This window comes from Sinorhizobium numidicum (genome assembly GCF_029892045.1).
Classification (GTDB): domain Bacteria; phylum Pseudomonadota; class Alphaproteobacteria; order Rhizobiales; family Rhizobiaceae; genus Sinorhizobium; species Sinorhizobium numidicum.
This window is the reverse complement of record NZ_CP120367.1, coordinates 57672-113702: the sequence shown is the minus strand read 5'-3', so window position 1 is coordinate 113702 and position 56031 is coordinate 57672. Positions and strand designations below refer to the sequence as shown.

The window sequence follows — 56031 nt, the reverse complement described above, 5'->3', positions numbered from 1 at the left end:
CGGCGATATCCCGGCCAACAGGGAGGGAGCGAATGCCAGGCAACAAGAAATCCATCGGGCGGGATCGCCTAAATGTCGCCTACGTTCGAAACCCCCGAAATGTTACCGGACTCGTGCAACGGGATGGCGCACGATCCCGCTTTAAGAAGACCCTGTTAAAAGTTTGAAATTAATCTTGCCATAGTGAAGCCCGCTGTTCGGCGGGTTTTGCTCTGTTCTAGGATCGGATCAAGCGTCCAGAAACGGCCTCGCTCCACTACCAGAACACGCCGTAAAACGTGAAATAGACAACTGCGTCGATGGCCAAGATAGAGGGATTTGGGATTTCAACCGGCCTGAAGCGGTGTCCGAAGCTGCAACATCCAATTTCAACACTTCGTTTTTAGTTTGTTGCCTCGCTGAACGAGTTGCCCCTTCCGGTTGGCTCTCTCGTTGGATCCCGGCAGAATGCCCGCGCGGCCAAGAGCAGCGTCTCTTCGTTCAACGGATAACGCCGAAAGTCCGCCAGCAGACAGTTCGCAAGCCGCTGAGCCTGTTTTCCGTTTCGAGGAATTCCGAACTCGGTGCAAACGATCTCGTATACGCACCGAAGAGCGTTCACTTCCGCCTCACTCAGCGCCGCAACTATATCGCTCGGATATCCGCGCATCGCCTAGACTGTAGCCTCTGGTGGGTTATTGAGAATACGCAGCGCCCGCCCTGCATTTTTGGGGCTGAGCCCTTCCATCTTCCAGGGGCCGACCTCTGCAGTCTCTCCCGTGAAGAGGTGATAGATCGTATAGGTTCCGTCTCCGTCGAAACGGCGGCCGTACTGATCGCGCTGTCCGGATCTGTTCGGCGCGCCCCCTTCGGATTCCCAAGCGCTGATGGCGAGCGCGTGCTCTTCGTGTTTGCTTTTCATCAGCAGCTCATTTTGCGGCAGTCGCCTGCGCCACAACTAGTACGGTTCTCAGTTATTGGGCGTCAGGCCCCGTTCAATCGGCTCCAGATTATCTTCGTTGCTCACGCGCTCTTGACCGAGTTCATCATTGCGCATGCGATACTGGGGCGAGTCGTCTCTCAAAGGGAGCTTGGCAGTGATGCGATAGGTTTCGGCCGCGCGGGGTGAAATATTTGCGCGATCTTTAAGGCGCACTGACAAGCCGATCGGGAATCGATGGCGACGCATTGAATGTTGCCTTTATCGTTCGGGTGACGGCGAGATTGCGGCTTCGTGGCGATCGACTGCTATCAGGCGTTCAAGCTCCTTAGAATCGATCGCTATCAGACGCATTCGGTATTTGTTCTCGGCCGTGGCAGGTAGCTTGATAAAGGTCGCCACACGGCGATAGGCGAGCCAGGAGATGCCCTCGATCAATTCCTCGTCTTCATCGACCTGGTAGTCGCCAGGAGCCACCATCTCACCGAGGTCAGGCATCCAGAATGGTAGATCGAAATGGACTGTTCGATGTGTCGTCCGGGCAAACATGTTGCCCTCCTTTTCTATGGCGTACTTTTCTGTGGCGTACGTGGGCGCGAGTTCAGCCAGGATGAGGCGGTTCGGCGCCAATTGCAGCGCGGACCAGCTCCTGTCGCTACAGCCTCATTGGACCAAGCCCGCACAGCGGGCCCGCACTTCGATAAGCGGAATCGAGATCGGTGCGTTTGGTGCATCGCCTCTGATGAAGCAAAAAGCAAGTGGGGCTTCAAAAACCATCACAATTTTCGTGGGCCTTGAATGTGGTTTTACTATGTTTTTTTTAAGTAAAATAATGCCTATTCAAAAAACAATGCTTAGATTCTTTAAATATAAGAGGGCTGATTTTTTCACCACCCACCCCAGATTTTCTGCGATCACTAGTTGAAACGTATTCTCGGGTGAACAGTTGAATTAGTGTTTACTTTAACTCTTTTAGGGCGCACCGTAACAAATCCGGATTGCCAGTGGCTCCTGGTCCGAGCACGGGCCCGCAACGATCCCGATAATCAACCTGATTAGAGGGGATGAAATCATGACATTCGATCAAGTCCTTGAGCGGACCAAACCCTACGCGATCGGTCTAGTCGTAGGACTTTTCGCAGCGCCGATCATCGGATTCAATGCTGGATGGATTACCACCACGACCGCCAGCACCCAGGCGGCCGAGGAGGCCAGAGTGACTGCGCTTGCGGGCATCTGTTCAAGTGCGGCAGGGCGAATGGCAACTGCCAGCAGCACCGACCTCGCAGCACTTAAGGGCTACGACAATCGTGCGAAGCGCGACGAACTCGTAGCAAACATTATGACCGATATCCAAGTTCCAGCGGACATCCTCGGCAGGGTCAGCACGAGTTGCAGTCGCTCACTGTCTTGAGGCGCGGTGATCCGGCACTTGGGCATCTCGACCAAACGAAACTTAGGAACTCGCAATGAAAAATCTCATTCCCGCCCGCTTCTATACCTACGATTTTACGCGCCTGTTGGTATCGCTTGCCTTGACTCTGGCGATTGCAGTGGTTGTCTATTCCGTCCTGTTCGGACGCATCCTGTAGTCTTCTGATCATGCGCGCATCGCTCTACTAAGCTCGAACGCAGGCACAGGTTGTAATCCTCGTGACGACCGGCTCGGTTCTCTCGGTCTTCATCAAGAACATCGGCGCGCCGGCGGTGAGGCAATCATCCGGCAACTCCGGCACTGGGAGTTCCTGGGCGACTGTCAGCACTTTGTCCGGTTTGCCGTCGTCCGGCGGCGTGTTCGCGAGAAATCAGGAACATTGAGACGCGGGCACCGTTTAGATTAAGAGCGTTGATGCACTGGGAGGTGATGATGAGAAAGCACTCCCGCGAGATATCGCCTGAGGTGCGCGCGGCTATCAGCGCGTTTCTGAGCGCATGTCAAAAAGAAGCCCGGCCGCTTGCGACCTCTGAAGCCCTTGGCGCAGTGCGGCGCGTTTTCCCTGATCTGGATATTTCGGATATCGACCTCATGGATGCCATCATCAGCGAAGCAGCGTTGGCGGGTTTCGACGTAGTCACCCCAGATCGTAAGTCCGCGGCGCGGAGGAGGGATTCACTTGAAGAATGGGATAATGAAGGCAGCGCAATCGAACAACCGCCGCGCAGCAAAATTCCGGGCGGGAGTAGCAATGACTCGGACGGCACGAGACGGCGGGCAAAAGCGACCAAGGACCGGAATGAGATGATCTAGCACGGCTCTAGCGAGCCGGCTCAGCAGTGTTTTGGACCTTTCGCGCATCTCAACCCCGGCTGACCCTGCCCTCTTGTGCCTGCGCAGAAGTCGGATCAATTGTTGACATTTGAATTTCAAGTGGCGGCTGGGAGTACGGGCAGCCCCGCGCCCTTCAGTTTACGTCCCGATAGCTGAGCAACGAAATTACGCCGACGACTACAACGACGATCTGAGCCATCTGCTTCATCGTCGAGTCAATCGGCAGTTTTTGCACGAGGTACAGCAGCAGGGCGATGACAAGGCCAGTGATCAGGCTGCTGATTATGATGCTGATTAAGATGGACATGCCCCAGGTCCTTTGAACGAACTGCCTTTTCGGCAGTGAAGGTGCAAATATGCCTGAGTTCTGTAATGCGAGGGATATCACCCGTGATATATTTTGCCCCTCGAAAAGCTCGCTGCCATCGGGCCCATTTCCATCGGGCAAAGGGGTGAATTTAAGCTTGACGAACTGTTTGCGGTCCCCGGTAACCAGCATGTAGAGCCTGCCCCTATCAAAAATGATGCTGTGATCAAGATCTTCATCCGCGATGTGAGGAGCCGAGAATGCTAGAAGGACCGAAGGAATTTGCAGAGAGCTCGAATGGCGACAAGTGGTTTCTCGAGCATGATCGGGCTGCGGGCGAGCATATTGTCATCCATCGCGCTAACATCGCCTCTGGTGGTACCGAGACGAGATGGTCGATATCCGGCTTTCTTGAGGTTGCCGGCGATCATCCTCAAGGGCAGGCGCTTCGCGAAGCTCTGCGCGACATTCGTTCTCTTGAAGGGGAACCAAGGAGCGAAGCCTCGCTTATTGAGCCGAGACCGTCGAGTTGGTTCCCCTGGTTTATCAAGTCCGATCGCGCTGAGGACTGAGTTCAGCTCGCACTCTCTTGGTAGGACAACGCCATCATGTGTTGCGTCAGGCTCGGTCATACGTAAACGAGATCAGCAGAGTGGTAACAAAATTGCTCACCCTTTCTTTGACGAGCACCTCCGTCCATTCATCGGTCGTGGGCGTAAATCCCTCAATGGCCAACTTGCTCGCGGTATAGGCCGAGGCGAATGGCATAGAGGCAAGCGCGACGCTGGAGGTCACATTGACGACAACAGCGGATCTAGTCGCGGACCTGCGGCATCACCGCTTGGGTCATCGCCATCGCCCTGAAGGTATTCGTCTCGGGGACCTTGCCGATATGAGACATCGGCTTCGTCTCAGACGCGCCGAGGGCGTTTTTTGGATCGCTACACGGCGTCGACCTGCCGGGACTGGCAAAACAGGTCCCGCCAGTCGTGCCGGACGGGGCACAGTTCCTGGCGCGATCCTTTACCTGCACCGCGGCTCACGAACCTACAGGCTCTACGTTCCCGCATCCGCACCCGATCGGCCGCGCGGCCTTGTCATCATGCTTCATGGCTGCAAGCAGGATCCCGAAGACTTTGCTGCAGGAACCGGCATGAACGCGGTGGCCGAGACGCATGGCCTGGCGGTTGCCTATCCCCGTCAAAGCGGGGCTAACAATGCGTCGTCCTGTTGGAACTGTTCAGACCCGTCGACCAGATGCGCGACGACGGGGGACCCTCGATCATTGCAGGAATTACGATGGAGGTCATGTCGGAATTTGGCCTCGATCGCAGCCGAGTCTTCGTGGCAGGCCTATCAGCAGGGGGCGCAATGGCGGCGGTCATGGGCGAGATCTATCCCGATCTATTCGGCCGCGGGGATTCATTCCGGCCTGGCCTACGCGTCGGCCAACGACGTCATATCAGCTTTCTCCGCGATGCGCGGCGAAGGCGGTCTTGCATCCAGTCCGAAGCGGCTCGCCAATGGGCACCGGCTCCGGACGATCGTCTTTCAAGGAAGTGCGGATCGGACGGTACATCCCTCCAATGCGGATCGAATCGTCGCGGCGGCAACGCCAACTGGCGCGGGATGGACCGTCCGGAAGGAATCCGGCCGATCCCCCAGCCGGACCTATGCAAGAACCATTGTCGTGGACACCGCGGGAAGGCCGGCGGTCGAATATTGGTTGGTGGACGGTGCTGGCCATGCCTGGTCCGGCGGCCATTCCGCTGGATCGTATACAGATCCGCATGGTCCGGATGCCTGTTCCCAAATGGTGCGGTTCTTCCTCGATGAGCAGGAATGAGGGCAATCGGCGGCCTGACGAATGCACCTATGCGGGTGCGCTGTCCGCACGGCGCGAGATATTGCCGCGGTCAAAAGGCCTCGATGAAAGCGGTCCCATCGATCGGCCTTCGATCCGCAAACATCAGGCGCCTCACGGCGACGTGCAGGACGGAACTGGTGACCATCGATGGAACATTGACCGTCGAAACCACCACGACCGGCACAACCTTCTGCCCAACACCCTTTGATGCGATCGCGACCCGAGATGTGGATCGTTCACCCTGAATAGGCTCGTGCAACATTCCTGGCAGCGATATTCGGGCGGAACCGACATGTCGCCGCATCAGTTTCAATCGCTCCGTCGCGAAGTCCCATCATAACAGACCCGTTCGACTGGTCGGCTTGATGATGTGGACGCCCCCGCACCGGCTGCGGCTATGATGCCGACCTGTCATCCGAAGCAGCAAGAGGAGCATTCACGATGAAGATCACGATCATGGGATTGGACCTGGCCAAGAGCGTGTTTCAGGCGCATGGCATCGACGAGACAGGCAACACCGTGCTCGTGAAGCGGTTGCATCGGAAGCAGATGCTGCCCTTCTTCTCAAAGCTACCATCATGCCTGATCGGGATGGAGGCGTGCGGAACAGCGCATCATTGGGCTCGCACGCTCGCGGCGATGGGGCACGAGGTCCGGCTCATCCCGCCGTCCTATGTGAAGGCCTATGTCAAGCGTGGCAAGAGCGACGCGCTGGATGCCGAAGCAATCTGCGAAGCCGTGCAGCGCCCGACGATGCGGTTCGTGCCTGTGAAGACGGTGGAGCAGCAGGGCATTCTCATGACCCACCGCGCGCGAGCGCTGCTCGTTCGCCAGCGCACCATGGTCGCAAATGCGCTGCGGGCGCATTTGGCAGAATTCGGCCTTGTCGCCAATCCCGGCATTGCCAATCTGGCCAAGCTGGCGCAGCAAGCGCTGTCCGATGAGGACGGCCTACCTTCTTATGCACGCACTTCGCTGGATATTCTGATCCGGCAGATCATGGTGTTTACCGATGAGATTGCGGTGCTGGATCAGCAACTTCACGCTTGGCATGTCGACAGCGAAGCCAGTCGTAGGCTCGCAGCGATCCCCGGCCTCGGCGTAGTCACGGCCACGGCTGTTGCTGCCACCGTCACCGATCCCGATCAATTCCGTTCAGGTCGGCAATTTGCCGCTTGGCTCGGCCTGACGCCGCAACAGCATTCGACAGGGGGCAAAACCCAGCTCGGTGGCATCTCCAAGCAAGGAGACCGATATTTGCGCCGATTGCTGGTTGTCGGTGCTACCGCCGTCATCCGTCACACGAAGGACAAGGCAACACCCATGGCGAATTGGATCAGAAAGCTCTTGGAGAAAAAGCCGTTCAGGCTCGTCTCCGTCGCGCTCGCCAACAAGCTCGCGCGGATCGCATGGGTCGTACTGACCCGAAAGGAAGCTTATAGGGCTCATGAGCTGACGGCCTGAGTTCGATCCCAGACAACCCGAATTGGTAACGGCAGTCGATGATGTGTAACGATCGAGCCAATGGTGAGGCCAACCCGTCTGATTCAATGCGCTTCAAAAGCGCGCCAGCTTGATCAGGGACCTCACCGGCGGATTTCCATCAGGGCCAGCGGTCAAACTCTACGCCGCACAAACAGGCCGGACATATGAAAGCAACCGATCAAACCATCCCCGACAAAAGGCCCTTGCCATAGGGGCGTCCACATATGAATCAAGTCGAACCGCAGACGCCGCGATCAGACAAGCAATTCATTCGACCGGTCCGTTGTTTGGCGCAAAGCAGCCATTTGGCACTTTTGCTGCGAATTTCCGGATTCCACCCGACTGAGACGATCGGAAGCCGGCGATACGCCGCCCAGCCGGGATGTCGGCTCCTATCCCTCGCCTTGAAAGGATTCGAACTGCAGATCCTGGAGTCTAGAATCGCAGCAATGCCATTCATGCAAAGGGGGAAACGCAGCCAAAAACCCGCCAACGAGCTTATCTGCTATTTAACGGCGGCGTCGGTGAAGCCTTCGAGTTCCGCCCCGATTGACGATAGAGCGTCTCCAATACTTAGCTTGGCCGCTGCCTTTCTTTTTTCCGGAAGCAGGCTAAGGCCCTTCTGGATCGCGGCGCGCCAGCTCTGACCTCTGCCCCAAGCTTCGGCAAAGACCTCTGCGAGTTCCTCTTGTCGGCGTGTGGCTTCCAGTGCCTCGATCAGGAGGCTGGCCTGATACACGTCCTTCTCCCGTTTCGCGATGCCGTTTACATCCCACTGCCTGCGGGAGGCGACGATCAGTTTGTGCACTGCATAGCGCTCCGGCGATGGCACGATCACAGGAACACCCGAGCGATGCAGCATGACAGTCCGGACGGGCTCATGGATTAAAAAATCGAGAAAACGCAATGGCTGTGCCGACGCCCCGCCAAGAGCGGGCATGGGGCTGGCATGATCGGCATAATCATCGGAACCCCGATTGGGTGTGAGGAATTCGACCCGGTATCGGGCGGCATTCTCGAACTGCGTGATCCTGTGCGGGTCTGATCGGTGTGGTATCGCCCTGAAAGTAGCGTCAACACTCTTCAGAATGTCGATGACGGGCGGCAGGCTGTCCTCGATAGTCGAGGACGCCGAATAATGCTGAGCGAAATCGGCGTCTCCGGTCTGCAACGAGGCTCCGGGCAGCCGGACACCCAGGTGTCCAGCATAGGTCTGGAATGCGACCGTGCCGACGAGAACACCGCGTAGGCGGAAGATGCCGGCTGCTCCCATGGCTGCGACCACGTCTCCCGTGAACCGGTCGGGACCCGCCAGCCCTGCCTCCCGGGTCAGGGTCGACACCAGTTTTCGACGACCGCGCAGATCATCCTTGATGCTTTGGAAACTCTCCACACGTCTTGCAATCTCCGGATCATCTGCCGGACCGACATATTTCCGTATTTTCTTTGGCTGGGTCTCCTCGAAATACCAGTAATATCTTCCCTTCACAGGAACCCGGACGAAATTGCCGGACGTGGAGAAATCTGTCTCAAACGACGCATCAAGGCTACGCTGAACGAGCTCCGCGAACATTGTTCGGTACATCAGGTCGATCATCTTCATCAGCAAGCTCGCTATAAGATTTATACAATTTTCTTATAACTGCACCTCGATTCGCTGGCAAGAGCCGCCTACTATAAGACGATCGTGAAAATCTTATAACTTGATCAGCTTCCCGATGATACATTATGCGATCTTCTGTAACGGGCTTTGCGTCAATCCCTTGTGCGCTTAATCCCTCGCCGAGGGCTTGCTTCTGTCCGCAGTCGGCGCTTTGCCGCTGCTCTATGGGGTCTGCTGAGGACCGGTTGGCCAAGCTTTAGCGGCGCAGTCACCGCGGGCTGCTGATCGCATAGCGGCCTAACCCATCCATCGTCCCGGCGAAGGGGCCTTGCTGCGGAGGCTGATGGCGGTGCCCGTCCGAAAGCCTGCCTTGTCGTCTCCTCCCGATCAAGCCGCCAGGGCTGGCGCTCCCTTATGCGCAATGAAGTTGGTTGTCTGATCGCGGCTCACGAGTCAATCGCGTTTGAGTATGCGCGATGAGCTCCGAATGCCAGCGCGGCACGGATTCGGCAACGTCATATGGCGCATTCATGTTCTTAGTCGTCGCCCAGCGCTCCATTTTGACGTGAGAGCAATCGTATGTCGGGAACAGGGTTGTCTTCGCGGTCGGTACAAGCCCGCCGCATGATGGTCTTCGCAGGCAAGGTCTTCCTATGTTCTGCGCGCAGTCTCTGGGAGCTGCCGCCAACTTCACGGAATGGCCAGACCTACGTCCACGACAGGGACGCCTTGTCGCGCCAGAAAGGTGATGCGCGGAGAGTAATCGGCTGTCAGACCTTCATTAATGCGTTGGTGCCGGCTGAAGGATTGAAGGTTTCTCCCGTCTTGAGCATGGTATGCATGATAACCGCGAGTTTGCGGGCGACGGCCACAGCCGCCCGCTTAAAGCCAAGCCGCTCGCGCAGCTTAAGTCCCCAATTCTTGAGACTGCTCTCAGTTCTGGCACTGGTTCTCGTCAGCAGCGTTGTCGCCGCTTCGTAAAGCAGCCGCGCAGCCGGTTGTCGCCTCTGCGTGAGATATGGCCGTCATAATCGACTTCGCCCGACTGATAGCGGCGGGTGGTCAGCCCGAGCCAGGCGCCAACCGAGCGCGAAGTTCGGAAGTTTTCCGGATCCTCGATGGCGGCGATGTAAGAGACCGCCGTAATGGCGCCGATACCTGGAACTGTCATCAACAACTTCGTAGCCGGGCTCTGCCGCGCCGCTGCAATGAGCTGACGGTCAAGAATGGCCGCACGCTTGCGAATATTGTGCCACGCATCAAGCAAGGGCAAAATGATCTGTGCCAGAGAAGTTTGCCTCTCCAGGAGCTCTCGAACATGGGTATCAAAAACCCGACCTGTGCCTTTGGGTACGATAAGGCCGAAGGTCTTCATGACACCGCGGATCTGATTGCCGAGTTGGGTTGAGAGATTCAGGAGCTGATTGCGGGCCGCCACCAACGCGCGGGTCAGCATAGCGTCAAACGACTTGACCCGAACCGCTTTGTAAAAGCCGGCTTCTGCGAGCTGCGCCAGACCATCGGCATCATTGGCATCGGTCTTGTTGAGTGTCTCGTTCAATACCTTTTGCGCGTGCCGCGCTTCAATGCAGATCGCCGGAGCCCCTTCGGCCGTCAGGGCATGGTAGAACCACGTCGACAGCGGCCCCGTTTCGAAGACGACGCGCCTGGCGTGCGGCGCGTGCTTGCGGATAAGCTCGGCCAGAAGCGTTGGGTCCGAAGGGCACTTTCCCCGCCAGATCCGCTTGCCGTCCTCCCGAACCGAGATTGCTGTGTCTTTCAATGAAACATCAAGCCCAATATACTGGTCCATGGTTGCTCTCCATCTGATGTTGGGCCCGGTTTCCCATCGTGAGCCCGTTTCACCATCTTATCGGGAGCAACCACCCCCGATAGCATCTGCTTGGGGCGGTCGCGCCGCGATTACCCCATGTTCTGTCCCTGAGCAGGCAATGCAACACCACCGCCAGCTTGCGGGCCAGCGCCACGCGCGCCTTTCTGGGACCGGCACGTCTGGCGACCGCCAACGCCCAGCCCTTCAGATCGGAACCTTTGACCGGTCGCGTCAGGATGACATTGGCCGCCTCGTAGAGCGCGGTGCGCACGCTGCCGTCGCCGATCTTCGAGATGCGACCGCTATGATCGGTGTCGCCCGATTGATATTTCTTCGGCGTCAATCCGAAGTGCGGCCCCACCGCGCGTGAGGAGCGAAATCGCTCCGGCGCATCGACGGCCGCGACAAACGTCAGCGCCACCAGGACGCCAACGCCTGGCGTCGTCATCAGCCGCTGTGCGTTCTCATCCTGGCGGGCGATGGCACGCAGCTTGCGCTCAAAACCTGCAAATTCATGCACAAGCGCGTCGCGCACCTTCAGCAGGGCCGTCGCGATCGCTTCCAGGGTCGAATGGCCTGCAATCAGCGCGCGGATGCGCGCCCCACGTAAGTGCGCCGCGTCGTCGCCCCGACCTTGAGGCCGAAGCCGCGCAGGATGCCCCGGAGGCTCATCTCGATGTCGTGAAGCTTGCCCGAAATGAGCTTGCGGGCGGTCAGCAGAGCCCGCACCTCCTGGGCGGCAAGAGATTTGCAGTGGACCGGTCTGAACCAGCCAAGCCGCATCAACTGCGCAATGCCCCGCGCGTCCTTCTTGTCGGTCTTCACCGGCATCGTCTTAAAGGCTGCACGCACGTGGCGCGTCTCGATCAGCTCGACGGAAAGACCTGCTTTCACCATCCCGGCATGGAGCCACTGCGACAAAGGGCCGGCCTCCAGACCAATGCGCTCCATCGCCACGCCGTGCGCGCCGAACCAGGCGATCAGCGCATCGGCTTCGCTGAGGATCTTTGCTTCCCGCACAATGCGGCCATCCGCATCCACCACGCACACACTGGCGTCTTCCAGTGATACGTCGATGCCGGCATACTGCTTCATGGTCGTCTCTCCGTGCTGCTATGGAGCAGGCCACTCCTGACTCCGCGACACCATCATTGTCAGGGACGACCACCGGCCCTTCAAACCTGCCGGGCCGGGTTCCGCCCGTTACACCATCTTTTCAGCACAAAACGGGAATTTCCCAGGATCAAAACCGAACAGAGACTACAGCAAGGTCCAGGTCGTTCGTTTGCGATCGCAACTACAGGTGACCGTCATCGAGGCATAACTTGAAAATTAAACTTGCTTCAGCGATGCTCTCTTTCTCACTCGGAGGGCAGTCATGGGCTATGTCGAGATTACCGGGAACGTTGATATTTCCCAGTATTGGCCGCATGGCGCGTCCGATGTCGATACACTAAAATTCATCCCCGATCTGACCACTGCGACCTATTTTTCAGACGGAGCGGCGTTGAAGGTTGGCGCGTTCTTCGAGCGGGGCGGCACCTTCCAGCCGGATGACAACGACCCAGGCGAAGAGAGATTCCGGTCGATCCTGCGCCGGAGCGGGGGCACTTCCTTTTCCGTGCGCCTGCAGGGCATCGATGCACCGGAGACCCACTACTCGCCGAACTACCGCGAAGGTATGTTCGACGGGGATTACGGCAATTGGATTGCCAAGCACCTGGCTCGGCAAATGTCCTATCGGCAGCCCTACGGCAAGCTGTCGACCGATTTCTTTGCCAATAGCCTTCGCTCCAAACTTGGCGTAGGCCCATTCGACAAGGACAGTCCGGATGTTCTAGTATCGGCGAAGCTGAAGATCTTCGCGGACAGCATCAATGGTGCGGCCGACGTCTACGGGCGCATCGTGGGCTATGTGACGCTCTCGCAGCATGGGCAGGACGTCGTGCTGAACGATGTCGCGTTGCAAGAAGGTTTCGCCTTCTGCTCGTTCTACGGCAGCATGACGGTCGCGGAAATGCAGCGGCTCACGGAACTCTATGCATCGCACGGGACGAGTGGGGCAAGGCGAGCACCGTTGCGCAGCAATCTCTCAAGCCACCTGCGCGATTTCGAGCCTGGGCTCTGCACGTCGCGGTCAATGCGGGACACCGACCAAGACGACAACGGCTCCAATTCAATCCGTGGTACGGATTCCTTCCGCTCCAAGTGCTTCGATCCCAAGCTCTACCGGCGCTGCATCGACTGGGTCGGTCGACGGGAGGCTTTGGGCGAGCCTACGACGCTTCTCGACTATATGCGCGGCAATGACGAGGAAGTCGTCATGCTGGCTGATTTCATCGCCGCCAACGGCGACTGGTCGCTTGCCCGGAAACTGTCGATGGGCTCCCTCATCGGGCCGGACGGCACGTTCCGCTACAAGCCGGGTGAAGTGGTGTTCGAAGCCCGGCCGGTGACGATCGTCGACAACCAGAAGCGGCCGCTGCCGGCGAGCTTCCTCACGCCCTACCCGTAGATTACCGGTAGCAGCAGCGTGGCACCGCTTATAGCTTCTCAGCAATCAGCTTCAGATTCGCGGCCGCGATCCTGACCTGAGCGGGGACGAGGTCTGTATCGGCGAGGATCGCTGCCTCGCGGGCAAGTTCGCGGGCGCGCTCCGGCCGCAACGGTGCGCGCGATGCTTTCGGAGGACGGAAGAGTGACATGACGGGTCAAGCCGAAGGATGCGCCCGCGCGAGAACCGTCGCTGTTGTGCTCGTTGTCGCAGGCGTCACTTTGGCCGCCGTGCAGGTGCAGAGGCCGTAGGCACTGATCGAGACGACCTACGGCCGTGTGCTCCTGATCAAGCTTGCTTCGGTAATGGGATTGCTCCTGCTGGCTGCAGCCAATCGCTGGCGTCTTACCAAGCGGGCAACGGCAGGCGATGGCCGCGCCACGAAGCGACTGGTTCGCTCGATTGCTGGAGAAACGGTGATCGTGCTCCTGATATTCGCGGTGGTAGCCTCCTGGCGCTTCACGCCGCCGCCGCGGGCCTTGGCAGCCGCAGCAGCTCAGCCCGCGACCGCGGCGCCCATCCACACCGACAAGGCGATGGCCTTCATTCAGGTCATGCCAGGACGTGCCGGCAACGTCGAAGTCTCGATCAACGTTCTAACCGGCGAGTTCGAAAGACTTGACGCCAAGGAGGTGACCCTTGTCCTTTCCAAGCCCGAGTCCGGCATCGAGCCGTTCAGGCGACCGGCGGTGCGGCGTGATGAAGCCGACTGGCGGATTGATCAAATGACCATCCCGCTTCCTGGTATCTGGCGTGTCCGCGTAGACATCCTGATCAACGACTTCGAAAAGGTGGTCTCAAAGGCAGGTCAGCATCGAGCCGTGACTCGAGTGGGCGGAGAGCTCACGACCGTCTTGCCGCTCAGCCTATCCGGACAAAGCCACTCATCGGTGACCAGAGCGGCGGCCGAGCGAGCGACGGCGCTTCGTCTCGACGACAAGACCGGCAGGTCTTTCAGCCGAAAGCTTTGCCTTGCTCTCTGCTCGTTTAGGGTCCAGTTTCGAAGTTGGTTCGGGCTCTGTTTTTGGCTCTGGTGATTGGGTGGTTTCTGCCTTCGCAAAACGAGCAAGCAGCCAAGCCTGGGCTGTTGCCGCATCTGCTTCTGTCACTTCACCGGCGGCTTTGCCCTCGAGATCGACGCGCATCGCGCCGGCGAGCAATTGCGCCAGATATTTGCCCGTTCTGGTATAGGCGCGCAGGGCTCTGCTCAAGTCCTCGTCGGACAATTCGCTATCAAGCGCGCGGATGTCTGCACGAATTCCGATCTTGAGTGGCTTCGGCGCGTTCGCATTGAAGGCATCAGGCCACTTTTCCGATAGATAGCCAAAGAGCGCCGAAGGTGATTTCCATTGTTTTTCGGTCGGCATGGTCAAGCCTCGTCAGATTAGTTGGTCGCGCAATGGGCCACCTCGTTAACATGAATGTGTGTCAAAGAACCCTCGGGAAATGGTAAGGGTCGGCGGCCCAGGCAACGAAGGCCGCGTTTGCCGACATCTCCTTGGTGGCGCGGGAAAACTAATGATGCGCACGACATGTGGGCCAGCACCGACGCACTGACCGGCAAGAGCGACCGCTTCCGGTCAGAAGTTGCCTGTTTAATGCCTCGCCTTGGAGGAGATTCGAGCCGCAGACGCCTGAAGTACGGATCGGGCATCGTGGACATCTCTGTTGCTGATGTAGAATGCTCCTTTCGTCCAGCGAAGGAGCGTCACGATGATTTCCAACCCGCAGCGGCTTCAACTTCTCGGCCATTCCGGAGCAACCCTGGCCGCCCGGCTCGATCTGCCCAATGGGGCCGTTACGCGCCTACGCACTGTTCGCCTATTGCTTCACCTGCTCTAAGGATTTGGCGGCAGCAGGCCGGATTGCGTCCGAGCTTACGCGCGAAGGCATCGCTGTCTTGCGCTTTGATTTCACGGGTTTGGAAGGGAGGCAACCATCCCATCTGCCAAGCGACAGCTGAAGTCGAACGAATATCAATGGTGATCTTCCGCTCACAACCGAATTTTTCGCTGTGAACGCTTACCTCCGTTGCCGGTTCCGGGACGAGGGGTTCTCCGGATTTCCGTCCCTCAAGTCGGCAGGCCGCTTGCCAGGGGCCGAAGCGGACGCCTGTCGGAGGACAAATGCGTAGAAGAGGAGGGACGATGCCGAGCCTGCCCATCGGCCCCTTGTCAGCTGCAGAATGCCGAGGCCGCAGAAGCCGAGCGCAATGAGTGAACTATTGAGAAGTCGCAGCCCACCGAACGCGTTCCAGAAATTCTCTGTGGCGGGACCAATGACGTTGCCCCTTATCGCCTGATAGAAGGCCAGGCTCGTCAGGCCAATTGTGGTTGCTCGGCTTCGCTCCACCGCAGCCACGCCAGGCGTCGACACTTCTACGCTCCGAGGGGGTGCCACGGCGTACGACAGCGGCGCGGATTCTTCCTGAAGATCGAATAGCTCGCGCCTGGTTGCGATCTCGCGGATCGAAGGCAAATCGGTCTCATGTTGGATAAGGATGCTTCCGGTCATCGGGTTCGCCCGCAAACCAGCAATCTCCGGATGTTCGGAAAGCCTCTCGACTGCCGAGCGGAAATAGGAGACGTCGCCACGGCGATCGGGAACTCTCACTCGCAGACGGCCCGACATCGAGTGTTCGATCGTTGCTGTCGGAAGCATCACCCGCCTCCTTGTCCAGACTCCTGCGCCGCTGCCTACGGGCGCATCGGCCGAACGGCAGATCCGCGACGGCAGAAAAATGGCAACCGCCTGCGTTTAGATCCGATGCGTAAACGAAAGGTAGAGGGCAGTTTCAACCAGTTTCGCATAACAAAGAGCCTTCCACCAGTGCAATTGCGTTCGGTGCGTATCCAGGCATCGCACGATTCCGACAGGTCCCAGCTCCCACTTCCGAGGGTCCAAGCGATCACTGACGCCCGCGACGGCGACGCCGGCTGCCCGATGGTGCCCGCGACTGTCATCAGGCCTTCACGTGTACCTATTATTGAGCTCCGTGAAACGCCCGCCTCGAGCGGCAGGCATCAAATCGCATGAAGCTAGAGGTACCTACATTGAACGCCCAGATCGTTCACTACACACCGGGCCGTCTGCGGATCAAGATTCCCGCCGCACGCCATCAGACCGCTTTTTTTGCTGAGCTGCAGCAAAGGCTTCTCCGTGCCGAAGGCGTCTTGAGCGTCACGGTCAATCCAACCGCGGCGAGCCTGGTAATCGAGCACGATGTTGGCATCGATCCGATCGCTGCATGCCGCAACATTCCGGGGTTGGCGGTTGGGTCGTCCGCTGCTCATCCCCTTGCCCTGGGTGTTGACAGTGGCAGGGCGTGCGACACGGATGTTGTATTCCTGGTGGCAAAGCTTCTGCCTCTCCTCTTCGGCGGACATCCCATTGCCCATCTGGCGGAAGTCCTTGGCGAACCGATACTTCGCGCGGCCGTCGATTCAATGATGCGGCCGAGGTCGTACCCATTGCCTGCAGTGGTACACCGGGAAGAGGAAGAACTCATCGCGATCGCCGCTTAGGGGGTGGTGCCGCGTCGCCGGGAAGGACCGTTCGCTCCGTCTTGCGGGTCCACACAAGGTCCGTCTCGACGGTATCACGCCCCGACTTCATCCATTCCATGGTGAGGAATGGAAGGGTTCCGCCGGCAAGGGTAATGAGGGCGTCTATTCCAGTAATCGGCGCGATCCCGAGGAGTCGTCTTAAGAACGGCACGAACAGGCCTGCGGTCTGAACGGCCATTGATCCGCCAATGATCAATGAAAGCGCATGGTTGGGCGGCCTCGACCTCGGACCAAAGATACTCTCGGAATCGGATCGCGACGTTATGGCGTGAAGCAGCTGGGCGATGACCAGGCTTCCGAAAGTCATGGTTCTCGTGCGCGGCGAATCCAGTCCATAGCGGAACGCGCCGAAAAGACCCGCTGCCATCGCCGCGCCGCCCATGATTGTGGCTTGGGCGGTCAAGCTGCCGAATTCTCTGCCCGGCAAGATCTCAGAGTCGCCTTTCTCCAGAGCCTGTCGAAGGATGTCGGGTTCAGGCGCTTCCATCGTCAATCCGATCCCGGGCAATACGTCCGAGATCAGGTTGATCCACAGAAGCTGCATCGGCGTGAAAGGTGCTCGCATGCCGATTGAAGTGCCCGCCAGAACCAGCATGATCTCGCTCAAATTGGTGCTGATCAGATAGCGAAGAGTCTTGCGGATGTTCCGCCGGGTCGTGCGGCCTGTCTCTATGGCCGGCGCGAGGCCGCCAAGGCCGTCGGCGTCGATGATGACGTCCGCGATTTCCCTGGCTGCACTCATGTTGTCCCGCCCGATGGCAATGCCGACGTCCGCGGCCTTCAATGCAGGTCCGTCGTTCACTCCGTCGCCGATCATCGCCACCCTCGCCCCCGCTTCTTGAAGGGAGCGAACGATTTCAAGCTTCTGGGAAGGGCTGACCCGGCTGAACGCCTGCGCACGCCGAGCGGTCAGCACAAACTCCTCCGAGCTCATGCCCTCGATCTCCGTCGAATCGACGATCGCCAGTTTACCTCCGCCGTTCAGTCCGACCCGCTCGCCGACGGCGGCGGCTGTCGCCTTTTGATCGCCGGTCAGCATAATCGTGTGAATACCGGCCTCGTGCAGTCTGCCCATCAGAGTGCTGACACCTGGCCGCAACCGATCGGCCATCCCCACCAGCCCCAGCCAGACGAGATCCTGGGTGTCCTCTGCAGTCGGCTTGGAGCCGCTCGTCTGCTTGCGCGCAACGCCGAGGACGCGCAGAGCCCGAGATGCCATTTCGAGATTTGCTTTTTCTATGGCGGCGCGTCGATCCGGCGTGAGTTCTCGCCGGGTGCCGTCCGGCCGGATTTCTGCGCCGCAGCGCCGGAGGACCTCGTCCGGACTTCCTTTCATGGCGATCAGCATCCCGTCTTCCGTCATATGTCGCGTTGCCATGAGGCGAGACACTTCGCTTCGTTGCTGGACCGATATTCGGGCAAAACGCCCTCGCAAGGAGGCAACGTCCACGCCGCTATCGAGAGCCGCCTCGATGAGGCAGCTCTCTGTGGGCGAGCCGCTTAAGTGCAGTCCTTTGTCAGCCCGAACAATCTCCGTGTCGTTGCAAAGGCAGCAAGTTTCCAACAGGCTGCGCAATGGGCCCTGCGGGTCCGCGCCGCTTCGCCTGACGTCATTGATCGGGTAAGCCTTGTCGCCGATCCTGATCGTCTCGACAGAGATGCGGCCGAAGGTGAGCGTGCCTGTCTTGTCGAAACACGCAACCCGTACCGCTGCAAGCGTCTCGATAGCATCCAGCTTGCGAATGAGAACACCTTCGCGTCGCAGCCTTTCAACTCCGAGAGCGAACGTGGTGGTCGCCACCATCGGCAGACCTTCAGGAACCGCGGCGACGGCAACGGAAAGCGCCGAGCGCGCCATCTGGAGAACACCCAGGCCACGCAGCCCTCCCACTAACACAAGGAATGCGCATGCGCCCAAGGTCAGCCACCCCAGGCATTGTCCGAGGTTCTTAAGCTCCCGTTGGATGGGCGTCTCGGGGGTGAGTGTTGCGCCGACAAGCCGCTGGATCTGTCCCACTTGCGTGAGCGACCCCGTGGCCACTACGATCGCATGTCCGCTACCTCCCGTCACGATCGTTCCGCGGTAGATCATGTTCGAACGCGCGCCGAGAGGCACCATCGACCTTCTGATGGTGCCGACAGTCTTGGAAATGGGTGCACTTTCACCCGTCAGCATCGCTTCGCTGACACTTAAGGCCTGTGCGTTCACAAGGCGCGCATCAGCCGGGACGACGTCGCCCCGTTGCACCGAGATGATGTCGCCAGGAACGATCTGCTGAACCGGGATGGTGGCAGTGACGCCTTCGCGTGTAACCTGTGCGGTTCGCGACCCCTTCGCTCCGAGGCCCTGGATCGTCCGTTCGGCGCGGCTTTCGGTTTGATAGCCGATGGCGGCGTTCAAGCCCACGACCGCGACGATCGCGGCGGCTTCAAGCACGCCACCTGTTAGAATCGAGATCGCAGCTGCGCCAAGAAGCATTGCCACCGGCAAGCTTTCAAACTGGCCCGCAAGAATGGTTGTGCTCGACCGTGGCTGGATGGAGTCGAGGACATTGGGGCCGATGCTCGCCAAGCGCCCGAGGGCATTATCTCTCGACAGTCCTGCATCCGCCGAAACCTCGAGCATGGAACTCAGTCGGCCGGGTGACACTGCGTGCCACTCGCGATGTGGTGCATCGCTTGGCGCGACGATCTCGCCGCGCAACAAAGCTGCGAGGTGGTCGATGATGGCATCGAGATCTGACGTTGCCTCGAACTCGACGAGGATTGTGCCGGTCAGATCGCTACCGGTGAGGCTGGACACGCCCGGCGCCGCACGGCCTCCGCGTTCAAGCAGGTCTTTGACCGCGCTTGATCCTTGCAAGCCGCCGACCTTCAGCCGGGCACGTCCCGGCACGGACGCGTGGATCGGGACGATGGAGACTGCGATGCGGCTGGAGGCTTTGGGCCTCCCAGGCTCGGCGAAGGTGTGCATCGCAGACTACCCCGGTGGCTCGCGGCTTTACAGCGAATACAAATCGATCATCGCCCTCAGGGAATTCCTATGGGCAACGCTTCGCGCGCCGTGGTGGCCCTCAAAGCCATCACGGCGACAAAAACGCTCAGACTAGCTGGTAGTGCGTGCGGGCTTGGCCGCCGGCGCAGGCGGAGTTGCGTTGGCTGCAGTTTCGGCCATTTCCGATCTGGCTTCGGCGACGAGGTCGGACGCTCTCTCGTTCATTTCGGCCACGGCGACTCGGGTTTGATCGTAGGCAACCAGACCCGCCTTGAGAAACGTCTTGGTGATCGGACGCAGCAGAGGGACCGCGAGCGGCGCCAAAACGAGGGCGCCGACTCCGATCGCCAGGCCCGTTACAATGTTCCCGCCTTTCAGTGCATCTTCGAGTATCGCCATTGAAGTTGCCTCCTTGTTTCTTCCCGCCGTCAGGACGCCTGGTTGAGGTCCCCGCCTTACGACGATCAGGAACTAGCCTTGGACCTGGGTTGCCCGCCGGCCGCTTTGCGTTCCTCTTCTATTTCTGCTCTGACCTCGGCAATCGCGTCGTCGGTGCTCTCATTGAGTTCGGCTACTGCCACCCTTGCGTGGTCGTAAGCTATCACACCGGCTTTGATCATTGATTTGGCAAAGGGCCTCAGGATAGGAGCGACTCTTGGCACAAGTAGACCTGCAGCGACGCCGATTACCAAGCCAGTGACGAGATGCAGCGCCATGTCACGCTCCTTTGAGGTCGTCTGGAGCATCTAACGATTTCGTGCTGGAATTGGTTAGTCGAACACCAAATTTTGTCGCAAGTTTGTCATCACCCTGTCACATTTCGCAGAGCGCGCAATTGCAGGCTCTGGTTGCAGAGGCGCCAATGAAGTCGCCATCAATGCGAGCTCGGACGACCGCCTCGCACGCGTCTGCGGACAGGCGAGGTCAACCGAGCAGTTGGGAAGCCAGGAAGATAAGGCAGCCGGCAAAGGCGCCGACGACGGTGCCGTTCATGCGGATATATTGCAGATCGCTGCCTACCACGAGCTCCAGGCGATCCACGAGCGTGTGACTGTCCCAGCTTCTGACCACCTCTTCCACAAACGCCCCGATTTCGTGACGCCAGGAGACAAGATAGACGGCAAGTTTCTCCAGAAACGCGTCGATGTGCTTCAACATTGCTTCGTCGGTCGCAAGTGCCCGGCCGACCAGCAGACAGAGCTTCTCCACCGCCATGCGCGCTTTCGAGGCCGGCTGAGACAGGTCTTCCAACACCGTCCGTGAGGTCTCGTGCCACACCGCTGCGATCCATGCCTGGACTTCCGGGTGCTCGAGGATGCGGTTTTTGAAGGCGTTGATCTGCTCGCGCTGCTCCGGCGAATTGATCAGCTCGTCGATCAGCTGGGTGAGCGCCTCGCGGAACTTCAGCCGAACCTCGCTTTCCGGCTCGCGCAAGTTGTTCAGAAGATCGGCGGAGCCGGTGACGATCGCGTCGGCGATCTTGCGGTCAATGGTCTTGGGAATCCACCAGCGACTCCGTTCCCGAACCAGGTGGAAGATTTGCTCTCGGTTTTCCTCCAGCCATTCAGCGGCAACGCCGAGGGCGCGCTCGAACAGGACGTCCGTCTCGCCGCTCGCCGTCATTATGTGGATGGCGCGGCCCATGACGGGCGCTATATCGGCCTGTTGCACCTGCTCACCGACAGTCCGCCGGGCGAAGTCCTGCAGGTCGCTATTGTCCAGGGTGCGAATGACGTAGGGCAGCGCCGCAGCGACGGTCTCGGCGAGGATCGGGGCGGTCGCAGGGGCCGCCAGCCAAGCCGCGAAGTGCTGCGCCACGTGGGCGCTCCGCAACTTCCGCAGCAGCACCTCCTCGGTGAGAAAGTGCCGCTCCAGGAAGCGGCCGAGCGTTCGACCGATGCGCTCCTGGCTGCTGGGGATGATCGCCGTGTGGGGGATTGGGAGACCAAGCGGGTGTCGAAAGAGCGCGGTCACCGCGAACCAGTCGGCAAGCCCGCCGACGATTCCCGCCTCGGCGGTGGCGCGCAGCAGCCTTATGACGATGCCGGGATCAGTGACGAAGTGGGTACCCACGAAGACAACGCCCATGGCGACGAGAAGCGATGTCGCCAAGGCGCGCTTGCGCTTGAGGCGACGCCGCAGGCCATCCTCGGCGACGGACGGAATGGTTTCCGGCGGTGGGGATGGGACGAGAGTGTCGAAAGAGCGAGAACGATCTGGTGACATGTCTCAACCTCCTCGCAGCAAACGGGTGTCCGGCGATTGCCGCAACACCTTCTCACTGCCCGGCGGCCACCTTAGGAAACAGGTGGCAAGAGCTGTCATGATGCCGAGCAACTAGGGCACGAATCTCGGTCGCGTGCCCAAGCCTGGGCCGATGATACTCCGGTTCCTTTCCGGCGGTCTCCCCGGCAGGTGGAGGTTATGCTGCCGGTCGCCTTTCTCAAAAGGTGAGCTTCGACGTTACTCAGGATCATCGGTCGGGCAAGAGTTCTGCTGACAATATTCGCACGCTCTGATCGACGGCATGGTCCGCAGGCTCGGGGAGTCGGAGAGTCGACTGTTCGCCGGCGTGCTCTGAAGCGGAATGTCACGGCAAACAGGATCTGCCACCCAAGAGCGATGCGTCGGCCGCCGGATCGGCCAGCGGTGTTCCCGCTAGTGGCTTCAAATGCGCACCAGGTACCGAAGTTGGTTCGCACATCTTTATCCGTAACGAGGCAGCCGGGAGAGTCAGCATCGGCCTGACCCGAAAGACGGACCGCGGCCGAAATTTAGGATCCTCCGCGCCTGATCCTAGGGACTGGGCGGGTCCGCGATCGCCCTCACCTGCGTTTGAAGGCTCATCCGATCAAGCGATTCAAACGGAAGATTAATGAAGATGGCGAGCCGCCGTTCGAGCTGCGACATAACATCGACAAATGCCTGCCTCTTCTCCCAGAGTTCGCCCTCGGCAAGAACCGGATCAGCACATCTCCAATGCGCCGTGACGGGAAGGCCTGGCCACTCGGGAAGCGGCTCTCCGGCCGCTGTGTCGCTGAGAGTGAACACGAAGTCCAATTCAGGCGCCCCAGCGGCTGCAAAGTCGCTGAAATGCTTGGGACGAGCGTCGTCGATCGGAAGATCCGCCGCGCGCAGAAGGCCCTGCACTATGGGTTCGATCGCCTCTGCCGGATCGACGGCGGCGCTGAACGCCTGGAATCGGCCCTGGCCAATCTTGTTGAGGATGGCCTGTGCCATAATGCTGCGCGCAGAGTTTCGGCGCGAAAGGAAGAGGATATGATAGCTGCGACCCTGCATCATTTTAGCCTCCCGCGATCATCGGTATGAAAAATCGGGGCACTGATCCTCCTTTTATGCGACGGGTGTGTGACACCCGCTGCATCGGAGCATTTAGCCGCGCTCAGTTTGCACTATGCGTGCTGCGCCCATCACGCGGACAAATCCTCTCCCGACGAAGGCGTCTGCTTGCCAGACATTGACGGCGCCAACTCCCTCGGGTCATCGTCGATCTCATCGGCGCGCGCTTCGTCCAGGCGATGCTTGATCGCTAACGCGTAGATCGTGCTCAGAATAGTCCGGTCCTTGAGATCGGGATCGGTCAGGGCCAACAGAGAAGCGCGGACGAGCTTTTTGCTCGAGGTCTTCGGGCAACGCTCGAGGACGAAATCATAGAGGTTCCTGTCGGAATGGCCCTGCATCGCGCCTTCCAGCAATGCTTCGTACAGCTTTCTGCGCTTTTCACCCATCACGACCTCCGCTTATCGACGCCGCGACTATCCGTCATAAAACTATCACAGACAAGCCGCGGGGAGTTGCATCGCAGCATTATTGTATGACTTTTTAACGCAGCTTTTCGCAACCGCTCGGCGGCAAGCGCGCCTCCGCTTCCCACAGAGGCCAACGCCGACCTGCGCGACGCAGGAGGTTTGATCGAACGGTTGGTGCCTCCGTTTCGCGCTGCTCAAGCGGCTGGAGCAACAACCGTGTCCGCGCTCATAGCTCTGAGCATTGCAGCCATGTGCGGGGGCGATGCGCGGCACGGCCATCCTCGCCTAGAAACTCGTGCTGACCGACCACTGCCCTGCCCATGCGCACCGCCATCCCGAACAGACCGACCGGACGATCTGGCAACCCTTCGAGGCGAAGCCGGCTGTCTGATCTCTTGCGGCAGCATTGAACAGAAGCTCGGGAACGGCGGGCAAATTCCACGCCTCATCTACCATAGGCTCGCCAAGTCAGCTTGCCGTGCCGAGCGTTACACCGTGCGAGATCGAAAAAGTCGGCGAAGTTTTAGAAGAAATGAGATGCCAGTCCATGCGGCACCGAAGCACCACGCTATCGCGAATGCGATCTCGAACATCAGATCGGCGAGCCGGATTGCTCCTTTGCCAAACAGCCGTATGACGCCGTCCGTCCGATCTCCCAATCCCTTCGCAAGAGACTTGAAACGGTCGAGTTCGGCAGGACTGTCGGCCCGTTCGATGACTTTGAACACCGAACTGATACCCGCATGATGTCGGATGCTGGCTATGCTCGAGGATGCGACCCGCATGTCATCAAGGGCCCGCGGCTTCAGCACGCCGTCGAACTGCCCGCGGATAGTAGAGGCGTCGATCGGCAAGGCTTCCTTCACAGCCCCGTCGAGCTTCGCGAAATCGAGTTTCCTGACGTCGTCGATTGTGAGATCCGAAATCGCGATCATCAGACGCGGCAGTCCGGAGAAGGAGACTTTCGTCGCGCTCGCGCGCGGCCGGCCGGCGACCAATGGCGCATTGCAGCATGCCGAAGTCCGACCGCCCCTTCCTCGTCAAGCACCACGGCCTCGCCGTCGAGGATAGCCGTCTTCGCTCCAAGTTGGCATGCCTCGGCCACAATCGCCGGAAAGCGATCGGTCCAGTCATAGCCGTTGCGCGTAATGATCCGCACCCTGCCCGGCTCGACGTGAACGGCGAGCCTGTAACCATCCCATTTCTCCTCGAAGGCCCAACCCGCCCTCTTTGGCGGCTTGCCTACGAGCATCGACAGAACGGCTCGACGCGTGCCGGCACTGGGTCCAGCGGAGCGATCTCGGGAGGCTTTCTCGAAGATGCTTTGGCCATGCGCCATTAACGCGCGGATCCGCGAAAAGGCAGCATTGACGCTCTCACCAACAGCAAAGGGGGAATTTCCTCTACGCTGCAGCGTTCGAAGATATCCTTTCTCAGGAGCGAGGAAGTTTTGCAGTGCCCGCCGATCGACGGGCACTTTTTTGGTTGATACACACCGGACCAGACGCCGCATCCGCGGCGAGGCCGTTTGGATCGATGACAACGGCATAGTGCGCGTGCGTATCGCTGGCTACCAATACCCCATCACCGTGAATCCAGACATGATAAAGCAAGTCATGAAGCATCGGCCTCCGCCACCGAGACGGAAGCCGCTTCGCGATATTCCAGATTAGCAAACAAAAGAAGGCCCTCTCCGGTTTAGGGAGGGGCCGAGTCTTATGTGTGCGGGCTGCTAATTTAGCGTCTTGTTTGTTACAGCGAGATGACAGTGGCCTTACGCAAACTCTGTCAGCGCGTCTTCCCCTCACGCAGCCCCTCTCCGCCTGTCGCTGTCCGACGGGGGCATGAAGACGACGGTCATCGACCTTGAACCGCACCGCGGGCAGCGCAAGCGACTGGCGACCATCGACAACGGGAAATCCCAGCCCCGCGTAGCGACCGGCGTCAGCATGTCCAGATCATATGTCCTATTTTCTGGCGAACGACCGATCCGCGTCCGATTGCTGTCACATCTTAGAGGCAACGCCCCCAACCATGCGTGGACGCCAACAGGGTTGTTCAAGCCCGGTCCGAGGTGGCCCAGCGGAGATCGATGGTTGTTGAACCAAACGGCCATTGGAAGACCGCGAGGTCCGCTTGCGGACAGGGTATTGCGCCACAAACCTTCGCCGCGAATTGAACAGTTGGAACGCGAGAGCCGCGACGTGTTATATTAGCTGGTTGAGCATCGTGAGACGCAAGCACGGGGCCTCACGATGGAAGGTCTCGCCCTAGGGAGGGTGGGATTGTGACCATTGCCTTGACACTCCAGGCATATCTCGATCGCAAGGGCGTCGAGTACGATCTGGTCGAGCATTGGCCGACCAGATCATCGATGTCTACCGCGCGCGCCTGCCACGTCGCAGCCCGCTTCTTAGCCAAAGGCGTCGTGCTGCGCAGACGCGACGGCTATCTTCTGGCCATTCTGCCTGCTTCCCGCCATGTGCAGCTCAGGAAACTTAAAGCGGCACTCGGCGAGGAGCTGACGCTCGCCACGGATCATGAGCTCGATCAGTTGATCCCGGATTGCACACACGGCGCTGTTCCCCCGATCGGCGAATGCTACGGGCTGGACATCATTATCGAGGATAGTGTCTGCGAACAACCGGAGGTTTATTTCGAGGGCGGCGATGACGCCACCCTGGTCCATATGAGCCAGGCACAGTTTGCGCGGCTCACGCGGGAGGCGCTTCATGGGAATTTCAGCGCTCGCAACCGGGGTCCGCGGGCACGGCGAGATGATCGAGTGATACGCAGCCGGAAGAAGGGCCGGCGGCGCAGTCGAGGTCCGGCCTCGCTTCGACGGACCAATATGAGGTAGGGAGGCGGCGATGTCTTACGTTAGCTACACCAGCCCGGATGACGTTCTGCGGACGATAAAGGACGGCGAGATCGCGATGATCGATCTTCGGTTCGTAGATCTTCCCGGCCTGTGGCAGCATTTCTCCGTGCCGCCAGGCGCCATCAGTGCGGACAGCTTCACCGATGGCATCGGCTTCGACGGCTCGTCCATTCGGGGCTTCCAGGAAATACAGGAAAGCGACATGCTCGTCGTGCCAGATCCGACCACTACGTTCCTGGAACCTTTCACGGAGGAGCCGACGCTCGTCCTGATCTGCAATATTCTCGACCCAGTCAGCGTCCAGCCCTACAGCCGGGACCCGCGCTTTATCGCACAAAAGGCCGAAACCTATCTCAAGACGACCGGTATCGGCGATACGGCCTATTTCGGCCCGGAACTCGAGCACTTCGTCTTCAACGAGGTCCATTACGATCAGGGCACCAACTACGGCTACTACGAGGTCGACGCCGTCGAGGCGAACTGGAGGGCGAGGGACGGAACCGGCCTTGGGCACAAGCTGCGCCCGAAAGAGGGCTACTTCCCTGTCCCGCCTGCCGACACCCTTCAGGATACGCGCACCAGAATGGTGACGCTCCTCGAGCGAATTGGCATTGAGGTCGAGGCGCACCACCACGAGGTCGCGACCGGCGGCCAGGGCGAGATCGATATGCGGTTTGCGACGCTGACGCGCATGGCCGACAGCGTGATGATCTACAAATACGTCGTGAAGAATGTCGCGCGCAGCCGCGGCATGACCGCAACGTTCATGCCGAAGCCTCTGTTTGGCGACAACGGCTCGGGCATGCACGTCCACCAGAGCATCTGGCAGGAAGATCGCCCGATCTTTGCAGGCGACGGCTATGCCGGCTCAAGCGAAGTGATGCGCTATTATATCGGCGGGCTCCTCAAGCACGCGCCAGCACTGCTCGCCATCTGCGCTCCCACCGTCAATTCCTACCGGCGGCTCGTGCCGGGTTTCGAGGCGCCGGTCAATCTCGGCTATTCGCGCCGCAACCGCTCTGCGGCGTGCCGGATCCCGATGTACTCGCTCAACCCCGGAAGCAAGCGGGTGGAGTTCCGCTGCCCGGATCCTTCCTGCAATCCGTATCTGGCCTTCGCCGCCATGCTCATGGCCGGCCTCGACGGCATTCGAAGCCGCATCGATCCGGGAGATCCGATTGACAAGAACCTCTACGATCTGCCGCCGATTGAACGCGCCGCAATCCCGTCGACACCGGCGTCGCTCGGCGAGGCTCTTGATGCGCTTGAGGCGGACTGCAAGTTCCTCCTTGCGGGAGACGTGTTCACGACAGACGTCATCGACACCTATGTGGAGTACAAGCGCTCGCACGAGATCACGGAGATACGCATGCGCCCGCATCCATACGAGTTTGTCCTATATTATGACGTCTAGTGGCCTTGGAAAGAGGATTTGCCTGGGCGGGATCAGAGCAGGCCCCTCTTTCGCGTTTTCCGAGCACTTACTCGGGGACAGAGGCCCGCTCGCGAGCGAAGACGAACAGCGCACTGACCCTTCGAAGTTCTTACGGGCCAAAAGTCAAAGCGCGAGCCAGTCGTCGCAACATATTCTAAGCTGGACGCGGCGGCCCGCATCACCGCTATGCTCGAATCCAGCCATGCACAGTGAATCGGGAGCGTTCGCGCGTCTCCCTTGTACGACGCTCAGCCCCAGGACTGAGCGATGGCACAGCGCTCGTGGAGGAGTGCAAATCTTACTAAGGGAGATTTCAAATGTTCAGGCATAGTATCGCGGCCGGCGGAGCGGCGGTCCGGCTTGCTTTGGCTGCGGCACTGACCACGGGAGGGGTGGCCGGTTCCGCGGAAGCGGCCAGCATGAAGCGCACTATCACCATGGTCGCGGTTGAGGCCAAGGGCGGGACGACGGTCGACAAGGAGCCGTTCCCGAGCGCCGCCCTACCGGAGGGTAAGGGCTACGGACTCGAAGCTCCCAATGCCGAGGGCCGGTGGGAGGTATCGACCTACCGCTGGGAGCCCAATTAGATTATCGTGAACCAGGGCGACGAGGTCACACTCGAGATCCTTGGTGTCAACGGCGCGGAGCATCCGAGCGAGATTGTCGGCTACGATATTAACTTCACCGTCAAGCGCGGCCAGCTCACTACCGTAAGCTTCACTGCTGATAAGGCGGGTGTGTTTGAGTTTCGGTGTGGGACTCACCGTCGATGGTGGGCGAGTTGATCGTGCTGACTGGCAGCTGAGCGGCGCGACCCCTATGACCCGAAGGCACCTGGCGCTGCCGTTGCAGTTCTCACACTTACTGGCTGAGCGTTATACGTAAAGCAGCCCTTGCCTCAGCGCTATGGCCACAGCGTCGGCGCGGTTCTGCGCATGGAGCTTGGCAAGCACTGCAGCGACGTGGAATTTCGCGGTATGCACCGAGATTTTGAGCTGGCGGGCGATCACCTTGTTCGAGGCCCCGTCAGCAAGCAGCGCAAGCGTTTCCAATTCGCGGGGGCTGAGTGACAGGTTGTGAGGCGCGTCGCTCGGCAGCACTGCCGCTTCCGTATCAGCGGTCTCGCTTGCCTCTCCAGCATCAACCGCTGACAGGCGATATCCTGCCGCGACGACCGTCGTCGCGGCAGCGATGAGCGCAGCATCCGCGGAATGCGGCAGCACAGCATGAATGTTGCCCCCCGAGGCTGCTGCACCAAGCACGATATGCGGCGTCGCTGCATCAAGAGGTTCGCCATCGGTCACGACCACATCGAAATCCTCCGGATGCTCGACATCGAAAGACGTCGCTACGGCCACATGACCGCGCTCCCCCAGAGCATGTTCCAATTCCTCCGCATGCTCCGGATCGGACAGGGCTATCATGACTGTCAGCGAGCGCTCGGCCATCGATCCTCACCTGTCGCTCAGGAGCGCGGGCGTGCGCCGATGACGATGTCGAGGTTTCGCGCCTCACCACCGCGCAATATTCCGAGTGCCACCGTTTTGCCGACACTATCGGGACCGATCTGGCGGATCAGGTCCCGCACGCCTTCCACCGTCTCGCCATTCCAGAATGTGATGATGTCGCCAAGCATCAGCCCGGCCTTCTCCGCCGGACTGCCCGCCTCGAGGCTCATCACCATTGCGCCCCGCGCCTTCTCCTGACGCACCGGGTGCAACCCTGCTCCGAGATATCCGCGCGGCATATGGCCCTTTTCGGCGAGCGTTGCCGCAACCCGGTCGACCGTTTCGGCCGGAATGACAAGAGCGCGCCGGCGGGGGGCGAACAGGACGAGTCCGATGAAGCCACCTTCGGCATCGATCGCCGCACCGCCCTCGGCGCGCGGGTCGATGCTCGCGGAAAGGCGGATGCGCCGGTCGATCAGGCCGCCACGCATGCTGCGCCAAGGGGGTCCGGCCTCGCTGACAATCCCGAAGCCGGCCAGCGTAGAAGCTTCCCCCCGGCCGACAGCGACGACAAGATTCCCTGCCTCTGTCCGCCCGGCAGGTTTCAGAGCCGGCGCGCCATCAGGCACATCCGATTTCAGCACCGCGATCCCCGTCGTTGGGTCGCGCCCGACGAATTCAGCCGCCACGGAGTCGCCGGACGGTAAAGTCAATGCGATGCCTTCCTCGGTCTCGATCGCCTCGCTCGCGGCAACGAACAATCCTTCACGCCAATGGACGGCGCTCGAAGAATTATGCCGGCTGGCATGGACGGCGGCGATCCCCGGAGCGGCGGCGGCGACAAGGCCGGCGATCTCTCGAGAGAAGTCGGCAAGGCTGGCTTTCGACATGGTCTTTCTCCTCAATCCATCTGAGGAATCTCGCCTGTTTCACCATGCCGTCCAACTGGCCTCACGGCTAGGTTTGGCGCGAACTGGCCATCCGGGCAGGTCGCACCACGCCGGCTCCAGGCGACATCATCGCACTGTCCCCGCCGCTCATCACAGAGAAAGCCCAGATCGACGACATTGTCTCGATGCTCGGCGACGCGCTTAAGCGCGCCGCCTACAGTCTCGCAGTGTAGAGCGTGGGTTGCTCAGCAGGTTCGCGCGCTGGAAGATCAACTTGGCCTTGTGTTTGGCCTCAGCAACTCAACGGCGGCTTTTGTCCCGCACGGCCGCCGTTCGTGCTAGCCAGAGCCGACGACTGCTCCCCATCTGTGGACGCCCCGTCAGACGCAAGCGGTTTTTCGGCGGGTGGCACGTTGTCGGATGCTGCCATCTGTCCGGCCTCTTCATGCAGCGCAAAGGCTGCGGGCCCGTATGGGAGTGCGCGAACCGGAACCATATCACCCTGAGCGTGCTCGCTGGCACGGTGGTGAGCCCTGGTTCTTCCGGCCCCGTCTCGCCGACTGCTGTGCCATACCCTCCTTCGACCGACCACGTCTCCGACGGCCCCTGGCCGGCCCGGCTTACGCCGTGACCGCGGCCAGAGCTCGGTAACTCTCCTGATTGATGAGCAGCGCCCATACGATCCGTGCCATCTTGTTGGCGAGCGCGACCGCCACCAGCATGCGCGGTTTGCGCGCCAGCATCTGTTCCAGCCATGAGCCCTTCGGTGCGCCGCGCCTTGCTGCCTGTTTTATGACCGCCATGCTGCCGATGATGAGCAGCCGCAGGGTGGCAGTTTCTGGAACATCTCGGCAAGCGCCAGCCGTTTGATTTTCCGGCGGAAGGCGATCTTCCCGTTGGGATCGAAACCGACGACGTGAAAGACCTCCTTGCCAATGTCGATCCCGATCGTCGCCAGGGCTTGCGCTGTGTTCTCAGTATGGATTTTCATGGCTGCTTCTCCTTCTCTTCGCGGGCAACAGTCTTTGCAGACTAACCCGCCGGGGAAGCAGCCGGTCCATCCCATTAGCGGTCGCTGACGAAAGGAAGTGGGAAAGTCCGCTTTGGCCGTGGACCTCGCACGTCAGGACGCTGAGGTCCAGATCAGGTAGATGGGAGCCGTTCGAAATGCTCGGACAACGCCCGCCGAGGGGCAGGCGACAACACCTGCCCCTCCTCGAAACCGCAGGCGTGGAGGGTATGCGGTTCGTTTGGTCGGGAAGGGTAATTATTCTCAGTGGACGACGGAGCCGCGATCGATCGCTTCACGCTTCTGCGCCGGCTCCTGAAACAACTCCGCTTTGAGCCGAGCTACTTTTTGGCCTATTCCGCGGAATTGGCCTTGGTCACGAGTTCGAACGGAACCCAGGTGACCGGCTCTACCTTTTCCTTTTCAGAAGCTTGGCCATCACGTCGATCGCCTGGATACCTTGCTGCGTCGAGTTATGGAAAACCGTGATGTCGACATTGCCTTGCGCCATCTGGTGAAGCGCCTCAGATGAGTCCTAAACCAGTGTTGTGGCGCTGCTTGGGTCGGCGGCCGGCTTTTCGATCTTCCGGCGCTTCTTGTTGACAACAATGGGGCCGCCCGCCGGGCTTTCATCCGCCGCCACGATAACACGAGTTTGAACTCGCCTTCAAAGCGAAAGGGCCGAGCCCGGCGAGCGGGCTCGGGGGAGCTAGGATGGCTTTGCCCTAGCCCGCCGGACCAGGAGCTTCAGGCCGATCAAAGCCGGCGCGCTGATCAGCGGTTAATTTACCGAGAGCGTTATCGCGAAGGAGCCGGTGTTGTCGCCAAAGTCACCCGCAACATCGTTATAGAAGAATGCGATTTCGCCGTCCTCGGGCACCGGCCAATCGGATTTTCCCGTGCCGACGACCCTATAAGGACCATTGCCGATCTTGATCAGAACTGCGCCGGGATTCGCACTGGGCAGAAGCACGCGCGAGTCTTTATGTTGAGTATCCCCATCAGGACCGGTTGCCGGGTATTGGGGAGCCCATTGGCCTGACCCTGCGACAGTGACCGAAATTTTGTCTGTTCTCGTATTTACGGTGACGCCTGTTTGCACGCCCTTTTCCGCCGTCGCCTGCAGCGTGCCGCTCCACTTGAGTTGTCGTAAGACCGCGATGTCGAACGAGCCCGAATTGTTGCCAAACTCACCCGGCACATCGTTGTAGAAGAATGTGAGGCCGCCGTCGTATCGTATCGTCCAATCGGACAGTCCCTTGCCGACGGGGCTCATAGGGCCGCCGCCAGCCTGCCCGCCGCCAATCCGCATCAGAACTGCGCCGATATTCGTTCCGGGCAGAAGTGCGTTTGGGTCCTTGTTGTTGGGATCTCCCTCAGGACCTACCGCCGGGGCGGCCGGCCCGTTTTTTGCCGACCCTTTGACGGTGATCGTGATCTTGGGGTCCCTCGTGTTAAGAGTGAGGCCGGTGTTCACACCCTTTTCCGCCGTCGCCTCGAGTGTGCCGGTCCACAGGACCGACTTTTCTTGCTCAGCCATTGGTTGTTCCTTCCGAAGATTGGATGACGAATTTGGCACTTCGCTCTCGACGTCCTGAGATCCGCACCAACTGCTAAAAGCTAAACAAAGCGCGAGGGATTGGTAACCGTAGTTTCTTACAGGTCTCGTACTTAAAGTTGAGATTGCAACCGGCGGCTGGTTAACATGTTTGTGAAACCCCTAAATTCTTAGGGTCCTTGCGGTGCCCCTGGGCAATCCCGGAGAAGCATCGGTGCGGTTCGTTCGCAACGTGATTTCCTGAGGTGTACATGATGCGCTCAGAGCGCCACTGGGAGGCGGCTGCTGAGGTCATCGAATTGCCGGCCATGAATCTGGCCGCCAAGCCGCCCATTGTTGAGGCGAGCGGCGAGCAAGACCAACCGGCAAAACGGAGCCGGAAAGTTAAGGGGCAGCCGGCCGACGCCGCGAAGCAGGCGAAAGCGAGCAAATGGACGATTGCCCGGGAAATGCTCTTGCGTGAGGGCGGCGTGAGCAAGGAGGAGCTTTTCGCGGCGCTGAAATGGCGCAGCATGAGCCTACCGCTCTTGAAAGAGAAGACCCGCCTTGAGGTTATCGAGAAAACCGAAGCCGACTGGAAAGCCAAAGCCTAAGAATCATGCGGCGCTCTTTTCGATAACCGGAAAGGGCGCTTTCCCGCGCGGAGCGGAGGCTACCGAATTTCGGTTCGCGACCCAAGCGCTCGCCGATAACTCCCGAATTGCCGATGCTGGCCCCATGCGGACCTCGAACCTCAGAACGCCAAGGTCCGAATCGGGTGGAGAGCGGAAGTCTAGCGCCAACGCGCTGGATGGCTAGTTTGCGCCCCAAGTCGGACACTGACTAGAGCACGGTGCTATCCCAGAAGCGGACATGCATACATGCCGCCGAGCTGCAGGTTTGCACCATTTCCAGACCTTACCTCGGAGCTGCGGATCGACGCGTTTCGACCCAACCCTGACGTTCCCAATTCCTGGAAGAAGGTCTGGCGAGCCGGGAAAGCAGACCTACTCTCCGGCCAGCGCAATGAGGTACCCCGTCGGGATCGATTACGTGCAGGCGCCCGCATGCTCAGCTCTTTGGTGGAATGCGACGCCAGACGATGTTCGCAGGCCTTATGTCCTGGTGGCGAGGCCGGCCGCGCTGCACGCCACGGTTTCGCGGGTCGATCCACAGCATTGCGCATTCATTCACATCTCGACGCAGGCCGAGCTTGCGCGTTTTCGCACAGAGCAAGCTTTCTGTGCCGACAATGAGGCGGAGCGGCATGCCTGGCTCGGTCGTCGACCCTACAATGACCTTGCTGGTTCACATTGAAAACTAAGAACGACCGTGCTTCTCATTTGGAGTATAATTGCAAGCGGAGCTGGCCTGGGAGAAGGCGCGTGGATATCGCGGCATGGCTAACGAGCTTAGGGCTGAGCCAGTACGCGCCGGCCTTCCGCGACAATGACATCGACCTCGCGGTCCTTTCGAGCCTGACTGCCGAGGACCTGATTGCGATCGGGGTCACTCCCGTCGGACACCGTCGCAAGCTACTCAATGCCATTGCCGCACTCGCCATGAAGCCAGAGGAGCTTCCGTCCGCCGACCAACGGGCAGAGTTGGATGCAACCCCGGCCGAGGGGCGCGTGTCGGCTTCGCCCAGCGCCGAGCCACCGTCGCCGCGTGCTGAGCGGCGGCAGCTGACCATCATGTTCGTTGATCTCGTCAGCTCGACTGAGCTGTCGCAGCGGCTCGACCCAGAGGACATGCGCGAGGTCATCTTCGGCTATCAGAGGGCGGTGTCGCGCGAGATCGCGCGCTACGAAGGCAGGGTCGCCAAGCTGATGGGCGACGGCGTGCTCGCGTATTTCGGCTGGCCGCGTGCGCACGAGGACGACCCGGAGCGAGCTGTTCGCGCCGGGCTCGCCGCGGCTTCCGCCACGGCTGGCCTGACTGCGGCCGACGGCAAGGCACTTTCAGCGCGCGTCGGAATAGCTACAGGGTTGGTAGTCGTCGGCGACCTGATCGGCGAAGGCACTGCACAAGAGGAGGCGGTCTTAGGAGACACGCCCAACCTTGCGGCGCGGCTGCAGGCGCTCGCTGAGCCAGGCTCGGTGGTGGTCGCCGAGGCCACGCAGCGGCTGGTCGACGGCTTGTTCGTGGCAGCCGATTTGGGAAACCGCCAACTCAAGGGGTTCGCCACCTCAGTGCGCTCCTGGCGTATAATCGGCGAGGCGGCCGCCGAGAGCCGTTTCGCAGCGCGGCACAGTGTGCTTATGCCGCTGGTCGGGCGGGAAGAAGAATTGGCCTTCCTGCTCGAGCTCTGGCATCGCGCAACGTCGGGAGAGGGACAGGCCGTGCTGCTCTCCGGCGAGGCGGGAATCGGCAAGTCGCGTCTGATGGTAGCACTTGCAGAGCAGCTCGGCGCCGAGCCGCATGCCGAGCTGCGCTATTTCTGCTCGCCCTATCACGTCAATAGCGCGCTCCATCCTCTCATCGCGCAGCTCGAAAGGGCTGCGGGATTTGTCAGCGATGACAGCGCAGACAGAAGGCTTGACAAGCTCAAGACGCTACTCGGCAGGGTCGGTACGAACGTCGAGGAGACGCTGCCGCTGCTGGCGGCGCTGCTATCGATCGATGCGCCAGGGCGGTATTTGCCGTTGAAACTGCCGGCACCAACAATGAGGGCACGCACCCTCGCTGCGTTGGTGCGGCTAGTCGAGACTGCGGCAGTGAGCAGTCCGGTCCTTGTACTCATCGAGGATGCCCACTGGATCGATCCGACGACGGCAGAGTGGCTGGGAATGTTGATAGAGCACCTCGCAGAATTGCCGGCTCTGCTTGTTGTCACGACGCGGCCGGAGTTTGACCCGCGCTTGGAGGCTCTTTCGCACGGCACCGTGCTGCCGCTCAGACGGTTGGAAGAGGACCAGAGCGCGGCGATCGTTGAGCGAGTGGCGGGTGGGAAGAAGCTCCCGTCGGAGATTGCGGACCGAATCTTGGCCAATACCGAAGGCGTGCCGCTGTTTGTCGAGGAACTGACGAGGACAGTCGTCGATTCCGGCCTGCTGGTCGAGGCCGGCGACCGGTATTTGTTGAATGGGCCGCTGCCTTCTCTTGCGATCCCCTCGACGCTGCAAGATTCGTTGATGGCGCGGCTCGACCGGCTGGCGCCGGTGAAGGAGACGGCTCAGATCAGCGCCTGCATCGGCCGCGTCTTCAACCATCGGCTCCTAGTCGCCATTAGCGATGTAAGCCAAGGTCAGCTCAACGACGCGCTGCAGCAGCTTGAACAGGCTGAGCTCGTGTTTCGCAACGGCGCAGCACCGGAGGCGACCTATACGTTCAAGCACGCGCTGGTGTGCGACACCGCCTACCACAGCCTGCTGAAGAGCCGGCGCCAGCACATACACGGTAGGATCGCAGCGGCCCTAGAAGCCGAGTTCGCCGATATCGCCGAGACCGAGCCGGAGACCGTGGCGCAGCACTACACACTCGCAGGCCGGGCTTCGCAGGCCGTGCCGTGGTGGTTAAAGTCCGGGCAACGGGCGCTGAGGAGTTCCTCCCACCACGAGGCCGCGGCCCATTTCGCAAAGGGGCTCGAGCTGGTTGCTTCCCTGCCTGCTTCCGAGGACCGTTTGAGGCAGCAGCTTTCACTGCAGACCGCCATGGGCTCGGCCCTGATCCCCGCCAAAGGTTGGGGCGATCCGGAGGTTCTGAACGCGTTTTCGCGTGCACGAACGCTTGCTGAGAGACTTGGAGATAAGGCTCAGCTGTTCGCCGCCCTCCGAGGCGAAAGCTCGTGCCGTACCATTTCGGGTGATCTGCGAGCTGCCGAAACACTAGCCCTTCAATGCCACGCGCTTGGGATGGAGCTCGCTCGGGTTACCGGTGAATCGGCCTACCTGTTGGAGGCGCACCACCAGCTCTGGGGCGCCAACTTCTATCTGGGCAACTACAGAACCAGCGAGATACATGCCAACCAAGGCATGGCCATTTACGACTACGATCGGCATCGCCACCTCGCTTGGGGCTACACCGGGCATGACCCCGGCGTGTGCTGCCGGGCTTTCTCGGCACAGATGTTGTGCATATGCGGCCGGCCCGACCAGGCGGTCAGTCGCTCGCTGGAGACGATGGCACTGGCCGAACGGGATGCGCATCCCTTCACCATGGCGCAGGCCCTGTTGAGCTTCAGCTTTGTCCATCTGATGCGTCGTGAATTCGCTGAAGCTCGGCGTTGGGCGGAAAAGGGCGTCTCGCTGTGCACGGATCTCGTTATTCCCTTGGTGCTCGGCCAGGCGCGTGCCTATCTCGGCTGGGCGATTGCGGGCCTCGGCCATGTCGACGACGGCATCCGGGAGATGCGCGAGGGGATTGCGATCATCTCGGGAACCGGCGCCGACATGGGGACCGCGTGTTACCTGTGCGCCCTGGCACAAGCCTGCGGCGCGCAGGGCGAAGCCGAGGAAGGGCTGGCGGTACTCGACCGCGCGTTCGCCACGCTTGGCAAGACGGACTCTGTCTACCAATTGCCGGAACTGCTGCGCGCCAAAGCTGAGCTTTTGCTCTTGCTCGATCCAGCCGATGAGGCGGCGGAGGGTTGGTTGCATAAATCACTGATCGCGGCGCGCGAGCAGAGTGCGCGGTCATCGGAGCTGAGGGCGGCGCTCCGGCTCGCAGGGCTGCTTGTCCAACACGGTCGCTCCACCGAGGCAAAGGAGCTTCTTGCGCCAGTTCATGCGGGGTTCCGCGAGGGTTTCGATACGCCCGATCTGGTTGAGGCAAAGAGCTTACTGCAGAAGCTTTCAAATCCTGCGCCGACGCCGCGATAGGAGGCAACGAACTTTGGGAGGAACACGATGTTCAGGCAAACGTGCATTGTTCTGCTCGCCGGCGTTGCACTCATGCTTTCAGGCAAACCGGCTTCTGCCACCGAGCTCACGATTTTGTGGGCGGAATGGGATCCCGCAAATTATTTGCAAGAACTCGTCAACGAGTATGAGAGGCGCACGGGCGTCAAGGTGAACGTTGAAACGACGACCTGGCCGGACTTCCAGACCAAGGCTTTCGCCGAATTCAACGCCGAGGGCGATGCCTACGACATGGTCATCGGAGACTCGCAGTGGCTCGGCGCCGGCTCGACCGGCGGCCACTATGTCGAGCTCACCGAATTTGTCGCGAAGCACGATGTTGCCAAGCTGATGGCCCCGGCCGCTGTGAAATTCTACGCCGAGTATCCGGGCAACAGCGGCAGGTACTGGGCGATTCCGCTCCAGGGTGATGCCGTCGGCTGGGCCTATCGCAAAGACTGGTTCGAGGACCCGACGGAAATGGCCGACTTCAAAGAGAAGTACGGCCGCGACCTCGCGGTGCCGAAGACTTTTAAGGAGATGCGGGACATCGCCGAGTTCTTCCATCGGCCTGACCACAAAAGATACGGCATCGCGATCTACACCGACAACTCCTATGATGCTTTGGCGAGCGGCTTCCGAAGCGTGCTCTTCTCATATGGCGGCGAGCTTGGCGACTATGAGACCTACAAGGTCGACGGCTTCATCAATTCCGACAAAGCCGTCGCCGCGCTCGAATTCTACAGGGAGCTGTACAAGTTCACGCCTCCGGGCTGGGCCAATTCCATGTTCCCGGAGGAGAACCAAGCAATCACCGAGGGCTTGGCCGCGATGAGCATGAACTATTTCGCGTTCTTCCCCGCGTTGATCAACGAGGCCGCCAACCCCAATGCCAAGGGTACCGGCTTCTTCGCCAACCCGGCCGGACCGAACGGCGACCAGTTCGCCGCGCTCGGCGGGCAAGGCATCTCGATAATCTCCTACTCGCAGAAGCAGGACGAGGCCTTCAAGTTCCTCGAGTGGCTCATCAAGGACGACACGCAGAAGAAGTGGGCAGAACTCGGCGGCTATTCCTGCAGCGCGACCGTGCTGCGATCGGATGCCTTTCAGCACGCCACGCCGTATAACAGGGCGTTCTACGAGACCATGTTCAAGGTGAAGGATTTCTGGGCGGTTCCGGAGTACGCCGAACTGCTGCAACAGTTTAACCAGCGCGTGTATCCGTACGTGACCGGCGACGAGGGCACGGCCAGGGAGACGCTTGACGCCCTTGCCGCGGACTGGAACGCGACCTTCAGGAAGTACGGGCGCCAATAATCGGTGTGCCTATGGAAGGGACGCATCGCGTTTCACACCGAAACATCGTGAAGGCGATGTCGAACGACAGGTTTGGCGAAGCAGAGCGGACCTTGCGAGGCGGCCGCATAACTTCGGCTTCGTCCGCGAACCGGCCATCGGAGAGTTGGCGAATAAGGTCTCCTCTCCACCCTGAGGAGACCTTGCTCTCCTCAAGGTTAAATGACCGCTTCGCGCCGATATTGTTGAAAAACTTGGCATTGCCGATGCTTGGGACGCGTGATTCAATCCTCTGAGTGATTTGCAGGGGATCAGGCGAATGATGGGATGTCAGGCGGTTCCGGCGCAGCTCTTCTACGACTTCTGCCTCGATGAACATGTCCCTGCGGATCATCTGCTGCGCGGGATCGATCGTCACCTCGATCTCGATAGCGTTCGAGCACAGTTGAAGCCTTTCTATAGCAACACTGGTCGGCCCTCAGTTGATCCTGAGCTGATGATGCGAATGCTGATCATCGGCTACAGCATGGGTATCCGGTCGGAACGGCGACTTTGCGAGGAGGTCCATCTCAATCTCGCATATCGGTGGTTTTGCCGCCTTGGCCTGGACGGAAAGGTACCGGATCATTCCAGCTTTTCGAAGAACCGTCATGGCCGGTTCCGGCAAAGTGATATCCTCCGGCACATGTTTGAGACTGTGGTGGAACGGTGCCTTGCCCAAGGGCTGGTGGGAGCAGAAGGCTTTGCGGTTGATGCCAGCCTGATCGCGGCGGACGCCAACAAGCAGCGTTCGGTGCCCGGCACTGAATGGAAAGCCGAAGACGATGCTGGCCGCTCGGTTCAGGAGTATTTGGCGGTTCTGGATGACGCTGCTTTTGGCGCTGCCTCGCCGGTGACGCCGAAGTTCATTTCGCAATCCGACCCGGCAGCTCAGTGGACAGGTGCTCATAAGGGGCATGCCTTCTTCGCCTACGCCACCAATTATCTGATCGATACTGATCACGGTATCATTCTTGATGTCGAGGCGACGCGAGCGATCCGTCAGGCGGAGGTCGGAGCATCCCGCACGATGATCGACAGAACCGAGAACCGCTTCGGCTTGACGCCAGGCTATCTGGCAGCCGACAGCGCTTACGGTTCTGCTGACAATCTTGCCTGGCTGGTGAAGGAAAAGGACATCGCGCCGCACATTCCCGTGTTTGATAAATCCAACAGGACGGACGGGACCTTCTCGCGTTCGGACTTCACCTGGGATGGCGAGGGAGATCGCTACATCTGCCCGGCGGGCAAGGAATTGGTTCAGTTCCGCCGCACCTACGCGACGCCCCGATCGGGCATCACCAGTGAAGGCACCCGGCTTTATCGGGCCAGCAAGAAGGACTGTGATGTGTGCGATCTGAAGCAGCGCTGCTGCCCGAATGCAGTTGCTCGCAAGGTGCCGCGTGATCTCAACGAAGATGCCCGCGATGTGGCCAGAGCAATTGCCGCCACACCCGCTTACGAGCGTTCCCGGCATCGCCGCAAGAAGGTCGAGATGCTCTTCGCTCACCTCAAACGCATTCTCCGGATGGCGCGTTTGAGGCTGCGAGGTCCATGTGGTGCGCGAGACGAATTCCTGCTTGCAGCAACCGCCCAGAACCTCAGAAGACTGGCGAAACTCAGACCACAAAGGCCACCACACGGCGTCATTGCCGCATAAAAGCAGCCAGTAAGGATACCCTGCGCCAAAGTGCGGGGCAGATAACCGATCATCCCTACCGGAAAGATGCTGCAACAGCCCGATGAACAGTTAACTGGCCGAGTTTTTCAACGATATCCGCCCAATTCGGTCATAGAGGCCGTCGTCGCGCCGGCTAGAAAGCAGACATCGCCCCGCCGCGTCACGTCGCCTGTGCGCCATAAGCCGTCATTGCGGGCGTTTTCATGCAGGGCCCCAGGTGCCCCGTCCGCTTTTTGGCGATCAGATTATCGGTTTCGAAACCTCGCGTTGCCTTTTCCGATAGGAAATTTGGTGGTGTAATCAGTTCTGTATCTACGGTTATCTCATCGTGAGTATCAGCATTGAATATCCCGAGGGAGATTCGACGTGAGCACTTCACTAAAAATTTAATGCTTCTGATGATTGTAAGAATGCTTAACCAAGCCCCTGATGATTTGTATTACCTCTTGAGGTTCGGTGTGATTTCGACGGCGATGATTATTGAGCGTGAAGAGAGTGGATGTGGACACGTTCTTTAAAGTTATGGTGGTAATGCTATTTGCGATAGCGGCATCTATACAGCTATATCAGCAAATTCGTGAGGTTCTCTTTTACAAGAAGATGAATTGGGACTTCGATGTTGATAACGAATATTCCGGAACAACCTTCCACACCGATGGACCTCACGAGGACTACAAAGAAAGCAATAGGCACAGAGTTTTAGTAGGACGTCCTACAACATTGGCTATTTTTTGGGCAATTGTTTTCGCTTTAATCTATGGGTTCTTTATTTTAGGTGTAGAGTTTAACTAGGAAGGCACGACCGCTACCGGCTCAAACACCATTTTCATGTGGCCAGCCGCTTCCCTGGCGGCGTCGACAGGCTCGTGGCTGGCCTCGACGAGGAATTCGGCGGCTCTGGAGTTTGTCTGGGGGTGCAAGATAACCTCCGAGGTCCGCATTGGGCCGAGTAGCGTCAAAGTGTGCTATCGTCTGATTGCCTGATGGAGGCGACGCGGTGGGCGGAGTGGCGGAGACTTCGTCATGGAAACCGCCGTGTTGCGCCCCCACTGTCCATGGAACAAAGGTATCCTGGTTGGCCAGAAGCGACCGCTTCAGCCGAAGATGTCTGGTCAATCCGTGTTCGGCTGGAAATGAGCGGAGTCATCCGGGAGCTGGCGCTCTTCAACCTTGCCATCGACAGCAAGCTTCGTGCTTGCGACCTTGTAAGACTGAGGGTTGAAGACCTGTGGTCTGGTAGCTCAATCCGAGATCGTGCAACCATCATTCAGAAGAAGACGAAGCGGCCCGTACAGTTCGAGGTGACGGAACAGACGAAGGCCGCATCTGTCGACAAGGCAGTACGCTCGAATCGTCCGCCGCTGGGTTGCCTCCATCGGCCTGGAAGCCAGCGCCTACGGTACCACTCGATGAGAAGGACGAAGGCGGCACAGATTTACAAGAAAACGGGCAACCTTCGGGACGTACAGATTCTGCTCGGTCATACGAAGCTCGAAAGCACCGTCCGGTACCTTGGCGTCGAGGTGGACGACGCCCTTCGGATCGCTGAGCAGATTGAACTGTAGACACCTGACCATTGGCGAGAGCCAGTGGTCTCCCCCGCACCCAAAGCGGTTATGGCGCAGGGAGGCGAGCGGCGAAGAAATGGTAGGCTTCATGGAAGATCGGGTACCAATCTTCATCGAGCGGTAACTTCATGGGATGCCAGAAGAACGCGAACGTGTGGCCGAAATCGTCCTCCGCAGTATGCCGCCACCTGTCGGGAAGTCCCGATGAGTGCCACGCGAAAAAATGCCAGAGCGTCCGTTCCCGACCTATAGGAAAGCTGCCAAGTGGTTCCATGGCAGACCGACAGACTAAGCCACTCTCTTCGAGAAGTTCACGTTCGGCCGCAATCCGAGGCTGCTCCCCCTTCTCAATCGTCCCCTTCACAAACTGCTTGCCCGCCGAGGGGTGCTTGAAGGCAAGGACCTCCAGCCCCTGTTCAGTAGCTCTGGTGACGATAGGACAGGCTTTCTCGACGTTCGCCATCCGGTAGACAGGCTCCGAGACGGAGCCGCATTGGGCGGAACCCCGTCAATGCGCGGAAGTGCCAACAGCAGACATTGCCGGCATCGCAAAACCGTCTATTCTGCGATGTTGCAAAAGTTAGGAAAACAAGTGTCGCTTTAATCGGGAATTTCGCTACAAAAGAGAACCACAATATGGAGCCGATTATCGAGATTGGGACCATAAAAGATGTTGAGTCGTGGGCGGAGCTTCGCGTTGCGCTGTGGCCGCATCACTCGCTCGAAGATCATCGAGCTGAGTTGGGCCTGGCGTTTCTTTCAGAAAGTGGAGAAGCGGTCGCGTTCATCGCTCGAAATGCTGCGAATGAAGCTGTCGGGTTTGTTGAGGCCACTTTGCGACATGATTATGTGAATGGATGCAGCAGCTCGCCCGTTCTATTCCTCGAAGGGATTTATGTCCGGCCCGTTGACAGGCGAAAGGGTATCGCACGATTGCTTTGCAACGCCGTTGCCGATTGGGGGAAGTCGCTTGGGTGTGTTGAGTTTGGCTCTGACGCCCTGCTTGAGAATTCAGCCAGCCATGCGCTCCATACCGCTTTAGGATTTGAGGAGACACAGCGCGTCGTGTTCTTCCGAAAGCCACTGTAGGCCGGCGCTGCCCTTCCACGAGGATGGTTCGCCGCACAAATCCTGACTTTTGCGACACTCCGGTCTTTCCTGAAAGCGTTCGAGGATTCTCGCCGCAAAACTCTGTCGCAAAAGTTGGAGTTTCGCGGCGGATTTTTGCGACGGCCAATGACCTGTTTGGGCCGTTTTGCGCCGTAGCGCGAAGCGGTTCGGATGGGCTGCAGTTGGTGGTGAAAGCTGACCTATACCCCATGCCCCGAGAATGCAATCAGGTTGCCATCCGGGTCCTGGACAATGAAGGTGCGCGCACTCCAAGGCTCGGTCCTGAGAGCTTGATGGAAAGTGACGCCGGCTTTGTACGACGGCGGCTTTCGGGCCAGGGAGCGGGATGCTCTTTCAGCAACGCCTACGCTTGACGATGCCAAGCCGCTGTTTTTGGAGTTCGAGGATAGTTGGCCGACTGCCACTGGGATTCTGAGGCCAAGTCAAGAAGCTGGAGAACGCACAAAGCTTCATCTCATGGCAGATTGGGCGGCGCGATGAACTGGTAATACGCCCACACCAGGACCAGCCCCGCTATCACTGCGAACCAGGTGAGCGCCTTCCTCCGAATTGGGCCGATTGTCCTCGGTCCCTGCTTTGGCTTCCGTCTCGCAAACTTGATGATGTTGTCGTCGCTCATGGGGCACCGTTCGATCAGCGGATGACTTCATAGCATATGAGAATCTCTCCGGGGAAACTATGAGACGCATATTTGTCACCCAGGCAGCGGTTGCCCGCACGCATCTTCTATGCGCCACCTGCGTGGTTAGCTGATGATTTCCGACACCGCGCGGCTCCAGATAGACAATTCTGGCTTCAATTTGGCTGACGATAGAGGCCAAACCAGAAGCCGTAGGCATGATCACCTATCGGGGAACACAAGCGGTAGCAGAATTCGGTTGCCATCGAGAGACCGCCTCGATGCGCTGTTTCGCAAATTGATTTGCCGGGCAGTCCTTCCGAGCAGATATTGGTCGCGGCAATCTTGGGAGAGATTTGCCTGCTATCAGAATGCGAGGAGGCTTCAATGAAGATTCATGATCTCCTGCAATCTGCAGGACTGCCTGCGCTTGTCTTCGTTGGTCTGGGTGCTGGTGCCGCGGCGGGCGCTCTCGGAGTGAGGGAAACCAACACTCCCGTGGAAATTTCTGCAGCCCCGCATTGTCTTGTCGCCGCCATTCCTACCCACGTCCAAGAGGCGATCAGGTCATACGAGGAGGCAGACCCGCCTCTCTGGACCGATCTCGGCTCGCTGACCTCTCGGGTCACCACCACAAGCAAGGATGCGCAGAGCTACTTCGACCAGGGTCTCAGGATGGCCGTCAATTTCAACCATGCGGAAGCGAGACGCGCTTTCCGCAAGGCGCAACGCCTTGATCCGAATTGCGCCATGTGCTTCCTCGGCGAGGCGCTAGTGCTCGGACCGAACATCAACGTGCCCATGGACCCGACGGCAAACGCGCCGGCTATCGCTGCCCTCAAGAAGGCGCAGAGCCTCGCCGCCGGGGCGAGCGAGAAGGAAAGGGATTTGATCGAAGCGGTGGCCACCCGCTACTCGGACGATCCAGCGGCGGAACGGACCGAGCTCGACGCCGCCTTCGCGGACGCAATGGCTGCCCTGTCGGACAAGTATCCGGACGATCTCGAACTGGCGGCGCTGGCCGCCGAAGCGGGAATGGACACCCAGCCCTGGGATTATTGGGAGCCGGGCGGCAAGCAGCCGAAAGGACGCACGGCCGATGTCCAGAAGCGCCTGGAAGGTGTCCTGGCTAAGGCTCCCGACCACCCTTGGGCGATCCACCTCTACATCCATCTCGTGGAGGCATCGGACCGGCCGGAGCGCGCCGAACCCTACGCCGATCGGCTCGCCGCCCTGATGCCGGGAGCCGGGCACATCGTCCACATGCCCAGCCACATCTATCATCGCCTCGGCCGCTACGTCGACTCTTTCGACGTCAACAAAACAGCTTCCAAGATCGACGAGGCCTATATCTCGCAGACAGGCGCGATGGGCGTGTATCCGATCGGCTACTACGCCCATAATGTGCACTTCGTGCTGGTGTCGGCGCAGTTGATCGGCGACAGGCAAGCCGTGCTCGCCGAGGCCGACAAGCTCGACAAATTGCTTAGTAACGAGATCGCCGCAGAGATACCCCTGGTGCAGCCTGTCAAGGCGGCCCCGTACTTCGCCTGGGCGCAGTATGCCGATGCGGAGAAGATTCTGGCCTTGCCCGAGCCCGCTGGCGCGCCGCCCTACGTGAAGGCCATGTGGCACTACGCGAGGGGGGTCGCCTTGGCCGGGAAGGACACGGCTGGCGCTCGCAAGGAGGCCGACGCCATTCAGCGCATCGCACAGGAGACCGACTGGTCGAACCTGGACGCCTGGAGCGTTCCCGTCCGGCCAGTTCTCGAGGTGGCCCAAGGCGTCGTTCTGGCGCGCGTCGCGCAGGCCGAGGGCGACAACACCGCCGCCATAGACCTTTGGCGCAAGGCTGCTGAGGCCGAGGACACCGTCCCCTACATGGAACCGCCTTTCTGGTACTACCCGGTTAGGCAGTCGCTCGGCGCGGCGCTCTTGAAAGACGGCAAACCGGAAGAAGCCGAGAGGGAGTTCAATGCCGCACTTGATCGCGCCCGAGGCAGCGCCTGGGCGCTTTACGGCCTCGAGCAGGCGGCCAAGGCCAGAGGCGATGCGCCTGCCCAAAGCAAGGCCGCGGCAGAACGCGCGAAGGCTTGGCGCGGCAATCCCGAGCTGTTGAACCTGGAGCGGCTGTAGGCGTTTTGTCGCCGCTGTCGCATCGAAAGCGGCGGTGGGTACGGATAACCGACCTATTGATGGCCAGGCCCAAGGATTGAACGGGTTTGGGCATCAGGAAGCTTGTAGCCCAGGCCCATTGAGAATCGAGACGCGCTCGCTCGCGAGTGGTCTCGGTTAATCGACGCTTCCTGCGAAGCGCTCGCCCCGCGCTGGAAGACTTCAACGATGAAGTCCACGAAGGCCGTGTCTTTGACGGCAGCAGGGTCCGGCTCGCGTAGTAGATGGAGATCGGGCCTGCGTCCGCGTACCAGGTTGGGACAAGCCGGACGAGTTCGCCGCGCTCCAGATAGAGCAGCGCGTCAGGCATGGCGATCATCGTGACGCCGAGTCCAAGAAGCGCCGCCTTGCACATTGCCGCCGGGTCGTTGACCACCACCTTCTCTTTGAAGACGGAAGCCTGCTCCTCGCCGGATGCGTTTCGCGCGAGTCGCGAAAAGACGTTGAACGCCGCAAAGTTGGATTGGCCGATTGTGGTCTAAATAGACTACTGCTCCCCTGGAGCAGCTATATCGGCTGGAATGCGCCAACAGCGGTCATTGCCACGGGTATGGGGAAGCAAGTAGTCAGTTTCTGGAGCATGCTGGTTAATGAGGTGACGCGTGAATGCCACGATACGTTTCTCTGGGCGATGCAGCAGCCCTTCTCGCGAAAGTCCAGCGCGTGCTGGTTATCGGATGTTCGGGCGGAGGCACACGGCTAGAAAGCGCCGGCGCTGGTGGGGAGAGCGAGCCAGAAGCTGTAGCGGACTGGCCTTTGCCAAAGCAGGTTATCAGCTTCCCACAAGGCGAGCCGGTGGCTGTCATGTTGCGTAACTCCTAATAACTGCGACGTCGCAGCGTATGTCGCATAAGTCGATCAAATCAGTGATCCGCCTAGTGTGAGCTCAATTCAATAGCTACCTCCTTCGCAAGCTCGATAAAGACCCGCGCCGCCGCGCTTCTGTATGCATCTTTACGCTGCATCATGACGGCGGTGCGCTGCAAGCGCACTGGATCAAGTGCAATGGCGACCAGATCCTGATGTGCGAACGCGATCGTCGCAGGCAGAAGCGTTGACAGCCTCGTCCTGCGGACGATTTCAATCACCGCACTGATGGAGTTGGCCTCTACCCTTACGTGCGGATGGATACCATGCTGGCGGCAGAAGCGATCAATCTGCTCGCGCGTGGCAAACTCCGCGCTGAGCAGCACAAGCGACTCGGCGCTCAGGGCCTGCAGCCCGACCGACGTTTCACTCGCCAGAGGGTGACCGGTACTGACAACCAGGGCAAGGGTTTCAACCAGCAAAGGGTCTAGTTCGATATCTGGTGTAAGTGTCCCAGCGAACGCGATCCCTACATCCACCTCATCAGCCAGGAGCAGTTCTTCCATATGCTCCTGGGAAATCTCCCGTACGTTTAGGGTGATATTCGGATAACGAGTGTGGAACGCCTCGACGAGAGGACCGACCAGATAGGTGGTGAAGGTCGGCGTCACGGCCACTCGCAACGCGCCCCGGCTCAGGTCATTCACGTCATGAATGGCGCGCTTGGCTTCCCGGAACTCCTGCGAAGCGCGGCGCACATATTGCAGATAGACCTCTCCGGAATCCGTCAACCTTGTCGTGCGTCCTGAACGGTCGAACAATTGTACGCCGAGGCTGTCCTCCATCAGCCTGACCTGCTGCGAAAGGGCTGGCTGAGAGACATGCAGTGCCTCTGCGGCCCGTGTGAAGCTGTGATGCTCCGCCACTGCGAGAAAATAACGAACCTGTCGGGCAAGCATGGTCACCTATAAGATTATCTAATCCACCCCATCATAAACGAGACTTTTACATTATGCCAAGCCTTCCGTAGCTTTCACCTCAACAGATCGCGAAAAGGAGATTGCAGCGATGAAAGGCATTATTGACGGCTTTCTGAAGTTCCAGAGGGAAGCCTTTCCTGAACGGGTGAAGCTGTTCAAGGATCTGGCCAAGCAGCAGAACCCGCGGGCTCTGTTCATTTCCTGCTCGGACAGCCGCCTGGTGCCTGAACTGGTGACGCAGCGTGAGCCGGGCGACCTCTTCGTCATTCGGAACGCCGGCAACATCGTCCCGTCCTACGGCCCCGAGCCGGGTGGCGTTTCCGCCTCGGTCGAATACGCCGTCGCGGCGCTGCAGGTCTCCGACATCGTGATCTGCGGCCACTCCGACTGCGGCGCGATGACCGCCATCGCGACGTGCAAGTGCCTGGACCACATGCCCGCGGTGGGCAGTTGGTTGCGCTATGCGGACTCTGCCCGCGTCGTGAACGAAGCCCGCCAGCACCAGGACCAGCCCGCTAAGGTCGCATCTATGGTGCGCGAGAACGTCATCGCCCAACTCGCCAATATCCAGACACACCCGTCGGTGCGGTTGGCTCTCGAAGAGGGGCGCGTGACCCTGCATGGCTGGGTCTACGACATTGCGAGCGGCCTTATCGAAGCTTTCGACGGCGGCAGGGGTGCCTTCGTTTCCCTCGCGGACAATCCCGAAGTCCAAGCCGTCAAGTATCAAGCCAGGCGCGTTGCCTGAACCCTAAATCCCAACCACGGAGAGAATGCCAATGGTACAGTCCCAAGCCACACAGACCACTCGCCAGGCCCTGACGGACGTCATCCTCGCATCGAAGTTCAACAAGGACCTGACCTACGCACAGATCACTGAAGGCACCGGTCTGTCGGAGGCCTTCGTCACCGCCGCCCTGCTCGGCCAGCATCCGCTACCGGCGAACGCCGCCAAGGTCGTGGGCAAAAAGCTCGACCTCGACGACGACGGCATCGCCCTCCTGCAGACAATCCCCGTCCGCGGCAGCATCGGAAACGGTTTGCCGAGCGATCCGACCATCTACCGCTTCTACGAAATCGTGCAGGTCTATGGGACCACGCTGAAGGCCCTGGTCCACGAAAAGTTTGGCGATGGCATCATCAGCGCCATCAACTTCAAGCTGAACATCGAGAAGGTTGAAGATCCGGAAGGCGGCGCGCGCGCCGTGATCACCCTGGACGGCAAGTACCTCCCGACCAAGCCGTTTTGACCGCGCTACGGAGCAGCCCGGCGCCTTCGAGCGTGTGGGCTGCCCCTTCTAATTCCCGAGGCCACGCCTCGCCTCTTTCGACCACCACCACCCGCGACTTGACCCTCTCCCGGTAAAATCCGGGCCGGATGCCAGCCAACTCGGACCCACGCGCAGATTTTCGGCGCTGATGGCGAGCGACGGACGGGGCAGGGCGCGCTCCAGCCCACCCGTTGTGTACCAATCGGTACAGAACGATTGTTAGATAGGTAGATTCGTATGAACCGCCGCACTTTCATCGCCGCGCTCCCCGCCGTAGCCCTTGCGGGCTCCGCGCTTGCCGGAACAACTCAAATCACGAAAGCAAAGGGCGCGACACGTCCCCCGCTCCCGCCGTTCACCCTCGAAACTGCGGTTGAAAAGGTCCGCCTCGCAGAAGATGGCTGGAACACGCGCGATGCGGCGAAGGTCGCTCTGGCCTACACGCTCGATACGCGCTGGCGCAACCGCGTCGAATTCGCCACCAATCGGCAAGAAGCTCAGGCCTTCCTGACCCGCAAATGGAACAAGGAACACGAATACCGGCTCATCAAGGAACTGTGGGCCTTTACGGACAACCGCATCGCCGTGCGCTATGCCTACGAATATTGTGACGACGGTGGGCAGTGGTTCCGCGCCTACGGCAACGAAAACTGGCTCTTCGCCGACGACGGGCTGATGTCGCATCGTCACTCCAGCATCAACGAGATGCCGATCGCCGAAGCGGAGCGCAAATTCCATTGGCCGCTTGGCCGGCGTCCAGACGACCATCCGTCGCTGAGCGATCTTGGCCTCTAAGCGCCACACCCGTTCTGATCGATCGCGCCAGTGCTCCGCCCGCACTGGCGCGATCCGCCGTTGTGAAAGCCGGGCGCTCGTCGAGGCGTGCCCGATGCAGGTTCGCGATCCGTCATGGTGAAGAACCGAGATCCATAGCCAGCATGAGCGGTTTCGATGGCCCGCGCGTTGCGCTGAGAAAGTCGCAGTTAAACGGGCCTCGCCGCGCCATGTTGCAATGGCAGGCGAGGGTGCTCGGCGGACCATGGCCGCAGCGGATGACCATCCTGGCCTTGGGGCCAGCAGGGCATCACCCGCGGTTCGAGCCGGAGAATCGCTCGTCATAAAATTTTTCGCGACACCGCAAAAAACCCGTTGACAGCCAAAATCATCATAGCTACTGTACCAATCAGTAAAGTCTTTACCGAACAGTACACCGCAACGATTTACAAAGGAAAATCAACATGTCACGTCCTCCTCTCCCCCCGTTCACCCGCGAAACTGCTATCGAAAAGGTCCGCCTGGCCGAAGACGGCTGGAACAGCCGCGATGCCGCCAAGGTCGCCCTCGCCTACACGGTCGATACCCGCTGGCGGAACCGCGTCGAATTCGCGACCAACCGCGAAGAAGCCCAGGCATTTCTGACACGCAAGTGGAACAAGGAGCATGAATATCGCCTCATCAAGGAGCTCTGGGCTTTCACCGGCAACCGCATCGCTGTACGGTACGCTTACGAATATCGCGACGACAACGGGCAGTGGTTCCGCGCGTATGGTAACGAGAACTGGGAATTCGCAGAGGACGGCCTGATGGCGCACCGCCACGCATCCATCAACGAAATGCCGATTGCTGAAAGCGATCGCCTGTACCATTGGCCGCTCGGCCGCCGTCCGGATGACCATCCCGGCCTCAGCGATCTGGGTCTCTAATCATGGCCCGCATGGTCGCTGAAAGATCCGACGCCATCGCCTCCTTGGCCGAAGTATTTCGCGAACATGGATACGAAGGTGCAAGCCTTGCCTTGATCGGCAAGGCCACCGGCCTTGGCAAGGGCAGTCTGTACCACTTCTTCCCGAATGGGAAGGAGGAGATGGTGCAGGCTGTGCTTGCCGAGATTGAGCAATGGTTCGAGGATTCCGTCTATTCCCCCCTGCGAGACGGGACCGATGCCGATGCCGCCATCACTGCAATGCTCGATGAAACTGCGAAATACTTCAGGTCGGGCAGGCGTGTCTGTCTCGTCGGTGCGTTGGCTGTCGCCAACACCCGAGACCTCTTCGCGCAGGCCATCCGGGATTACTTCGTAGCCTGGGTGGACGCGTTGCAATCAGCGCTCGTCCGGCAAGGCCGTGACGCTGAGCAGGCGCGCCTCCTCTCGGAAGACGCCGTTCTCGCCATTCAGGGAGCGATTGTTCTGTCTCGGGCACTGGACGATCCGGCAGTGTTCCAACGTGCCATCGACCAACTCCGTGCGCGATTAGCCGTCGAAGGCAAAACAATCCGCGACGAAGGCTCCACGCCCGAATCGCCTTAAACCCGCGCTCCTCTCAGGCTGAAAGTACAATCCGCAGGTTCGCCGTCGTGGCGAATCTGCGGGCACTGATGAATTGGGTACCTATAGTCTTCGCTACGTTCAAAGTTGTCGCGGTGGCTGCAGCGATGCATTAAGCCATCAAATGGCATTACGATCAAGTACGCGGGCGCCAAGGCCGTCGCAGTATTCTTGGTAGCGCTACTAGCCGTTGGGCTCATTGCCTTCGTCGCCAGCAGAATGCTCGGTTTGGACCTAGACTCCCTTGAAGCAGCCGATGTGCCAACGCCATACGGGCTAACGGCGTCCAGCCCTGCGGGCCGTTGCCTTCTGCCCGCGCCGGCAGTCAACTCCTGCCGGATAGTAAATGCTTGATTCCTGGTCGAGCGCATGACCATTTACCGCTATTTTCGATATGAAACACGGGGCGCGTCAGACTTGGCAAAGCAATTCGAAAGCATCAACGCTCGGCTCAAGGACTTCATTGGCCGTCAGCACATTTTCTTCACAGCTTCGGCCACCGTAAGCTCTCGAGTTAATATTTCACCACGGGAAACCGGTTGTCTTCGATTGATCGATGCAAACTCAGTCGTCTACCTGGATAGGACCGGGAGCGGCAACGAGACCGCCGCCCATCTGCGCGCCGACGGCCGACTGACAATGATGTTTTGTGCAGTCGCAGGGCCTCCGATGATCCTACGGCTTTATGGTCGCGGACGGGCCATTCATCGTGACAGCTCCGAATACGAGAGCATTCTGGCCAGTCACTACGACGGATTGGAGCCATCGGGAGCCCGCCAGATCATTTGGCTAGACATCGATCTTGTGCAAACCTCTTGCGGCTTCGGCGTTCCTCTTTTTGATTACAAGGCTGAGCGAACGAGCTTGGACCAGTGGACCGAGGCAAAAGGACCAGGCGGCCTCGAGATCTACCGTCGCGAGAAAAACACCTACAGCATGGACGGTCTTCCATCAGGCATGTTCGACGAGCATTAGTTTAAACCTTATCCATCGCAGTCCCGATTTGGTTTGCTGACCCGTGTCGCGTAATTCCTGACTTTTGCGACACTCCGGTCTTTCCTGAAAGCGTTCGAGGATTCTCGCCGCAAAAGTTGGAGTTTCGCGGCGGATTTTTGCGACTGCCAATGACCGGTTTGGGCCGACAGCGGAAATGATTTCCGCTCTGCGCCCTCATGTCGGTCGTACAGGCCAACTCTGCCGCTCCCAAAAAGCAGACATACTCGACCGCTGCCTAAGTCGGCGTCACGGAAAGCAGAAGCGGGGAGCGGCCCCCGCTTGAGGCGCCGCTCAGTCGGCCGCTTCGAGCGTTACGGTGACGGATCCTGGGCGGTCGAATGTCGAAACATCGCCTGTGGCCTGCCCAAGGACAATGATTCCGGGCGAAGGCACGCGACCGCTCCGGTAGTAGATCACGAAGTGGTCGGAACTCCACAGTCCGAGCGTGCCGACGGAAAAGTCTCGCTGCCGTGTCAGCTCCGGCAGTGCCGAGGGCAAGTTTCCCGTCTTTTCCTGGCGGAGATGGTCGGACATGTTGATCGTTACCGGCAGCATCTGAGCTAAAGATCTGGCGGCTTCATTATCGGCGAGGGTGGCGGTAACCTCGCCCCATTCGGAAGAAATCAGGATACGTTCTTGAGCCATTACGGGTCCACTCATTCCTAGTGTGATAGCGGCAGAGCCCAGCATTGTTTTCAGCATTAGCCCGTCTCTCCGTTCCGGTTTGTGGCACGGAATCTCACCCATGCCGGTCTTAGGTGGTTCGGCTGCCGCCTCAAGCGTAGCCGGTGGCGCCGAAACCAGTTTAGCTCCCTTTCTCGGCTGCAAGACTAGCGGCGGGAAAGAGAAAGATGATAGCGGTCGGTGCTCGTGTTCTGCTTGTTTGAGACGTCGATTTGCGCGGGTGAAGTTCGACCCCCCGCCAGTCTCGGTTCTATTATCGAACGCCCTTACGGTAGTCCTCGTCGGACACCTTCTCCATCCAAGTGACCGAGCTTCCATCAAGCGCCTCGGCCACTGCAAAATGCGTCATCGGCTCGCTGCTGGAAGCGCCATGCCAGTGCCGGATCAGCGGTGGGATCCATACGACGTCTCCCGGACCGACTTCCTGAACTGCCTCACCTTCCTTCTGGACCCAACCGCGCCCGCTCACAATGAACAGGGTTTGCCCGAGAGGATGGGTGTGCCATGCCGTGCGAGCACCAGCCGAGAAGGAGACGGTCGCTCCGCCAATGCGCGCAGGAGCGTCGGCTTGATAGCGGCCCGAGATCTGGACGCTACCTGTGAAGTACTCCTCCGGAGCTGACGCAGCACCAGTCCCTGCGGGAGTGATCGTAAGCTCTGCCTGAGGAGCGCTCACCTGAGTTGCTTTCCTGTTTTCGAGAACCTGCTTAAGGACAGGCACGGCGGACATAGCTTTCGGCCAGCCGGCGTAGAAAGCGACATGCGCCAGTACCTCCGAAGCTTCACCCTGCGACAAGCCGTTGTCCAGTGCGCGGTTGGCGTGGAAGGGTAGTTGCTCCGGCTGACCGACTGCGATCAGGGCTGACATCGTCACGAGGCTGCGATCGCGTGCCGACAGATCGGGTCGCTGCCAGAGCTCGCCGAAGAGGACGCGGTTGGTGAGATCGGCAAGTGCCGCTGCCGTCGGTGCGACCGTGGTGTTGACGGCGGCGCTACGGGCTGCCTCGGCTGCGGCTTCCAATTCGATGCGTGCCGCCTCGCTGTTCTTCAGGGGTGCAATCTGGCGCTCATCGAAGACCTTCTTGGTTTCCATCACGGCGGAGATTGCGTTCGGCCAGCCGGAGTAGAACGCGAGGTGTGTGATGAGCTCGCCGATCTCTCCAGCCTTCACGTCATTGTCCAGCGCTCGGCTCACATGAGCGGCGATCTGCGCAGTCTTGCCTGTGGACACGATCGCCGAAAGGGTGACGAGGCTTCGGTCGCGAGCCGGGAGTTCCGTTCGTTCCCAGACCTCACCGAACAGGACGCTATCAGTGAAGTGTCCGAGGCCTGGCGCGACGTCATAGACGGCAAGCGGGGCGATCCGTCTCCGTTCTTCCTGCGCCTCTACACCTGTGGCAGCGAGAGCCGAGATAGCGATTCCTGCGGCGAAGTTCTTCATCTTTGTTTTCCTCTACCTGTTTCAGAGTGGCGGGACCTTGTGGGAAAGGTCCTGTCGGACGATCTCGACGTGTTGGTCAGTTAGGCGAAACTTCACATGCGACTGGGCGTCTGACCCTTGGGGGCCGAATAGTCTTCTGCTCGCGTCAAAGTTCCTGAGCCGTTGGCCGGAAGAGGATCTCGTTGATCCCGACATCTTCGGGCTCGCTGATCGCGAAGGCTACCATCCGCGCGAATGTCTCGGCCGGCACACCGACCTGTCCCACATAATCCTGATTGGCTTTCTGCACGTCCCTCTCGCTGATGTGGTCGAGGAGTTCCGTCTTGACCGCTCCAGGAGAGATGATCGTGGTGCGGATGTTGTAGGGCGCCATCTCCTGCCGTAGCCCCTCCGACAGCGCCCTCACGGCGAACTTGGTCGCGGAATACACTGCCGAGCCGCCAAAAAGCTTGTGTCCGGCCACGGAGGAGAGATTGATGATGTGGCCCGACTTCTGCTCCTTCATGCGCGGTAGTGCTGCGGCAATGCCGTAAAGAACGCCCTTGAGGTTGACGTCGATCATCTGGTCCCACTCGTCGACCCTCAGCCTTTCCAGCGGCGAGAGCGGCATGACGCCGGCATTGTTGATGAGCACGTCGATTCGTCCGTAGGTCTCGACGGCGGTGCCGACCAGCTTGCGCAGGTCCTCCTGCTTCGTCACATCGGTCACGACAGCAGTGGCCTTGTAGCCGGCATCGGCGATCTCGGCCGCAAGTGCATCGATGCGGTCGGCGCGACGCGCGCCAAGAACTACGCTTGCGCCCTTGGCGGCAAGGTGACGGGCGGCCGCGGCGCCCATCCCGCTTGAGGCACCGGTGATAACGATGGTCTTGCCAGCAATGTTGTCGGTCATTTCAGGTCTCCCAATGAGAGTGTTTCAGTCGCATGGCGGCGACAGCGGCGACCTGCGCCACCGATAGCCGCTTAGGTGGAATGGCTTCGCCTATGCCAGATGCTGGCCGAAGAAGTCGGCGATCCGGTCGAACGGGATCTTGTCCATGCGATCGTAAAGATCGGTGTGGCTGGCGTTCGGGATGATCATCAGCTCTTTTGGTTCTGCTGCTGCGGCAAAGGCTGTTTCGCTGAAGTAGCGCGAGTGAGCGTTCTCGCCGTGGATGAGCAGGAGCGGGCGCGGCGAGATTTCCGCGATGTAGGTCAGGATCGGCATGTTCATAAACGACAGGGGCGTGGTCTGCGTCCAGGCATTGCCGGAGTTGACGGCGCGCGGATGGTAGCCGCGAGGCGTCATGTAGTAGTCGTGGTAGTCGACCAAGAACTGAGGCTCGCCACCCTTGAGTTCATTGTAGGGCGGCTGGTAGGCTGGCATGTTCTTTTCCGCGTCCGCCCAGCGCTGATGGCTCAACTGCTCCAGGGCCTCTCCGCGTTGCTCCGGCGTGACACTGTCGTTGTAGCCCTTGGACATGACTCTGGTCATGTCGTACATGGTGGTGGCCACCACGGCCTTGACACGCTTGTCGACGGCAACGGCATTGAGAGCCATTCCACCCCAGCCGCAAATGCCGATCACCCCGATCCGCTGACGGTCGATGTAGGGCTGCAGTCCGAGGTAATCCACCGCGGCACTGAAGTCTTCCGTGTTGATGTCCGGCGACGCGACATTGCGTGGCTTGCCACCGCTTTCGCCGGTAAAGGAAGGGTCGAACGCCAGCGCTGCAAAGCCCCGCTCGGCCATGGTCTGAGCGTACAATCCAGAAGATTGCTCCTTCACGGCACCGAAGGGGCCGCCAACGGCAAGAGCTGCCAATGGCTG

At 59.8% G+C, this 56031-nt stretch carries 52 protein-coding genes and 8 pseudogenes (1 of these 60 cut by a window edge); 27 read left to right on the top strand and 33 right to left on the bottom strand.

What is annotated here, in order from left to right; all coding sequences use genetic code 11:
- Window positions 1-652: 652 nt before the first annotated feature.
- The 3 genes from PYH37_RS00565 to PYH37_RS00555 are packed head-to-tail and all read right to left on the bottom strand — an operon-like array spanning window position 653 to window position 1468.
- Window positions 653-901, bottom strand: coding sequence for a hypothetical protein (locus tag PYH37_RS00565; RefSeq protein ID WP_280731535.1), 249 nt, complete (start codon window positions 899-901; stop codon window positions 653-655).
- 48 nt (window positions 902-949) lie between these two features.
- Window positions 950-1168, bottom strand: a complete 219-nt coding sequence (locus PYH37_RS00560; protein ID WP_280731534.1) for a hypothetical protein — start codon at window positions 1166-1168, stop codon at window positions 950-952.
- 12 nt (window positions 1169-1180) lie between these two features.
- Window positions 1181-1468 carry a hypothetical protein gene (locus tag PYH37_RS00555; protein WP_280731533.1) on the bottom strand — a complete coding sequence of 96 codons (288 nt, stop codon included), beginning with the start codon at window positions 1466-1468 and terminating at the stop codon, window positions 1181-1183.
- Between the two features lie 523 nt (window positions 1469-1991).
- On the opposite strand from PYH37_RS00555, the gene PYH37_RS00550 reads away from it, so the two are divergent.
- The 3 genes from PYH37_RS00550 to PYH37_RS00540 all read left to right on the top strand — a co-directional run bounded on the left by PYH37_RS00550 (window position 1992) and on the right by PYH37_RS00540 (window position 3167).
- Window positions 1992-2333, top strand: coding sequence for a hypothetical protein (locus PYH37_RS00550; RefSeq protein ID WP_280731532.1), 342 nt, complete (start codon window positions 1992-1994; stop codon window positions 2331-2333).
- Between the two features lie 55 nt (window positions 2334-2388).
- Window positions 2389-2511 (top strand): hypothetical protein, encoded by a 123-nt coding sequence (locus tag PYH37_RS00545; RefSeq protein WP_280731531.1) that lies wholly within the window; start codon window positions 2389-2391, stop codon window positions 2509-2511.
- A 275-nt stretch (window positions 2512-2786) separates the two neighbouring features.
- Window positions 2787-3167 (top strand): hypothetical protein, encoded by a 381-nt coding sequence (locus PYH37_RS00540; protein WP_280736693.1) that lies wholly within the window; start codon window positions 2787-2789, stop codon window positions 3165-3167.
- Window positions 3168-3321: 154 nt separating this feature from the next.
- Here PYH37_RS00540 and PYH37_RS32150 read toward each other — a convergent pair whose 3' ends face one another.
- Window positions 3322-3483, bottom strand: a complete 162-nt coding sequence (locus tag PYH37_RS32150; protein WP_342394645.1) for a Thivi_2564 family membrane protein — start codon at window positions 3481-3483, stop codon at window positions 3322-3324.
- 272 nt (window positions 3484-3755) lie between these two features.
- Here PYH37_RS32150 and PYH37_RS00530 point away from each other — a divergent pair, with 272 nt between their 5' ends.
- The 3 genes from PYH37_RS00530 to PYH37_RS00520 all read left to right on the top strand — a co-directional run bounded on the left by PYH37_RS00530 (window position 3756) and on the right by PYH37_RS00520 (window position 6826).
- The gene (locus PYH37_RS00530) at window positions 3756-4067 is read left to right on the top strand and encodes a hypothetical protein (protein ID WP_280731529.1); all 312 of its coding nucleotides are present in this window, start codon (window positions 3756-3758) and stop codon (window positions 4065-4067) included.
- Between the two features lie 320 nt (window positions 4068-4387).
- Window positions 4388-5341, top strand: a complete 954-nt coding sequence (locus PYH37_RS32315) for an extracellular catalytic domain type 1 short-chain-length polyhydroxyalkanoate depolymerase (protein ID WP_425336085.1) — start codon at window positions 4388-4390, stop codon at window positions 5339-5341.
- Window positions 5342-5803: 462 nt separating this feature from the next.
- Window positions 5804-6826 carry an IS110 family RNA-guided transposase gene (locus PYH37_RS00520; RefSeq protein ID WP_252746836.1) on the top strand — a complete coding sequence of 341 codons (1023 nt, stop codon included), beginning with the start codon at window positions 5804-5806 and terminating at the stop codon, window positions 6824-6826.
- A gap of 526 nt (window positions 6827-7352) precedes the next feature.
- Here the strand turns inward: PYH37_RS00520 and PYH37_RS00515 are convergent.
- The 3 genes and pseudogenes from PYH37_RS00515 to PYH37_RS00505 all read right to left on the bottom strand — a co-directional run bounded on the left by PYH37_RS00515 (window position 7353) and on the right by PYH37_RS00505 (window position 11379).
- Window positions 7353-8450: a nucleotidyltransferase family protein gene (locus PYH37_RS00515; protein WP_280731528.1), complete on the bottom strand. Its 1098-nt coding sequence runs from the start codon at window positions 8448-8450 to the stop codon at window positions 7353-7355.
- A gap of 770 nt (window positions 8451-9220) precedes the next feature.
- Window positions 9221-10263: pseudogene (locus PYH37_RS00510) on the bottom strand (IS110 family RNA-guided transposase).
- A gap of 49 nt (window positions 10264-10312) precedes the next feature.
- A pseudogene (locus PYH37_RS00505) lies at window positions 10313-11379 on the bottom strand (IS110 family RNA-guided transposase).
- A gap of 283 nt (window positions 11380-11662) precedes the next feature.
- Here PYH37_RS00505 and PYH37_RS00500 point away from each other — a divergent pair.
- Window positions 11663-12799 carry a thermonuclease family protein gene (locus PYH37_RS00500; RefSeq protein WP_280731527.1) on the top strand — a complete coding sequence of 379 codons (1137 nt, stop codon included), beginning with the start codon at window positions 11663-11665 and terminating at the stop codon, window positions 12797-12799.
- A 28-nt stretch (window positions 12800-12827) separates the two neighbouring features.
- On the opposite strand, the gene PYH37_RS00495 is transcribed toward PYH37_RS00500, so the two are convergent.
- Entirely contained in the window at window positions 12828-12989 is a 162-nt protein-coding gene (locus PYH37_RS00495; protein ID WP_280731526.1) for a hypothetical protein, read from the bottom strand.
- A gap of 154 nt (window positions 12990-13143) precedes the next feature.
- On the opposite strand from PYH37_RS00495, the pseudogene PYH37_RS00490 reads away from it, so the two are divergent.
- Window positions 13144-13233, top strand: a pseudogene (locus tag PYH37_RS00490) (hypothetical protein); the annotation flags it as partial.
- A 201-nt stretch (window positions 13234-13434) separates the two neighbouring features.
- On the opposite strand, the gene PYH37_RS00485 reads toward PYH37_RS00490, so the two are convergent.
- Window positions 13435-13563, bottom strand: a complete 129-nt coding sequence (locus PYH37_RS00485) for a hypothetical protein (protein WP_280732544.1) — start codon at window positions 13561-13563, stop codon at window positions 13435-13437.
- A 159-nt stretch (window positions 13564-13722) separates the two neighbouring features.
- The gene (locus PYH37_RS00480) at window positions 13723-14205 is read right to left on the bottom strand and encodes a ProQ/FinO family protein (RefSeq protein WP_280731525.1); all 483 of its coding nucleotides are present in this window, start codon (window positions 14203-14205) and stop codon (window positions 13723-13725) included.
- A 346-nt stretch (window positions 14206-14551) separates the two neighbouring features.
- Here PYH37_RS00480 and PYH37_RS00475 point away from each other — a divergent pair.
- Window positions 14552-14762, top strand: a pseudogene (locus PYH37_RS00475) (osmotically inducible protein C); the annotation flags it as partial.
- A gap of 98 nt (window positions 14763-14860) precedes the next feature.
- On the opposite strand, the gene PYH37_RS00470 reads toward PYH37_RS00475, so the two are convergent.
- Window positions 14861-15499 carry a hypothetical protein gene (locus PYH37_RS00470; protein ID WP_280731524.1) on the bottom strand — a complete coding sequence of 213 codons (639 nt, stop codon included), beginning with the start codon at window positions 15497-15499 and terminating at the stop codon, window positions 14861-14863.
- Window positions 15500-15870: 371 nt separating this feature from the next.
- Between PYH37_RS00470 and PYH37_RS00465 the strand changes: the two genes are divergently transcribed.
- Complete coding sequence (locus PYH37_RS00465; protein ID WP_280731523.1) at window positions 15871-16362, top strand: HMA2 domain-containing protein; 492 nt, start codon at window positions 15871-15873, stop codon at window positions 16360-16362.
- Here the strand turns inward: PYH37_RS00465 and PYH37_RS00460 are convergent.
- The 8 genes and pseudogenes from PYH37_RS00460 to PYH37_RS00425 all read right to left on the bottom strand — a co-directional run.
- Window positions 16343-19378 carry a cation-translocating P-type ATPase gene (locus PYH37_RS00460; RefSeq protein WP_280731522.1) on the bottom strand — a complete coding sequence of 1012 codons (3036 nt, stop codon included), beginning with the start codon at window positions 19376-19378 and terminating at the stop codon, window positions 16343-16345. The genes PYH37_RS00465 and PYH37_RS00460 overlap by 20 nt on opposite strands.
- Before the next feature lie 132 nt (window positions 19379-19510).
- The gene (locus tag PYH37_RS00455) at window positions 19511-19798 is read right to left on the bottom strand and encodes a DUF5132 domain-containing protein (protein WP_280731521.1); all 288 of its coding nucleotides are present in this window, start codon (window positions 19796-19798) and stop codon (window positions 19511-19513) included.
- A gap of 65 nt (window positions 19799-19863) precedes the next feature.
- Window positions 19864-20115 carry a DUF5132 domain-containing protein gene (locus PYH37_RS00450; RefSeq protein WP_280731520.1) on the bottom strand — a complete coding sequence of 84 codons (252 nt, stop codon included), beginning with the start codon at window positions 20113-20115 and terminating at the stop codon, window positions 19864-19866.
- A gap of 208 nt (window positions 20116-20323) precedes the next feature.
- Complete coding sequence (locus PYH37_RS00445) at window positions 20324-21625, bottom strand: DUF445 domain-containing protein (RefSeq protein WP_280731519.1); 1302 nt, start codon at window positions 21623-21625, stop codon at window positions 20324-20326.
- 570 nt (window positions 21626-22195) lie between these two features.
- Window positions 22196-22702, bottom strand: a complete 507-nt coding sequence (locus PYH37_RS00440; protein WP_280731518.1) for an arsenate reductase/protein-tyrosine-phosphatase family protein — start codon at window positions 22700-22702, stop codon at window positions 22196-22198.
- Between the two features lie 128 nt (window positions 22703-22830).
- Window positions 22831-23148, bottom strand: coding sequence for a hypothetical protein (locus PYH37_RS00435; RefSeq protein ID WP_280731517.1), 318 nt, complete (start codon window positions 23146-23148; stop codon window positions 22831-22833).
- Between the two features lie 509 nt (window positions 23149-23657).
- Window positions 23658-24104, bottom strand: coding sequence for a hypothetical protein (locus PYH37_RS00430; RefSeq protein WP_280732543.1), 447 nt, complete (start codon window positions 24102-24104; stop codon window positions 23658-23660).
- Between the two features lie 37 nt (window positions 24105-24141).
- A pseudogene (locus tag PYH37_RS00425) lies at window positions 24142-24501 on the bottom strand (ATP-dependent DNA ligase); the annotation flags it as partial.
- A 955-nt stretch (window positions 24502-25456) separates the two neighbouring features.
- On the opposite strand from PYH37_RS00425, the gene PYH37_RS00420 reads away from it, so the two are divergent.
- The 3 genes from PYH37_RS00420 (at window position 25457) to PYH37_RS00410 (ending at window position 28072) form a co-directional block, all read left to right on the top strand.
- Window positions 25457-26029 carry an aminoacyl-tRNA deacylase gene (locus PYH37_RS00420; protein ID WP_342394628.1) on the top strand — a complete coding sequence of 191 codons (573 nt, stop codon included), beginning with the start codon at window positions 25457-25459 and terminating at the stop codon, window positions 26027-26029.
- A 10-nt stretch (window positions 26030-26039) separates the two neighbouring features.
- Window positions 26040-27464: a type I glutamate--ammonia ligase gene (gene glnA, locus PYH37_RS00415; protein ID WP_280731516.1), complete on the top strand. Its 1425-nt coding sequence runs from the start codon at window positions 26040-26042 to the stop codon at window positions 27462-27464.
- A 338-nt stretch (window positions 27465-27802) separates the two neighbouring features.
- The gene (locus PYH37_RS00410; RefSeq protein ID WP_280731515.1) at window positions 27803-28072 is read left to right on the top strand and encodes a hypothetical protein; all 270 of its coding nucleotides are present in this window, start codon (window positions 27803-27805) and stop codon (window positions 28070-28072) included.
- Between the two features lie 288 nt (window positions 28073-28360).
- Here the strand turns inward: PYH37_RS00410 and PYH37_RS00405 are convergent, their stop codons facing one another.
- The 5 genes and pseudogenes from PYH37_RS00405 to PYH37_RS00385 form a co-directional block, all read right to left on the bottom strand.
- Window positions 28361-28933 carry a helix-turn-helix transcriptional regulator gene (locus PYH37_RS00405; protein WP_280731514.1) on the bottom strand — a complete coding sequence of 191 codons (573 nt, stop codon included), beginning with the start codon at window positions 28931-28933 and terminating at the stop codon, window positions 28361-28363.
- Between the two features lie 17 nt (window positions 28934-28950).
- Window positions 28951-29823: a S1C family serine protease gene (locus PYH37_RS00400; RefSeq protein ID WP_280731513.1), complete on the bottom strand. Its 873-nt coding sequence runs from the start codon at window positions 29821-29823 to the stop codon at window positions 28951-28953.
- 620 nt (window positions 29824-30443) lie between these two features.
- Window positions 30444-30647 (bottom strand): annotated as a pseudogene (locus PYH37_RS00395) (IS110 family transposase); the annotation flags it as partial.
- On the bottom strand, window positions 30614-30814 hold the full coding sequence (locus PYH37_RS00390) for a hypothetical protein (protein ID WP_280731512.1): 201 nt from the start codon (window positions 30812-30814) through the stop codon (window positions 30614-30616). The gene PYH37_RS00390 and the pseudogene PYH37_RS00395, both read right to left, overlap by 34 nt.
- Window positions 30815-31613: 799 nt before the next feature.
- The gene (locus PYH37_RS00385; RefSeq protein ID WP_280731511.1) at window positions 31614-32372 is read right to left on the bottom strand and encodes a LecA/PA-IL family lectin; all 759 of its coding nucleotides are present in this window, start codon (window positions 32370-32372) and stop codon (window positions 31614-31616) included.
- Window positions 32373-32698: 326 nt separating this feature from the next.
- Between PYH37_RS00385 and PYH37_RS00380 the strand changes: the two genes are divergently transcribed.
- From PYH37_RS00380 to PYH37_RS00360, 5 genes are all read left to right on the top strand, one after another.
- Window positions 32699-32983 carry a hypothetical protein gene (locus PYH37_RS00380; RefSeq protein WP_280731510.1) on the top strand — a complete coding sequence of 95 codons (285 nt, stop codon included), beginning with the start codon at window positions 32699-32701 and terminating at the stop codon, window positions 32981-32983.
- Window positions 32984-33754: 771 nt separating this feature from the next.
- The gene (locus PYH37_RS00375) at window positions 33755-37189 is read left to right on the top strand and encodes an AAA family ATPase (protein WP_280731509.1); all 3435 of its coding nucleotides are present in this window, start codon (window positions 33755-33757) and stop codon (window positions 37187-37189) included.
- Window positions 37190-37216: 27 nt separating this feature from the next.
- A complete protein-coding gene (locus PYH37_RS00370) occupies window positions 37217-38524 on the top strand; it encodes an ABC transporter substrate-binding protein (protein WP_280731508.1) in 1308 nt (435 codons plus the stop codon).
- Window positions 38525-38822: 298 nt separating this feature from the next.
- Window positions 38823-40202 (top strand): transposase, encoded by a 1380-nt coding sequence (locus tag PYH37_RS00365; protein ID WP_280731359.1) that lies wholly within the window; start codon window positions 38823-38825, stop codon window positions 40200-40202.
- Window positions 40203-40724: 522 nt separating this feature from the next.
- Window positions 40725-41015, top strand: a complete 291-nt coding sequence (locus tag PYH37_RS00360; RefSeq protein ID WP_280731507.1) for a hypothetical protein — start codon at window positions 40725-40727, stop codon at window positions 41013-41015.
- Here the strand turns inward: PYH37_RS00360 and PYH37_RS00355 are convergent.
- Complete coding sequence (locus PYH37_RS00355) at window positions 41012-41143, bottom strand: hypothetical protein (protein ID WP_280731506.1); 132 nt, start codon at window positions 41141-41143, stop codon at window positions 41012-41014. The two genes, PYH37_RS00360 and PYH37_RS00355, sit on opposite strands and share 4 nt — an antisense overlap.
- A gap of 103 nt (window positions 41144-41246) precedes the next feature.
- On the opposite strand from PYH37_RS00355, the pseudogene PYH37_RS00350 reads away from it, so the two are divergent.
- Window positions 41247-41788, top strand: a pseudogene (locus PYH37_RS00350) (tyrosine-type recombinase/integrase).
- Between the two features lie 49 nt (window positions 41789-41837).
- Here the strand turns inward: PYH37_RS00350 and PYH37_RS00345 are convergent.
- Window positions 41838-42254, bottom strand: coding sequence for an NUDIX domain-containing protein (locus PYH37_RS00345; protein ID WP_280731505.1), 417 nt, complete (start codon window positions 42252-42254; stop codon window positions 41838-41840).
- Between the two features lie 173 nt (window positions 42255-42427).
- Here PYH37_RS00345 and aac(6') point away from each other — a divergent pair, with 173 nt between their 5' ends.
- Window positions 42428-42880 carry an aminoglycoside 6'-N-acetyltransferase gene (gene aac(6') / locus PYH37_RS00340; protein ID WP_280731504.1) on the top strand — a complete coding sequence of 151 codons (453 nt, stop codon included), beginning with the start codon at window positions 42428-42430 and terminating at the stop codon, window positions 42878-42880.
- Window positions 42881-43101: 221 nt separating this feature from the next.
- Here the strand turns inward: aac(6') and PYH37_RS32310 are convergent, their stop codons facing one another.
- The gene (locus PYH37_RS32310; protein WP_425336060.1) at window positions 43102-43326 is read right to left on the bottom strand and encodes a VOC family protein; all 225 of its coding nucleotides are present in this window, start codon (window positions 43324-43326) and stop codon (window positions 43102-43104) included.
- Between the two features lie 602 nt (window positions 43327-43928).
- Here PYH37_RS32310 and PYH37_RS00330 point away from each other — a divergent pair.
- Complete coding sequence (locus PYH37_RS00330) at window positions 43929-45677, top strand: tetratricopeptide repeat protein (RefSeq protein WP_280731503.1); 1749 nt, start codon at window positions 43929-43931, stop codon at window positions 45675-45677.
- Window positions 45678-45865: 188 nt separating this feature from the next.
- On the opposite strand, the pseudogene PYH37_RS00325 reads toward PYH37_RS00330, so the two are convergent.
- Window positions 45866-46149 (bottom strand): annotated as a pseudogene (locus PYH37_RS00325) (LysR substrate-binding domain-containing protein); the annotation flags it as partial.
- Between the two features lie 442 nt (window positions 46150-46591).
- The gene (gene cynR, locus PYH37_RS00320; protein ID WP_280732482.1) at window positions 46592-47482 is read right to left on the bottom strand and encodes a transcriptional regulator CynR; all 891 of its coding nucleotides are present in this window, start codon (window positions 47480-47482) and stop codon (window positions 46592-46594) included.
- 109 nt (window positions 47483-47591) lie between these two features.
- Here cynR and PYH37_RS00315 point away from each other — a divergent pair, with 109 nt between their 5' ends.
- From PYH37_RS00315 to PYH37_RS00290, 6 genes are all read left to right on the top strand, one after another.
- On the top strand, window positions 47592-48251 hold the full coding sequence (locus PYH37_RS00315) for a carbonic anhydrase (protein ID WP_280731502.1): 660 nt from the start codon (window positions 47592-47594) through the stop codon (window positions 48249-48251).
- A 31-nt stretch (window positions 48252-48282) separates the two neighbouring features.
- Window positions 48283-48753 carry a cyanase gene (cynS, locus tag PYH37_RS00310; RefSeq protein ID WP_280731501.1) on the top strand — a complete coding sequence of 157 codons (471 nt, stop codon included), beginning with the start codon at window positions 48283-48285 and terminating at the stop codon, window positions 48751-48753.
- 258 nt (window positions 48754-49011) lie between these two features.
- The gene (locus PYH37_RS00305; RefSeq protein ID WP_280731500.1) at window positions 49012-49569 is read left to right on the top strand and encodes a nuclear transport factor 2 family protein; all 558 of its coding nucleotides are present in this window, start codon (window positions 49012-49014) and stop codon (window positions 49567-49569) included.
- A gap of 443 nt (window positions 49570-50012) precedes the next feature.
- Entirely contained in the window at window positions 50013-50477 is a 465-nt protein-coding gene (locus PYH37_RS00300; protein ID WP_132594716.1) for a nuclear transport factor 2 family protein, read from the top strand.
- Between the two features lie 2 nt (window positions 50478-50479).
- The gene (locus PYH37_RS00295) at window positions 50480-51082 is read left to right on the top strand and encodes a TetR/AcrR family transcriptional regulator (RefSeq protein WP_280731499.1); all 603 of its coding nucleotides are present in this window, start codon (window positions 50480-50482) and stop codon (window positions 51080-51082) included.
- Between the two features lie 435 nt (window positions 51083-51517).
- Window positions 51518-52075, top strand: coding sequence for a pyridoxamine 5'-phosphate oxidase family protein (locus tag PYH37_RS00290; protein WP_280732481.1), 558 nt, complete (start codon window positions 51518-51520; stop codon window positions 52073-52075).
- A 312-nt stretch (window positions 52076-52387) separates the two neighbouring features.
- Here the strand turns inward: PYH37_RS00290 and PYH37_RS00285 are convergent, their stop codons facing one another.
- The 4 genes from PYH37_RS00285 to PYH37_RS00270 all read right to left on the bottom strand — a co-directional run.
- Window positions 52388-52798, bottom strand: a complete 411-nt coding sequence (locus PYH37_RS00285) for a cyclophilin-like fold protein (RefSeq protein ID WP_280731498.1) — start codon at window positions 52796-52798, stop codon at window positions 52388-52390.
- A 235-nt stretch (window positions 52799-53033) separates the two neighbouring features.
- Window positions 53034-54221, bottom strand: a complete 1188-nt coding sequence (locus PYH37_RS00280; RefSeq protein ID WP_280731496.1) for a (R)-mandelonitrile lyase — start codon at window positions 54219-54221, stop codon at window positions 53034-53036.
- A gap of 145 nt (window positions 54222-54366) precedes the next feature.
- Window positions 54367-55113, bottom strand: coding sequence for an SDR family oxidoreductase (locus PYH37_RS00275; protein ID WP_280731495.1), 747 nt, complete (start codon window positions 55111-55113; stop codon window positions 54367-54369).
- A 90-nt stretch (window positions 55114-55203) separates the two neighbouring features.
- Window positions 55204-56031 carry the 3' portion of an alpha/beta hydrolase gene (locus PYH37_RS00270; protein ID WP_280731494.1) on the bottom strand. The gene runs 252 nt beyond the window's last position, so 828 of the gene's 1080 nt are visible here — the last part of the coding sequence; its start codon lies beyond the right edge, outside the window — the gene reads right to left on this strand; it ends in the stop codon at window positions 55204-55206.

What these genes read in the sequence shown, in the direction of transcription:
- PYH37_RS00565 (WP_280731535.1), bottom strand. Translation starts at nt 901, where the DNA reads ATGAAAAGCAAACACGAAGAGCACGCGCTCGCCATCAGCGCTTGGGAA.
- PYH37_RS00560 (WP_280731534.1), bottom strand. Translation starts at nt 1,168, where the DNA reads ATGCGTCGCCATCGATTCCCGATCGGCTTGTCAGTGCGCCTTAAAGAT.
- PYH37_RS00555 (WP_280731533.1), bottom strand. Translation starts at nt 1,468, where the DNA reads ATGTTTGCCCGGACGACACATCGAACAGTCCATTTCGATCTACCATTC.
- PYH37_RS00550 (WP_280731532.1), top strand. Translation starts at nt 1,992, where the DNA reads ATGACATTCGATCAAGTCCTTGAGCGGACCAAACCCTACGCGATCGGT.
- PYH37_RS00545 (WP_280731531.1), top strand. Translation starts at nt 2,389, where the DNA reads ATGAAAAATCTCATTCCCGCCCGCTTCTATACCTACGATTTTACGCGC.
- PYH37_RS00540 (WP_280736693.1), top strand. Translation starts at nt 2,787, where the DNA reads ATGAGAAAGCACTCCCGCGAGATATCGCCTGAGGTGCGCGCGGCTATC.
- PYH37_RS00530 (WP_280731529.1), top strand. Translation starts at nt 3,756, where the DNA reads ATGCTAGAAGGACCGAAGGAATTTGCAGAGAGCTCGAATGGCGACAAG.
- PYH37_RS32315 (WP_425336085.1), top strand. Translation starts at nt 4,388, where the DNA reads ATGAGACATCGGCTTCGTCTCAGACGCGCCGAGGGCGTTTTTTGGATC.
- PYH37_RS00520 (WP_252746836.1), top strand. Translation starts at nt 5,804, where the DNA reads ATGAAGATCACGATCATGGGATTGGACCTGGCCAAGAGCGTGTTTCAG.
- PYH37_RS00515 (WP_280731528.1), bottom strand. Translation starts at nt 8,450, where the DNA reads ATGAAGATGATCGACCTGATGTACCGAACAATGTTCGCGGAGCTCGTT.
- PYH37_RS00500 (WP_280731527.1), top strand. Translation starts at nt 11,663, where the DNA reads ATGGGCTATGTCGAGATTACCGGGAACGTTGATATTTCCCAGTATTGG.
- PYH37_RS00495 (WP_280731526.1), bottom strand. Translation starts at nt 12,989, where the DNA reads ATGTCACTCTTCCGTCCTCCGAAAGCATCGCGCGCACCGTTGCGGCCG.
- PYH37_RS00480 (WP_280731525.1), bottom strand. Translation starts at nt 14,205, where the DNA reads ATGCCGACCGAAAAACAATGGAAATCACCTTCGGCGCTCTTTGGCTAT.
- PYH37_RS00470 (WP_280731524.1), bottom strand. Translation starts at nt 15,499, where the DNA reads ATGCTTCCGACAGCAACGATCGAACACTCGATGTCGGGCCGTCTGCGA.
- PYH37_RS00465 (WP_280731523.1), top strand. Translation starts at nt 15,871, where the DNA reads ATGAAGCTAGAGGTACCTACATTGAACGCCCAGATCGTTCACTACACA.
- PYH37_RS00460 (WP_280731522.1), bottom strand. Translation starts at nt 19,378, where the DNA reads ATGCACACCTTCGCCGAGCCTGGGAGGCCCAAAGCCTCCAGCCGCATC.
- PYH37_RS00455 (WP_280731521.1), bottom strand. Translation starts at nt 19,798, where the DNA reads ATGGCGATACTCGAAGATGCACTGAAAGGCGGGAACATTGTAACGGGC.
- PYH37_RS00450 (WP_280731520.1), bottom strand. Translation starts at nt 20,115, where the DNA reads ATGGCGCTGCATCTCGTCACTGGCTTGGTAATCGGCGTCGCTGCAGGT.
- PYH37_RS00445 (WP_280731519.1), bottom strand. Translation starts at nt 21,625, where the DNA reads ATGTCACCAGATCGTTCTCGCTCTTTCGACACTCTCGTCCCATCCCCA.
- PYH37_RS00440 (WP_280731518.1), bottom strand. Translation starts at nt 22,702, where the DNA reads ATGATGCAGGGTCGCAGCTATCATATCCTCTTCCTTTCGCGCCGAAAC.
- PYH37_RS00435 (WP_280731517.1), bottom strand. Translation starts at nt 23,148, where the DNA reads ATGGGTGAAAAGCGCAGAAAGCTGTACGAAGCATTGCTGGAAGGCGCG.
- PYH37_RS00430 (WP_280732543.1), bottom strand. Translation starts at nt 24,104, where the DNA reads ATGATCGCGATTTCGGATCTCACAATCGACGACGTCAGGAAACTCGAT.
- glnA (WP_280731516.1), top strand. Translation starts at nt 26,040, where the DNA reads ATGTCTTACGTTAGCTACACCAGCCCGGATGACGTTCTGCGGACGATA.
- PYH37_RS00410 (WP_280731515.1), top strand. Translation starts at nt 27,803, where the DNA reads ATGTTCAGGCATAGTATCGCGGCCGGCGGAGCGGCGGTCCGGCTTGCT.
- PYH37_RS00405 (WP_280731514.1), bottom strand. Translation starts at nt 28,933, where the DNA reads ATGGCCGAGCGCTCGCTGACAGTCATGATAGCCCTGTCCGATCCGGAG.
- PYH37_RS00400 (WP_280731513.1), bottom strand. Translation starts at nt 29,823, where the DNA reads ATGTCGAAAGCCAGCCTTGCCGACTTCTCTCGAGAGATCGCCGGCCTT.
- PYH37_RS00390 (WP_280731512.1), bottom strand. Translation starts at nt 30,814, where the DNA reads ATGAAAATCCATACTGAGAACACAGCGCAAGCCCTGGCGACGATCGGG.
- PYH37_RS00385 (WP_280731511.1), bottom strand. Translation starts at nt 32,372, where the DNA reads ATGGCTGAGCAAGAAAAGTCGGTCCTGTGGACCGGCACACTCGAGGCG.
- PYH37_RS00380 (WP_280731510.1), top strand. Translation starts at nt 32,699, where the DNA reads ATGAATCTGGCCGCCAAGCCGCCCATTGTTGAGGCGAGCGGCGAGCAA.
- PYH37_RS00370 (WP_280731508.1), top strand. Translation starts at nt 37,217, where the DNA reads ATGTTCAGGCAAACGTGCATTGTTCTGCTCGCCGGCGTTGCACTCATG.
- PYH37_RS00365 (WP_280731359.1), top strand. Translation starts at nt 38,823, where the DNA reads ATGATGGGATGTCAGGCGGTTCCGGCGCAGCTCTTCTACGACTTCTGC.
- PYH37_RS00345 (WP_280731505.1), bottom strand. Translation starts at nt 42,254, where the DNA reads ATGGCGAACGTCGAGAAAGCCTGTCCTATCGTCACCAGAGCTACTGAA.
- PYH37_RS00330 (WP_280731503.1), top strand. Translation starts at nt 43,929, where the DNA reads ATGAAGATTCATGATCTCCTGCAATCTGCAGGACTGCCTGCGCTTGTC.
- cynR (WP_280732482.1), bottom strand. Translation starts at nt 47,482, where the DNA reads ATGCTTGCCCGACAGGTTCGTTATTTTCTCGCAGTGGCGGAGCATCAC.
- PYH37_RS00315 (WP_280731502.1), top strand. Translation starts at nt 47,592, where the DNA reads ATGAAAGGCATTATTGACGGCTTTCTGAAGTTCCAGAGGGAAGCCTTT.
- cynS (WP_280731501.1), top strand. Translation starts at nt 48,283, where the DNA reads ATGGTACAGTCCCAAGCCACACAGACCACTCGCCAGGCCCTGACGGAC.
- PYH37_RS00305 (WP_280731500.1), top strand. Translation starts at nt 49,012, where the DNA reads ATGAACCGCCGCACTTTCATCGCCGCGCTCCCCGCCGTAGCCCTTGCG.
- PYH37_RS00300 (WP_132594716.1), top strand. Translation starts at nt 50,013, where the DNA reads ATGTCACGTCCTCCTCTCCCCCCGTTCACCCGCGAAACTGCTATCGAA.
- PYH37_RS00295 (WP_280731499.1), top strand. Translation starts at nt 50,480, where the DNA reads ATGGCCCGCATGGTCGCTGAAAGATCCGACGCCATCGCCTCCTTGGCC.
- PYH37_RS00285 (WP_280731498.1), bottom strand. Translation starts at nt 52,798, where the DNA reads ATGCTGAAAACAATGCTGGGCTCTGCCGCTATCACACTAGGAATGAGT.
- PYH37_RS00280 (WP_280731496.1), bottom strand. Translation starts at nt 54,221, where the DNA reads ATGAAGAACTTCGCCGCAGGAATCGCTATCTCGGCTCTCGCTGCCACA.
- PYH37_RS00275 (WP_280731495.1), bottom strand. Translation starts at nt 55,113, where the DNA reads ATGACCGACAACATTGCTGGCAAGACCATCGTTATCACCGGTGCCTCA.